The organism is Enterovibrio norvegicus FF-33 (assembly GCF_000286835.2).
Classification (GTDB): Bacteria; Pseudomonadota; Gammaproteobacteria; order Enterobacterales; family Vibrionaceae; genus Enterovibrio; species Enterovibrio norvegicus_A.
In genome coordinates this window covers 1-57,671 of sequence record NZ_AJYD02000015.1, presented here as the reverse complement: position 1 = coordinate 57,671, position 57,671 = coordinate 1, and the positions used below count along the sequence as shown (strand labels likewise).

Annotated in this window: 50 protein-coding genes and 2 tRNA genes (1 of these 52 running past the window's edge); 30 read left to right on the top strand and 22 right to left on the bottom strand. The window is 48.9% G+C overall.

The features are described 5' to 3' along the window. From A1OO_RS06675 to A1OO_RS06645, 7 genes are all read left to right on the top strand, one after another. Window positions 1–58, top strand: the 3' end of a protein-coding gene (locus A1OO_RS06675) for an anaerobic C4-dicarboxylate transporter (protein ID WP_016960685.1). The gene continues 1,250 nt to the left of window position 1, outside the view; the window shows 58 of its 1,308 coding nt (coding positions 1,251–1,308); its start codon lies off the left edge, out of view; the stop codon is at window positions 56–58. Window positions 59–237: 179 nt separating this feature from the next. Further along, the gene (locus A1OO_RS06670) at window positions 238–2,046 is read left to right on the top strand and encodes a protein-disulfide reductase DsbD (protein ID WP_017004522.1); all 1,809 of its coding nucleotides are present in this window, start codon (window positions 238–240) and stop codon (window positions 2,044–2,046) included. Window positions 2,047–2,181: 135 nt separating this feature from the next. Continuing rightward, window positions 2,182–2,820 (top strand): response regulator transcription factor, encoded by a 639-nt coding sequence (locus tag A1OO_RS06665; protein WP_016960683.1) that lies wholly within the window; start codon window positions 2,182–2,184, stop codon window positions 2,818–2,820. 128 nt (window positions 2,821–2,948) lie between these two features. After that, window positions 2,949–3,581: a MarC family protein gene (locus A1OO_RS06660; protein ID WP_016960682.1), complete on the top strand. Its 633-nt coding sequence runs from the start codon at window positions 2,949–2,951 to the stop codon at window positions 3,579–3,581. A 191-nt stretch (window positions 3,582–3,772) separates the two neighbouring features. After that, window positions 3,773–4,045 (top strand): DUF4212 domain-containing protein, encoded by a 273-nt coding sequence (locus A1OO_RS06655; RefSeq protein WP_016960681.1) that lies wholly within the window; start codon window positions 3,773–3,775, stop codon window positions 4,043–4,045. Between the two features lie 11 nt (window positions 4,046–4,056). Further along, window positions 4,057–5,784, top strand: coding sequence for a sodium:solute symporter family protein (locus tag A1OO_RS06650; RefSeq protein ID WP_017004521.1), 1,728 nt, complete (start codon window positions 4,057–4,059; stop codon window positions 5,782–5,784). Window positions 5,785–5,941: 157 nt separating this feature from the next. Next, window positions 5,942–6,430, top strand: coding sequence for a hypothetical protein (locus tag A1OO_RS06645; protein WP_016960679.1), 489 nt, complete (start codon window positions 5,942–5,944; stop codon window positions 6,428–6,430). Between the two features lie 56 nt (window positions 6,431–6,486). Here the strand turns inward: A1OO_RS06645 and A1OO_RS06640 are convergent, their stop codons facing one another. The 3 genes from A1OO_RS06640 to A1OO_RS06630 all read right to left on the bottom strand — a co-directional run bounded on the left by A1OO_RS06640 (window position 6,487) and on the right by A1OO_RS06630 (window position 11,439). Further along, window positions 6,487–6,705 (bottom strand): hypothetical protein, encoded by a 219-nt coding sequence (locus A1OO_RS06640; protein WP_017004520.1) that lies wholly within the window; start codon window positions 6,703–6,705, stop codon window positions 6,487–6,489. A 1-nt stretch (window position 6,706) separates the two neighbouring features. Continuing rightward, window positions 6,707–10,159 carry a PAS domain-containing hybrid sensor histidine kinase/response regulator gene (locus tag A1OO_RS06635; protein WP_017004519.1) on the bottom strand — a complete coding sequence of 1,151 codons (3,453 nt, stop codon included), beginning with the start codon at window positions 10,157–10,159 and terminating at the stop codon, window positions 6,707–6,709. Between the two features lie 104 nt (window positions 10,160–10,263). Then, the gene (locus A1OO_RS06630) at window positions 10,264–11,439 is read right to left on the bottom strand and encodes a 3-phenylpropionate MFS transporter (protein WP_026024008.1); all 1,176 of its coding nucleotides are present in this window, start codon (window positions 11,437–11,439) and stop codon (window positions 10,264–10,266) included. Between the two features lie 189 nt (window positions 11,440–11,628). On the opposite strand from A1OO_RS06630, the gene A1OO_RS06625 reads away from it, so the two are divergent. The 12 genes from A1OO_RS06625 (at window position 11,629) to A1OO_RS06570 (ending at window position 24,657) form a co-directional block, all read left to right on the top strand. Continuing rightward, window positions 11,629–13,434, top strand: a complete 1,806-nt coding sequence (locus A1OO_RS06625; RefSeq protein ID WP_017004516.1) for a DUF294 nucleotidyltransferase-like domain-containing protein — start codon at window positions 11,629–11,631, stop codon at window positions 13,432–13,434. Between the two features lies 1 nt (window position 13,435). Beyond that, entirely contained in the window at window positions 13,436–14,059 is a 624-nt protein-coding gene (locus A1OO_RS06620) for a 3'-5' exonuclease (RefSeq protein WP_017004515.1), read from the top strand. Window positions 14,060–14,289: 230 nt separating this feature from the next. Then, a complete protein-coding gene (gene acs, locus A1OO_RS06615; RefSeq protein ID WP_017004514.1) occupies window positions 14,290–16,239 on the top strand; it encodes an acetate--CoA ligase in 1,950 nt (649 codons plus the stop codon). Between the two features lie 382 nt (window positions 16,240–16,621). Then, window positions 16,622–17,077: a type II 3-dehydroquinate dehydratase gene (gene aroQ / locus A1OO_RS06610; RefSeq protein WP_026024007.1), complete on the top strand. Its 456-nt coding sequence runs from the start codon at window positions 16,622–16,624 to the stop codon at window positions 17,075–17,077. Between the two features lie 26 nt (window positions 17,078–17,103). Next, window positions 17,104–17,559, top strand: coding sequence for an acetyl-CoA carboxylase biotin carboxyl carrier protein (gene accB / locus A1OO_RS06605; RefSeq protein WP_017004512.1), 456 nt, complete (start codon window positions 17,104–17,106; stop codon window positions 17,557–17,559). 12 nt (window positions 17,560–17,571) lie between these two features. After that, entirely contained in the window at window positions 17,572–18,918 is a 1,347-nt protein-coding gene (gene accC / locus A1OO_RS06600; protein ID WP_016960670.1) for an acetyl-CoA carboxylase biotin carboxylase subunit, read from the top strand. Window positions 18,919–19,094: 176 nt separating this feature from the next. Next, window positions 19,095–19,376, top strand: coding sequence for a YhdT family protein (locus A1OO_RS06595; RefSeq protein ID WP_016960669.1), 282 nt, complete (start codon window positions 19,095–19,097; stop codon window positions 19,374–19,376). After that, window positions 19,369–20,823, top strand: a complete 1,455-nt coding sequence (panF, locus tag A1OO_RS06590; RefSeq protein WP_016960668.1) for a sodium/pantothenate symporter — start codon at window positions 19,369–19,371, stop codon at window positions 20,821–20,823. Before A1OO_RS06595 ends, panF begins: the two co-directional genes overlap by 8 nt. 151 nt (window positions 20,824–20,974) lie before the next feature. Further along, window positions 20,975–21,859 (top strand): 50S ribosomal protein L11 methyltransferase, encoded by an 885-nt coding sequence (prmA, locus tag A1OO_RS06585; RefSeq protein WP_017004511.1) that lies wholly within the window; start codon window positions 20,975–20,977, stop codon window positions 21,857–21,859. A 147-nt stretch (window positions 21,860–22,006) separates the two neighbouring features. Then, window positions 22,007–22,972 carry a tRNA dihydrouridine synthase DusB gene (dusB, locus tag A1OO_RS06580; RefSeq protein WP_035008716.1) on the top strand — a complete coding sequence of 322 codons (966 nt, stop codon included), beginning with the start codon at window positions 22,007–22,009 and terminating at the stop codon, window positions 22,970–22,972. Between the two features lie 23 nt (window positions 22,973–22,995). After that, complete coding sequence (fis, locus tag A1OO_RS06575) at window positions 22,996–23,292, top strand: DNA-binding transcriptional regulator Fis (RefSeq protein WP_002542007.1); 297 nt, start codon at window positions 22,996–22,998, stop codon at window positions 23,290–23,292. 186 nt (window positions 23,293–23,478) lie between these two features. Next, a complete protein-coding gene (locus tag A1OO_RS06570) occupies window positions 23,479–24,657 on the top strand; it encodes a glycosyltransferase family 4 protein (protein WP_016960665.1) in 1,179 nt (392 codons plus the stop codon). Window positions 24,658–24,738: 81 nt separating this feature from the next. Here A1OO_RS06570 and A1OO_RS06565 read toward each other — a convergent pair whose 3' ends face one another. Next, the gene (locus A1OO_RS06565; protein ID WP_016960664.1) at window positions 24,739–25,017 is read right to left on the bottom strand and encodes a pyrimidine/purine nucleoside phosphorylase; all 279 of its coding nucleotides are present in this window, start codon (window positions 25,015–25,017) and stop codon (window positions 24,739–24,741) included. Between the two features lie 202 nt (window positions 25,018–25,219). Here A1OO_RS06565 and tpx point away from each other — a divergent pair, with 202 nt between their 5' ends. Continuing rightward, complete coding sequence (gene tpx / locus A1OO_RS06560; protein ID WP_016960663.1) at window positions 25,220–25,720, top strand: thiol peroxidase; 501 nt, start codon at window positions 25,220–25,222, stop codon at window positions 25,718–25,720. Window positions 25,721–25,772: 52 nt separating this feature from the next. Here tpx and zntR read toward each other — a convergent pair whose 3' ends face one another. After that, complete coding sequence (gene zntR / locus A1OO_RS06555; protein WP_016960662.1) at window positions 25,773–26,186, bottom strand: Zn(2+)-responsive transcriptional regulator; 414 nt, start codon at window positions 26,184–26,186, stop codon at window positions 25,773–25,775. Window positions 26,187–26,367: 181 nt separating this feature from the next. Between zntR and purH the strand changes: the two genes are divergently transcribed. Further along, window positions 26,368–27,960, top strand: a complete 1,593-nt coding sequence (gene purH / locus A1OO_RS06550; protein WP_017004509.1) for a bifunctional phosphoribosylaminoimidazolecarboxamide formyltransferase/IMP cyclohydrolase — start codon at window positions 26,368–26,370, stop codon at window positions 27,958–27,960. A 51-nt stretch (window positions 27,961–28,011) separates the two neighbouring features. Then, window positions 28,012–29,301, top strand: a complete 1,290-nt coding sequence (gene purD / locus A1OO_RS06545) for a phosphoribosylamine--glycine ligase (protein WP_017004508.1) — start codon at window positions 28,012–28,014, stop codon at window positions 29,299–29,301. Window positions 29,302–29,414: 113 nt separating this feature from the next. Here the strand turns inward: purD and A1OO_RS06540 are convergent, their stop codons facing one another. Next, on the bottom strand, window positions 29,415–30,095 hold the full coding sequence (locus A1OO_RS06540) for a DUF1481 domain-containing protein (RefSeq protein ID WP_017004507.1): 681 nt from the start codon (window positions 30,093–30,095) through the stop codon (window positions 29,415–29,417). 42 nt (window positions 30,096–30,137) lie between these two features. Beyond that, entirely contained in the window at window positions 30,138–30,410 is a 273-nt protein-coding gene (hupA, locus tag A1OO_RS06535) for a nucleoid-associated protein HU-alpha (protein ID WP_002542017.1), read from the bottom strand. A gap of 236 nt (window positions 30,411–30,646) precedes the next feature. Here hupA and A1OO_RS06530 point away from each other — a divergent pair, with 236 nt between their 5' ends. Continuing rightward, window positions 30,647–31,828: a hemolysin family protein gene (locus A1OO_RS06530; protein ID WP_016960658.1), complete on the top strand. Its 1,182-nt coding sequence runs from the start codon at window positions 30,647–30,649 to the stop codon at window positions 31,826–31,828. A 65-nt stretch (window positions 31,829–31,893) separates the two neighbouring features. Here the strand turns inward: A1OO_RS06530 and A1OO_RS06525 are convergent, their stop codons facing one another. After that, entirely contained in the window at window positions 31,894–32,481 is a 588-nt protein-coding gene (locus A1OO_RS06525; RefSeq protein WP_016960657.1) for a YjaG family protein, read from the bottom strand. A 93-nt stretch (window positions 32,482–32,574) separates the two neighbouring features. Between A1OO_RS06525 and A1OO_RS06520 the strand changes: the two genes are divergently transcribed. Further along, window positions 32,575–33,480, top strand: coding sequence for a D-2-hydroxyacid dehydrogenase (locus A1OO_RS06520; protein ID WP_017004506.1), 906 nt, complete (start codon window positions 32,575–32,577; stop codon window positions 33,478–33,480). After that, window positions 33,480–34,064, top strand: coding sequence for a uracil-DNA glycosylase family protein (locus A1OO_RS06515; RefSeq protein ID WP_016960655.1), 585 nt, complete (start codon window positions 33,480–33,482; stop codon window positions 34,062–34,064). The genes A1OO_RS06520 and A1OO_RS06515 overlap by 1 nt, the downstream gene beginning before the upstream one ends. A 410-nt stretch (window positions 34,065–34,474) precedes the next feature. On the opposite strand, the gene hemE is transcribed toward A1OO_RS06515, so the two are convergent. Continuing rightward, entirely contained in the window at window positions 34,475–35,539 is a 1,065-nt protein-coding gene (gene hemE / locus A1OO_RS06510) for a uroporphyrinogen decarboxylase (protein ID WP_016960654.1), read from the bottom strand. 223 nt (window positions 35,540–35,762) lie between these two features. Then, window positions 35,763–37,712 carry a sigma-54-dependent Fis family transcriptional regulator gene (locus A1OO_RS06505; RefSeq protein WP_016960653.1) on the bottom strand — a complete coding sequence of 650 codons (1,950 nt, stop codon included), beginning with the start codon at window positions 37,710–37,712 and terminating at the stop codon, window positions 35,763–35,765. A 254-nt stretch (window positions 37,713–37,966) separates the two neighbouring features. On the opposite strand from A1OO_RS06505, the gene A1OO_RS06500 reads away from it, so the two are divergent. From A1OO_RS06500 to A1OO_RS06485, 4 genes are read left to right on the top strand one after another with little or no spacing between them, the layout of a single operon-like run. Further along, window positions 37,967–39,076, top strand: coding sequence for an ATP-NAD kinase family protein (locus tag A1OO_RS06500; protein WP_083248037.1), 1,110 nt, complete (start codon window positions 37,967–37,969; stop codon window positions 39,074–39,076). After that, window positions 39,069–40,109, top strand: coding sequence for a thiamine pyrophosphate-dependent dehydrogenase E1 component subunit alpha (locus A1OO_RS06495; RefSeq protein WP_017004504.1), 1,041 nt, complete (start codon window positions 39,069–39,071; stop codon window positions 40,107–40,109). Before A1OO_RS06500 ends, A1OO_RS06495 begins: the two co-directional genes overlap by 8 nt. Next, entirely contained in the window at window positions 40,072–41,085 is a 1,014-nt protein-coding gene (locus tag A1OO_RS06490; RefSeq protein ID WP_016960650.1) for an alpha-ketoacid dehydrogenase subunit beta, read from the top strand. Before A1OO_RS06495 ends, A1OO_RS06490 begins: the two co-directional genes overlap by 38 nt. Continuing rightward, window positions 41,082–42,194: an acetoin dehydrogenase dihydrolipoyllysine-residue acetyltransferase subunit gene (locus A1OO_RS06485; protein ID WP_016960649.1), complete on the top strand. Its 1,113-nt coding sequence runs from the start codon at window positions 41,082–41,084 to the stop codon at window positions 42,192–42,194. The genes A1OO_RS06490 and A1OO_RS06485 overlap by 4 nt, the downstream gene beginning before the upstream one ends. 99 nt (window positions 42,195–42,293) lie before the next feature. On the opposite strand, the gene nudC is transcribed toward A1OO_RS06485, so the two are convergent. Beyond that, window positions 42,294–43,052, bottom strand: coding sequence for an NAD(+) diphosphatase (nudC, locus tag A1OO_RS06480; protein WP_016960648.1), 759 nt, complete (start codon window positions 43,050–43,052; stop codon window positions 42,294–42,296). A gap of 142 nt (window positions 43,053–43,194) precedes the next feature. Between nudC and A1OO_RS06475 the strand changes: the two genes are divergently transcribed. Then, window positions 43,195–43,674 carry an Rsd/AlgQ family anti-sigma factor gene (locus A1OO_RS06475; protein ID WP_016960647.1) on the top strand — a complete coding sequence of 160 codons (480 nt, stop codon included), beginning with the start codon at window positions 43,195–43,197 and terminating at the stop codon, window positions 43,672–43,674. A gap of 307 nt (window positions 43,675–43,981) precedes the next feature. Here the strand turns inward: A1OO_RS06475 and rpoC are convergent, their stop codons facing one another. The 11 genes from rpoC to A1OO_RS06420 all read right to left on the bottom strand — a co-directional run bounded on the left by rpoC (window position 43,982) and on the right by A1OO_RS06420 (window position 57,551). Continuing rightward, entirely contained in the window at window positions 43,982–48,193 is a 4,212-nt protein-coding gene (gene rpoC / locus A1OO_RS06470) for a DNA-directed RNA polymerase subunit beta' (protein ID WP_017004502.1), read from the bottom strand. 87 nt (window positions 48,194–48,280) lie between these two features. Continuing rightward, on the bottom strand, window positions 48,281–52,306 hold the full coding sequence (gene rpoB / locus A1OO_RS06465; protein WP_016960645.1) for a DNA-directed RNA polymerase subunit beta: 4,026 nt from the start codon (window positions 52,304–52,306) through the stop codon (window positions 48,281–48,283). Window positions 52,307–52,538: 232 nt separating this feature from the next. After that, complete coding sequence (gene rplL, locus A1OO_RS06460) at window positions 52,539–52,904, bottom strand: 50S ribosomal protein L7/L12 (protein ID WP_016960644.1); 366 nt, start codon at window positions 52,902–52,904, stop codon at window positions 52,539–52,541. A gap of 59 nt (window positions 52,905–52,963) precedes the next feature. Next, window positions 52,964–53,452, bottom strand: a complete 489-nt coding sequence (gene rplJ / locus A1OO_RS06455) for a 50S ribosomal protein L10 (RefSeq protein WP_016960643.1) — start codon at window positions 53,450–53,452, stop codon at window positions 52,964–52,966. A gap of 234 nt (window positions 53,453–53,686) precedes the next feature. Continuing rightward, window positions 53,687–54,391: a 50S ribosomal protein L1 gene (rplA, locus tag A1OO_RS06450; RefSeq protein WP_016960642.1), complete on the bottom strand. Its 705-nt coding sequence runs from the start codon at window positions 54,389–54,391 to the stop codon at window positions 53,687–53,689. A 4-nt stretch (window positions 54,392–54,395) separates the two neighbouring features. Beyond that, complete coding sequence (gene rplK / locus A1OO_RS06445) at window positions 54,396–54,824, bottom strand: 50S ribosomal protein L11 (RefSeq protein ID WP_016960641.1); 429 nt, start codon at window positions 54,822–54,824, stop codon at window positions 54,396–54,398. Between the two features lie 125 nt (window positions 54,825–54,949). Next, window positions 54,950–55,495 (bottom strand): transcription termination/antitermination protein NusG, encoded by a 546-nt coding sequence (gene nusG, locus A1OO_RS06440; protein WP_016960640.1) that lies wholly within the window; start codon window positions 55,493–55,495, stop codon window positions 54,950–54,952. A gap of 10 nt (window positions 55,496–55,505) precedes the next feature. Further along, a complete protein-coding gene (secE, locus tag A1OO_RS06435; RefSeq protein WP_016960639.1) occupies window positions 55,506–55,877 on the bottom strand; it encodes a preprotein translocase subunit SecE in 372 nt (123 codons plus the stop codon). A 220-nt stretch (window positions 55,878–56,097) separates the two neighbouring features. Beyond that, a complete protein-coding gene (tuf, locus tag A1OO_RS06430) occupies window positions 56,098–57,282 on the bottom strand; it encodes an elongation factor Tu (protein ID WP_016960638.1) in 1,185 nt (394 codons plus the stop codon). Window positions 57,283–57,390: 108 nt separating this feature from the next. Beyond that, window positions 57,391–57,466 (bottom strand) — tRNA-Thr (locus A1OO_RS06425). A 10-nt stretch (window positions 57,467–57,476) separates the two neighbouring features. Continuing rightward, a tRNA-Gly gene (locus A1OO_RS06420) sits at window positions 57,477–57,551 on the bottom strand. Window positions 57,552–57,671 lie beyond the last annotated feature (120 nt).

Sequence of the window (57,671 nt, the reverse complement as noted above, 5' to 3'; positions counted from 1 at the left end):
CGTCACCATTAGCACCTCGGTTGCGCTAGGCTTTGTGGTTGGTGGCATCATTTTGTAACCAACACCTCACTCGACAAAGGGCTCTTAGGGGCCCTTTTTCTTTTTTCACAGTCGATCAAACAACGCCCAACCGCCTAAAATTATTTAACTGACACTTTCTGGAAACGAATTCAGCCTTTTCCGGTCTCAGTGATATAGTTTGTTCCACTCTTAGGTAAACAGTTTCTGATGAAGGCTATGTCGACAATAGGCTCACGATTTATCGCCATTTTTGCGCTTGCGCTAATGAGCGCATTTCCCGCACATGCAGAGTTTTCTCTGTTTAACTCCCCCGCACCCTCAATTGATAGTACGCCGAAATTTGTACCTGTTGATCAAGCGTTCCCCTTCAACTTCACGCAGCAAGGCGATCGTGTTTATCTTGATTGGCAGGTAATGCCTGGGTATTACCTCTATCAAGATAAGTTTGAGGTAAAAGTCAGCGAGGATGCAAAAGTTGGCTCGATGGAGATGCGCCAAGGCCAACCTTACAAAGATGAATTCTTTGGCGACGTCTTGATCTATAAAAAACCATTAACCGTCACGGTGCCAGTTCTTAGCGCCACTGACAGCTCATCGCTAAATGTCACCTACCAAGGCTGTGCCGATGCAGGTTTTTGCTATCCACCAGAAACCGTAAATGTCCCGCTAAGCGCAGTGACTAGTGGTACTTCAACAACAGACAAAACACCCACTGTTACCCAAAACCAATCAGAAAAAACGGCAACACGAATACCATCTTCTGGCTCACAAACGGATGTGAGCAGCTTGGCAGACAACTGGTGGCAGCCTTTGTTGTTTTTAGGTTTAGGCATTGGCCTTGCTTTTACGCCTTGCGTACTACCTATGTATCCAATTCTCACGGGTATCGTGCTAGGTGGCGGTAAGAAAACACATGGTCAGACATTCAAGCTCTCCATGCTTTACGTTCAAGGCATGGCACTGACTTACACCTTATTGGGATTGGTCGTGGCTTCGGCCGGTTTGCAATTTCAAGCGGCGTTTCAACACCCCTATGTGTTGATGGGACTAAGCGCACTGTTTGTTGTGCTAGCGCTGTCGATGTTCGGTGTATTTAACCTGCAGCTTCCGACGGGTTTGCAAACCAAGCTCAGTGAAATGAGTAACCATCAAAAAGGTGGCAGCAGCGCGGGAGTATTTGCGATGGGAGCAATTTCCGGACTAATTTGCTCTCCGTGCACCACGGCTCCACTTTCTGGCGCTCTGCTTTATGTCGCGCAAAGTGGCGATCTGCTTACTGGCGCGGTCACGCTTTATGCACTCGCGCTAGGTATGGGTATTCCATTGATTATTGCAGCGATGTTCGGCAACAAGCTGTTACCAAAAGCTGGCGCATGGATGGATAAAGTCAAAACCTTCTTTGGTTTGATACTGCTGGCAGCCCCGATCTTTCTTCTGGAGCGCTTACTGATGGAAGAGATCAGCATATGGCTATGGGCAGTGTGGCTGCTTGTCTCTTTGGGATGGCTGTATCACATCAGCCGAACACTCCAACCAGGCAAGCTGGCGAGCATCTTAGGTATCATTGCGATTCTAGGGCTCAGCACTGGTGCGGCATACACCTACAACGCATTGTTTGTTAACAGCGTCAAAGCGGACATTCCTGAGGTTAACTTTACGCGCATCACGTCTATCGACGATTTGAATCGCGAGCTGGCCGCGGCTAAACAAGCAGGCAAGCCGGTTATGTTGGATTTCTATGCAGATTGGTGCGTTGCATGTAAGGAATTTGAAAAATACACCTTCCATGATTCAAAGGTGGCACCGCAATTACAAGACATTGTGTTGCTACAAGCGGATGTCACCGCCAACCGACCACAAGACATCAAACTGCTCATATCATTGAATGTGCTTGGGCTACCAACGCTAGATTTTTGGGATGCTGACGGCAAGCCAATGCCCGATGCTCGCTTAACCGGTTTTATGGGGCCAGCCCCCTTTCTATCTCACTTAGCTCAAAATCAGCTGATTAATTCTCAGGGTTAATTGCACTCAAACTTGATCCCCCCGACATTGCCTACTGATGACGGGGGATCAAGCTCTTACTTCCCACCTATGCAAATTGATCAATTTCATGCCCAGTGTTAGCTTTTTTGTTAAAGAGGTATTAACGAAATCGCTATGGACGCTCAATACACCATTGTCATCGCTGACGACCACCCCTTGTTTCGCAATGCACTGTTCCAATCAGTGCACATGGCGATCAGTGGTGCGAACCTGCTTGAAGCAGATTCGCTTGATAGTCTATCTGCGCTTTTAGAAAAAGAACCTGATATTGATTTGCTGCTGCTGGATTTGAAAATGCCCGGCGCCAATGGCATGTCAGGACTTATCCATTTACGGGTGCAATATCCAGAACTCCCGATCGTGGTCGTATCTGCCAGTGAAGAAGCCAGCGTTGTCCGTCAGGTGAAAGCCAACGGTGCGGTGGGTTTTATTCCTAAATCCAGTGATATGCGAGAGTTGATTAACTCCCTAAATCAAGTGTTAGACGGCGAGCCATGCTTTCCTGAGGGCGTTGATTTTAGTGGTCATAGCGATGAAGAATCGCTAATGGAAAAGGTCGCATCGTTAACACCTCAACAATACAAAGTGTTAGGTATGTTATCTGACGGTCTGCTCAACAAACAAATCGCCTATGAACTCAATGTATCAGAAGCCACCATTAAAGCGCATATGACGGCAATTTTTCGCAAGTTAGGGGTGAAAAATCGCACTCAAGCGGTTATTTTGCTTCAACATAGTTCACCCGATCATTAACCACATTTAAACCCCACTTTACCAAACAGACAGCAAGCTGAAAGCAAGGTGTGGTATCATCTTCAATCATAGCTTGCCGCTCTGGCTCGCCATCTTTTGACCTTCTCTACTCGACTAGGAGGCCATACTTGCTTAGCGTATTAATCACCCAGTTCGTCGTCCTTTGGGCTGTCATTGACCCCATCGGCTCCGTCCCTGTTTACCTCTCACAAACCAGCCATATGACCAAACAGCAACGACGTGTCGTGGCTGTTAAAGCCGTACTCATTTCAGCGTCCATCCTGCTGTTCTTTCTTATCGCTGGCCAGTTTTTGCTCGAAGCGATGCAAATTCCACTGCCTGCCTTTCAGGCTGCAGGCGGTTTAGTCTTGCTGTTATTTGCCTTAACGATGATTTTTGGCGAGAGCAAACCCGATCAAGAGACCAAAATGAGCAGTGATACGCTCACACGATCAGACCTGTCAGCAACCGCAGTATATCCGCTAGCCGTACCTTCTATTGCGTCGCCCGGCGCCATGATGGCCATTGTGATGCTCACCGACAATCACCGCTTTGCCCTCGCCGAACAAGCCATGACTGCGGGCATTATGATGCTGGTATTAGTGGTTACCCTACTGCTGCTGTTAAGCGCCAGTGTGATCCACAAAATCATCGGCCAAGTGGGCGCATCCATCATAAGCCGCGTTATGGGCTTAATCCTTGCAGCCGTTGCAACCAACAATTTGCTACAGGGCATTCTCGATTTTTACACCTTAGCCTAAAGCCTATTAGACCTTTGGCTTGGTTAACATCCCATTAACAAGCCAAAGGTTGATCCCTCGTCACACAATCCCCTATAGCACAATCAGTTACGGACTTATTTCGCTCGACTAAAGTTGCAGTGTTTCCTCCCATCTAGCCTGCTATTGTCGAAACGTAACAATCCGTTAACTCGGCACTTAAGGAGATGGTGATGTCTGAGGAACAGAAAAGAGATAACGCCCAAGCTTACTGGCAAAAAAATGTCAGGCTAATGATCGGCTTATTAGTGGTTTGGTTTGTGGTGTCGTTTGGTTGCGGCATCCTGTTTGTTGATGAGCTTAATCAATTCCGCATCGGCGGCTACAAACTGGGCTTTTGGTTTGCACAACAAGGGTCAATTTATACCTTCTTAGCAATCATTTTTATTTACGCTTTTCAGATGCGCAAACTCGACCGTGAGTTTGGCGTAGAAGACGACGAGTAAGGAGCTGTATCATGGATTTGAAAACCGTTACTTATCTTGTCGTAGGTTTTACGTTTGTGCTCTATATCGCCATCGCGATTTGGGCTCGCGCAGGAACAACGAAAGAGTTTTATGTTGCAGGCGGTGGGGTTAATCCTGTTGCAAACGGCATGGCAACAGCCGCCGACTGGATGTCTGCAGCGTCATTTATCTCAATGGCTGGTCTTATCGGCTTTATGGGATACGGCGGCTCAGTATTCCTGATGGGTTGGACTGGTGGTTACGTTTTGCTGGCTCTACTTCTGGCGCCTTACCTGCGTAAGTTTGGTAAATTTACTGTGCCTGAGTTTATCGGTGAACGTTTCTATTCAAACACTGCCCGTATTGTGGCCGTTATTTGTTTGATTATTGCTTCTATCACCTACGTTATCGGTCAGATGAAAGGTGTGGGAGTTGCATTTGGTCGCTTCCTTGAAGTGGACTACGAAACTGGCCTGTACATCGGTATGGCGATCGTATTCATGTACGCGGTATTCGGTGGCATGAAAGGCATCACCTATACCCAGATTGCACAGTACTGTGTCCTCATTCTCGCATACACCATTCCTGCTATCTTTATTTCGCTGCAACTTACTGGTCACGCTCTGCCACAAATTGGCTTAGGCAGTACCATGACAGGCACGGATACTTATCTGCTCGATCGGCTTGATCAGGTGGTGACCGAACTCGGGTTCAGCGAATACACAACATCAGTACGCGGTGACACCCTTAACATGTTCGTCTACACCTTGTCACTGATGATTGGTACCGCAGGTTTACCACACGTTATCATTCGTTTCTTCACTGTACCTAAAGTACGTGACGCACGTATCTCTGCGGGTTGGGCTCTGTTCTTCATCGCGATTCTCTACACCACTGCGCCAGCTGTTGCTGCAATGGCACGTTTGAATCTGATGGACACTGTGAACCCTGCTCCGGGTCAGCACCTTGTTTATGATGAGCGTCCTGACTGGTTCAAGAACTGGGAGAAAACGGGTCTGCTTGGTTTTGACGACAAAAACAATGACGGCGAAATTAACTACACCTCAAGCGCTGCAACGAACGAGCTGAAAGTTGACCGTGACATCATGGTTCTGGCGAACCCTGAAATCGCACAACTGCCTAACTGGGTGATTGCATTGGTTGCAGCGGGTGGTCTCGCAGCAGCACTGTCTACGGCAGCGGGTCTGCTATTGGCTATCTCTTCCGCGGTGTCTCATGACCTGTTGAAAGGGGTCATGATGCCGAATATATCCGAGAAGAACGAGCTCATGGCGAGCCGGATAGCAATGGCCTTTGCCATCGCCTTTGCCGGTTACCTCGGGCTCAATCCGCCCGGGTTTGCCGCCGGCACGGTGGCGCTCGCCTTCGGTCTAGCAGGCTCCTCTATCTTCCCTGCTCTGATGATGGGTATCTTCTCGAAGACCATCAACAAAGAAGGTGCGATAGCGGGTATGATCGCAGGTATCAGTGTCACCCTGTTCTACGTATTCCAACACAAAGGTATTTTGTTTGTTGCTGACTGGAAGTTCCTGCAAGACTGGGGTAGCAACTGGTTCTTTGGTATTGAGCCAAACGCATTCGGTGCTATCGGCGCGTTGATTAACTTCACTGTCGCTATCGCAGTATCACGCGTAACAGCGGAAACACCACAACACGTGAAAGATCTGGTGGAACACGTGCGCATTCCTGCTGGCGCAGGCGATGCACAGTCACACTAATCTTCTTTATACAGCTGCTAGCAGCCAAGGAAGCGACAAGCTTCTAAAAAGAAGGGCATAAGCATCACGTTAACGCTAAAAAGCCCCTTTATGGGGCTTTTTTTAATGTATGTTGAGCCCATAAGCCCAAGGATGAAAGCGGAAATAGTTACGTATTATGTTAAAAAACAAGCATATAATTGCAGCAATGCTCATTGCTCCTATCTTAGCCATCATCGCGTATTTCGGTGTTGATCTTGCTGTCAGTGAGAAGCCACATGTGGCGAAGGAAGGGCAGTCTTATAAGTTGGTACCAGGCTCAAACTGTCGATATACCAGCGGTATCTGTACATTGGAAAATGGCGACTTCAAGGTCAAGCTGCGATCCGAGCAGCTAACAGACAATGCCTTAGCCATTAAGCTTATTTCTGACTTTCCTCTAGAGGGTGCCAAAATCAGCTTGGTGCAACAAGAAGGGAGAAATGCTACACCCGTCGACATGACCACAAATAACCAAGATAAAAAACAATGGGTTGCCGATCTTCCCGCACCATCAACAGAAGAAAGTGAAATTCATTTAGTGGTTAAAGCAGACGGTACGCTTTACTACGCAGAAACCCCAGCAGTGTTTGCCGAATATAAAACCCTGTTTACCGAAGACAAATAACGTCAGCGTACGCTCACTGTCTCTGTGCGTGTAATGCGCCAAAGATAAGTCGGATGTTATTGGCCCACGAGATAATGTTTGGCAGCAGAAATAACCGCTGCCACTCTTCCTTCATGCTCCTGCTCTGAAAGCCAGAACGTCACATCTACCCAGCCATCCGTTCCCATCATTGCCAGTTCGACAACCTGTATTTCCACCGTCAGTGGATCCCAAGCGCCTTCTGCACGAATAAGACCCGCTTCTGTATCTAACCTTGGTATAAAGAATGCTTCCATGTTAATTCGCTTTTGGTTGAAGCAGGGCTCTTAACTTCAAGGGCTTAACCGGTTTTGCGATATAACCAAAACCCAGATCGCGTATCAGCGTTCGAGTATCCACTGTGCGATCCGCGGTAATAATGGCACCGACAAACTCTTCTCCTAACATTTCCCTGCAACGTTGCAATACATCTAACCCTGTTAACGACGGCGCTAAATGATAGTCACTGAGAATGGCATCAGGTCTCAAGCCGCCTTCTAACAAACTGACGACTTCTTCAAGATCTTCTGCAACATCAACTTGGCATCCCCAGCGGGATAACAAGCTTTCCATACCGGAAAGAATGTCCCTTTCATTATCCACACACAGCACACGAACCCCAGACAACGGTTCGGCAATTTTCACCGATTCTTCAGCCACAACCCCAGTGTTACAATACTGAGGCAATGCGGTGTCACGTTGCGCTGTGATCGAAAATACAGTTCCTTCGCCTGGCCATGATCGCAGACCCAGCGGCTGGTTTAGAATACGGCTAATACCGCGCGCGATAGCAAGCCCAAGACCGAGTCCTAGCTCCGCTCCTTTACGATCGATACGCGTAAATTCATTAAAGATATCTTGTTGTCTGTCCTGTGGGATACCGGGACCGTTATCCCATACTTCAATACGGCATTGCGAACCTTGACGACGCACACCCAACAACACACGTCCGTCAGGGTTATAGCGAAAGGCATTGGTAAGAAAGTTTTGCAGTACCCTTCGCAGTAATCGTCGGTCAGAGCGAATCCACAAGCCGGTATGCTGGACGCGAAAATCCACGCCTTGTTGACGCGCTATCATGCCGAACTCAGCCGCGAGAGTAGAAAACACATGGGACAGCTCAAAATGGGTGATCTTGGCTTTCATCTTTCCGGACTCAAGACGCGAAATATCCAGCAAGTCACCAATCAAATCCTCTGCCGCGCCCAACGCACTTTCGATATGAGATGCCATTTTCTGTACGTCTTTGTCTTGCGCCATTTCACTGAGCGAAGAAGCAAACAAACGAGCGGCATTCATCGGCTGCATCAGATCATGGCTCACCGCGGCCAACAAACGACTCTTCGATTGCGAGGCGGTCTCAGCCTTGTTGGTGGCACTGATAAGACGGCGATTGAGAGATTCCAGCGCTTGAGTGCGTTCAACGACGCGTGCTTCCAGGGTTTCATTAGATTGTTTTAGCGCTTCTTCTGCGTCGCGAAATGCAGTGATATCGGTGAAACTCATCACAAACCCACCGCCGGGCATTGGGTTACCCTGCACTTCAATCACCCGTCCATCAGGATGAACACGTGATGATATGTGTGAGGAACCTTGGCGAAGATAAGAGACGCGTTTTTTAACGTGATCTTCAATTTCACCTGGGCCGCATAATCCTCGCTCAGCGTTATAACGCACCACATCAGCAATCGGCCTGCCGACTTGAATCAAATCTGGCGGAAAGTTAAACAATTCGACATAACGCTGATTCCACGCCACCAGCCTCAGTTGTTTATCCACCACAGAAATGCCCTGGCTAATGTGCTCAATTGCACCTTGCAGCAAGCCACGGCTGAAATCGAACAACTCAGAGGCTTCATCCACAATCGTGGCAATTTCTTCCAACTGCATGTTGCGCCCTTGCAGCGCAGAGGTCAGCACGAGTTTGGCGGACGACGCCCCAAACACCCCAGCAAGCACTCGCTCTGTATGACGAATCAATGCTGCACTGGCTTGCTGCTGCGGCAACAATATTTCACTGCGCTGCTCACCAAAGGTGCGAAACGTTTGACGCATGCGTGTTCGACCGACAAAGCGCGCCGCCAGCATCTCTAGCTCTGCCACTGTCACACGGCTTTGATACAGGCTGGAATCATCGCCCTCTGGTAACGGCGTGCCGACAAAACTCGCAGCTTGCAGGCGTTCGCTCAATGAAGGCCGAGTCGCCATTGAGACCCCAACAAAGCAAAACGTATTAACCATCAAACTCAACACCATGCCCCAATCGACCGGACTCAACGAACGGAAAAAAGGAATATCTGGCGGCGATAGCATCCACAGCACAATGTTGTTATTTTCATCTCCCGCCAACATCCCCGTTTGCATCATCAGCGTCATCAACCACACGATAAAACCTGACAGCAATCCGGCATAAACGCCTTTTTTGTTGGCTTGTCGCCAATATATTCCCGCCACTAATGGCGGTGCAAATTGAGCAATAGCCGCGAAAGAAAGAAAGCCGATGGAAGAGAGAGAAGGCACTTCAAGGATCAGTTGATAGAAACCCCATGCAGCGATGAGCAGCAGGAATATCAAGGCGCGACGCACATTCAGCAACAAGCCAGAAAATTGCGTAAAGTTACGATTAGATACTCGCATTCGGCGCAATAACTGAGGTAACACCAGATCGTTTGACACCATGATCGCCAATGCAATAGTCGACACAATCACCATGCCGCTGGCCGCAGATGCACCGCCCAAGAATGCCAACAGTGCAATGCCTTCGTTACCCATTGAGAGTGGCAATTGGATCACATGCGTATCGGCCGACAAGTGGGGTAAGAAAATTTGCCCAGCGTAAGCCAAAGGCAACACAAACATGCCCATGAGAAGAAGATAAAGCGGGAACACCCAGCGTGCAGTATGCAAATCCTGCGCACGTGCATTTTCTACCACCATGGTATGGAACTGGCGTGGCAAACAAATAATGGCAGCCATGGTCAGCAGAGTATGAACTAAGAGCGCTCCCCACTGCGGTTCGCCCACCACATTAGTCTCTTTCAAACTCGGCAATGGCCCTGGTGCGTCGAGCAACATAAACACGGCAAACATGCCCACCACCAAAAACGCCACCAGCTTGACGATAGACTCAAAGGCCACCGCCATCATCATGCCTCGGTGATGCTCCGTAGAGTCAATATGGCGTGTACCAAACAGAACGGTGAACATTGCCAGTGACATACACACTAGCCAAGCGATCTGTCCTTGATTCAACCCTGCACTTTTACCAATGTCCGGCGCAATCACGTCGAGCCCCATGGTAATACCGCGAAGCTGCAACGCGATATACGGCAAGATCCCTAGCACAGCAATCACGGTGACCATCACCGCCAAACCTTGCGATTTCCCATATCGCGCGGCAATAAAGTCAGCAATAGACGTAATGTGCTCGCGTTTAGCGATCAAAATGATCCGAGCGAGGAAGCGCCAACCTATGGTGAAAACCAAAATCGGCGCTAAATAGATAGGAAGGAATGACCAAGGCTGACTGGATGCCTGCCCGACCGTGCCAAAAAAGGTCCACGAGGTACAATACACCGCAATAGAAAGGCTATATATCCATGGGCGCCAGCCTCGAAGCCAACGCGGGCGGCTATCGCCATACCAAGCAATTAAAAACAAAACCCCAAGGTAGGCCAGTGCCACGGGCACCACAATCCATCCAGCCGACATAAATCCTTCCATGACATGCGGTTATCAATCGCTTATTTACCACGACGGCTGCACTGCAACAACGTGCAACCTAATCCCCGTGAGCTACCTCTCCCTGAACCGCGCTAAGACTTTGCACACACGGCACTGTTTTTGGGTTGAGTCATTGGCAACGAGAGAAACAAGACGGGCACACCTAATAGCGCCATGAGGTAAAAGCTATTACCTCCCCACAGCCCGTAAAATTCACCACTGAGCACAGTGAGCACCGCCATCACACCGCCCAGAGGAAGCGCACTGTATAACGCTTGCAACGCCATCACCCTATCCGCTGTTTGCTGCTGGATATATCGCATGGCTGCAATATGCGCGACACCAAAGGTTATCCCATGTAAAGACTGAGCGAAAACAAGCACACTCAGCTCTGTTGACCACCCCGTCAGCAACCAGCGAAGAATCACCGCACATGCCGCGAGACGAAAAAGAGATTGCACTGACCACCCACCGAACAGGCGCTGGCTGAACGCAAACATCAACACTTCCACCCCGACGCCCAAACTCCACAGATAACCGACCCATAAGTCCGAAACGCCCGATTGCGTCCAATGAATCGCGCTGAACGCATAGTAGGTCGCGTGACTGCCTTGAATGAGCGAAACAATGATGAAAAAAGTGATCACACTGCGTGATTTCAACACGTGAAGAATCGGCGGTCTGGCTAAGGGTTGCTGAGTTTCATTTTTTGGCAACGGGTTTGGCGAGAACAAACTCCAGCACCAAGTGATCAACAAAGCAACAGCGGCCATCGGCACAATCACCGATGAGCCAAACGTGTCGACCATGCTGCCCGTAGCCATTGAGCCTACAACAAACGCCAATGACCCCCACAGCCGTGCTTTGCCATAATCCACCAGCTTGCGACGATGATAGTGATTTGCCAACGCATCAGACACAGGAACCGCAGGCCCTATCACACTGTTAATCAGCACAGAAAGCACCGTCAACCAAAGCAAGTTCGGTGTGGCGATAAGGTGGAGAAAACCCACCGTCGCACCTAAAAAAGCCATCCAGCGTGCAGCAGGGAGTAAGTGTTCCGGCAAGTGAAAGCGTGGCGTCACTGTTAGGTTCACCACGAAACGGGTCATGATACCCGCTCCGAGCACTATCCCAATCTCATCTGGGGATAGCCCTAACCAAGCAAGCCATACTGACCAAAAAGGCAGATACACGCCGAAGGCGAAGAAAAAAGTCCCGTAATAAATAGAAAGCCAATGGAATGGCGAGGGACGATGAAGTTTCAAACTGGCGGATCCTTCTACCAAGGTTCAAAGAGTGGCTATTCTGACAGCGAAGCAAAAAAACTGATATACCCGAGTAACCTCAGAAATGTGACGAAGCCGCATAGACTAAAGTCGGCTGGCAAGCGTACGGGTGGTGAGACACACTGAGATATACATCGCGTGCCGTCTTTCCTATGCAAAGGAGTTGCCATGCCAGAACCATTTGATACCCACTCTCCGCCGTTTGATCGCTTGAATGTTAAACAGGCCAAGCATCTGCTTTCAGCACTCGATGTGGCGTACTATCGCCGTGGTGACACCCTGATTGATATTGGCGATAAAAACAGTGCGCTGAACATAGTGATCAAAGGGCGAGTGCAGGAAGTGAACCCTGAGACCAAAGAGATACAGGCACAATACATCAAAGATGACTTGTTCGACGCCCGCGCCTTGTTACTGGGCTATTCCCATCACTGCTATCGCGCAGTGGAAGACACGCTGTGTTACGTCTTGCCCAAAGCGGTTTTTGTTGCTCTATACGAAGAAAACCAAGCCTTCGCCGATTATTTCAATACCAGTTTCAGTCAACGAAAGCGCCTGCTAGAAAAAGCTCAACAGCAGCAAAATCTTGCTGAATTTATCCTGACGAAGGTGGATGAAAGTAATATCCAGCCCATCTTAACCCTCGATCACGATACGTCTATTCATGACGCCACACGGCAGATGCACAAGCAGCAACAAGATTGTGCGTTAGTCGCCATGAAAGGTAAATCGCACGATGTGGGCATTATCACGCGCACCAATTTACTCCATGCACTTGTCGAGGACGGCTGCTCACAGCAACACCCTGTTGGAGAGGTCGCGACAGCGCCAGTTATCAGCGTCGAAGTCGGCGAGTTTTTATTTAACGTCATGATTTTAATGACTCGAGATCGCGTAAAACGCGTCAGAGTCACTGAAAATGGCGGGACCGTGGGCATGCTCGACATGACGCAGGTATTAAGCCTGTTCTCGACCCACTCTCACGTTTTGACACTGCAAATCAACCGCGCCCATACCATCGAGGAACTGGCGCTGGCGGCTAACAATCAGCAGCAGTTAGTGGAAACCCTCACCAACAACGGCATTCACACTCAGTTTGTGATGGAGCTTATCTCTGCGGTCAACGAACAAATCATCGAAAAAGCCTTTCGTCTTACCATGCCTGAAGCTTTCTATGATAAATGCTGCCTATTTATCATGGGCTCGGAAGGGCGAGGTGAGCAAGTGCTCAAAACCGATCAGGACAACGGCTTGGTCATCGCTGACGATGCCGATTGGCCAGATGTGCAACACTACATGGGGAGATTTAGCGAAGTACTCAGCAGACTCGGCTACCCACCCTGCCCGGGCAATGTCATGGTAAACAACCCCCGCTGGGTCAAAACGCAAACTGAATGGCAAAAAGATATCCTATCACTGTGTCAGATATCCGATGAAGGCAGCTTAATGGACTTGGCCATCATCGCAGATAGCCATGCTGTCGCGGGCAATAAAGCCTTGCTCGACCCCGTATCGGCGCTGTTACGTGAAACGTTAAAAGGTAACATGCTGGCATTGAATACCTTTGTGCGCCCTTGCCTTGCTTTTCGAGTGCCATTGACTTTATTTGGCGGCCTTAAAACTGATAAAGAAGGGCTGGATGTTAAAAAAGGCGGGATATTTCCGCTGGTTCATGGCGTGCGCACAATGGCGCTCGAAAATGGGCTCACAGAAACCAACACCTTTGATCGCCTCAATGCACTGGTGAAATGCAACGCAATGGATCAGGAAAACGCGAATAACCTGACCGAAGCGCTCAAGCTTTTCGTTAAAACCAGATTGCGGCAGCAACTCGATAATGATGCGACGACCACTGGCAATCAACTGGATGTGACGCTATTGCCTCGCACCGAGCGAGACTTGCTGCGTGACTGCCTTAGCGTGGTGAAAAAATTCAAAGAACGGCTCGCGACGCATTATCAGGTCAGAGACTAATATGAACCTGTTGTCGAGATACTGGCACCGCTACCAATGGCGAAATACGCCTTACGCGCATTTGTTTGCCACCCCGACGGGTGAAGAAGTCGTTTCCCTTGATTGTGAAACCACCAGCCTCGACCCGCACAAAGCCGAACTTGTAACCATTGCTGCCACTAAAATTCGCGGCAACATGATTATCACCAGCGATCCCCTTACGCTCTCGCTACGCGCACCATCGTCACTCAATGCACAATCCGTCAAAATCCACGGTATCCGTCATCAGGATTTGAACAACGGATTATCTGAAAAAGACGCCATGCTGCATCTGATTGATTTCATCGAAAATCGCCCGATCGTCGGCTATTACATTCAGTACGACAAAGCGATCCTCGATCGGTACGCAAAACGGCTATTAGGCTTCAAACTGCCAAACGCTACCATCGAGGTGAGTGACATATACCGCAAAAAACTCGAACACATTCTTCCCAACGCCTACTTCGATTTAAGTATGGAGGCGATAGGACACCATCTCGACTTACCACTGTCTGGTCGGCATGATGCACTTGATGATGCCATCAGCGCAGCCTTGATATACGTACGTTTAAAGTATGGCGACGTGCCAATACCCAGATCAGCTTGAACCTAACGCAACTAGGCGCATTTAAGTGAGATCAATGCCTCAGTGTTAGGCTCGCAAGCTCACAAATCTCAGAGAAAACACACGCGTCATCCTAAAGTCTAATTGTCGAGAACCCTCATCTGACCGACCTTAATGTAACAAGACCGCAATACCGTACCCTATTCTTATATGATGCGGTCGCCAAATCAGGATGCCTGAAGGCATCACGCAGGAACACAAGGAGAAAGATAATGAGTGAGGTTCACCTGCACCCGGTCATGCCGGAGATTGAAGCAAACGCGCACGTAAACAACGACGGCTACCGTGAAATGTATCAGCAGTCTGTTGTTAACCCAGAAGGATTCTGGCGCGAGCACGGCAAAATCGTTGACTGGATCAAGCCTTTTACGAAGGTGAAACACACCTCTTTTGATACTGGCCATGTCGACATCAAGTGGTTTGAAGATGGCACACTCAACGTTTCTGCTAACTGTATCGACCGCCACCTTGAATCAAAAGGCGACCAAGTCGCGCTGATTTGGGAAGGTGACGATCCAACTGACGACAAAACACTGACCTATAGCGAGCTTCATACTGAAGTGTGTAAGTTCGCTAACGCATTGAAAGGTCAAGGCGTTCGCAAAGGCGATGTCGTGTGTCTTTACATGCCAATGGTACTTGAAGCGGCTATTGCCATGCTGGCTTGTACCCGTATCGGCGCTGTTCACACCATCGTATTTGGTGGTTTCTCTCCAGAAGCACTGGCTGGCCGCATTGTTGATTCAAACGCAAAAGTCGTGATCACCGCCGACGAAGGTGTTCGTGGCGGACGCGCTGTACCGTTGAAACAAAACGTCGATGCTGCAATGGCTAACCCTGCAGTAACGTGTGTTGAAAAAGTGGTGGTTTACCAGCGCACAGGCAATAACGTTGAGTGGCATTCTGACCGCGACGTATGGTGGCATGAAGCTACCGCCGTGGTATCGGACAACTGTGAACCAGAAGAGATGAGTGCAGAAGATCCGCTGTTCATCCTTTATACATCAGGTTCAACAGGCACACCAAAAGGTGTTCTTCACACCACTGGTGGCTATTTGGTTTATGCCACCATGACATTCAAATATGTCTTTGATTACCAAGAAGGCGAAGTCTTTTGGTGTACGGCAGATGTTGGTTGGATCACCGGTCACAGCTACCTGATCTATGGTCCGCTGGCAAACGGCGCCAAGACCATTTTGTTTGAAGGTGTACCTAACTACCCATCAACCGCTCGTATGAGCGAAGTCGTCGATAAGCATCAGGTCAACATCTTGTATACCGCACCAACTGCAATCCGCGCACTGATGGCGAAAGGCAACGAAGCCGTCGAAGGCACCAAGCGTGATTCACTGCGTGTCATGGGGTCGGTGGGCGAACCGATTAACCCAGAAGCGTGGGAGTGGTATTACAAAACCATCGGCGACAGCAAATGCCCGATCGTTGATACCTGGTGGCAAACTGAAACTGGCGGTATTTTGATTTCACCACTGCCAGGTGCAACCGCCCTGAAACCGGGCTCTGCAACCCGCCCATTCTTCGGTGTGCAACCGGCTCTAGTCGACAACATGGGTAACATCGTAGAAGGTGCTGCCGAAGGTAACTTGGTCATGTTGGATTCTTGGCCAGGCCAAATGCGTTCCGTCTTTGGTGACCATGAGCGCTTCGAACAAACTTATTTCTCAACCTTCAAAGGCATGTACTTTACCGGTGACGGTGCACGTCGCGATGAAGACGGTTACTACTGGATCACGGGCCGTGTTGATGATGTATTGAACGTGTCAGGCCACCGTATGGGTACGGCTGAAATCGAATCCGCACTGGTCGCTTTCGACAAAATTGCCGAAGCCGCGATCGTAGGTGTACCGCATGACATCAAAGGTCAGGCTATCTATGCGTACATCACGCTCAACTCTGGTGAAGTGCCAAGTGCTGAACTGACCAAGGAAGTGAAAAACTGGGTACGTAAGGAAATTGGTCCTATCGCGACACCAGATTTCATCCATTGGACAGATGCATTGCCAAAAACGCGTTCAGGTAAAATCATGCGCCGAATTCTGCGTAAGATTGCAACGGGCGATACCGGTACGCTGGGTGATACTTCCACACTGGCCGATCCCGGCGTGGTTGATAAACTCATCGCTGAGAAATCTAGCGTGGTTTAATTAATGTTCACTTAAGTCGATGAAAAGGCCGCATTGCGGCCTTTTCTTTTTCCTCTGTTTTAAACGCAAAACCAATACTCATCACCACAAATATCAACAATGCGCATATTTCTTGATGGGATCGAGATAACATTTTTCATTTCAAAAGTGATTAAATCGTGAACTATCGCGTCTTAATCCCAGTCATAAACCCGTAATCTATAACGCTGAAAGTCTTAACATGTCTGATTAGACCAGTATTTTGCTGCCATTTGCGGTGATTTCTCTATAATTGGCAGTTAGTGAATGGTCGGAGTGCCATTTATTGGCTCTCGCACCACGCGATATTGAAAAGCAGAAGTTACGCTCTTTTCGCCACAAGAACAGGAAGAAAGCGATCAATATGACGACAAATCGCAAAGTTTTACTACTTAATGGCCCCAACCTCAATATGCTGGGTGTTAGGGAGCCAGGACACTATGGACAGAAAACGTTAGATCAAATTGTCGCCGATCTGACTTCGCTTGCTGCACAACTCAACCTCCAGCTTGATCACCTCCAATCAAACGCGGAATACGCGCTGATTGAGAGAATTCATCAAGCCATGGGAAACGTTGATTACATCATTATCAACCCTGCTGCTTTTACACATACAAGCGTGGCGCTTCGCGATGCCATCCTTGCAGTAGGTATCCCATTCATTGAAGTGCACCTGTCCAACGTCCACGCACGCGAACCTTTTCGCCACCACTCTTACTTTTCTGATAAAGCAGAAGGCGTAATTTGTGGCCTAGGCGCAGACGGATATGAATTTGCACTGAAGGCAGCGGCGCGCCGCCTGCAGTCAGACGCCAACTGACAACAAATTTGAAGAGATGAGACAACATGGATATTCGTAAAATCAAAAAACTGATTGAGCTGGTTGAAGAATCAGGTATCGCTGAACTGGAAATTTCTGAGGGTGAAGAATCAGTGCGCATCAGCCGCGCGGTTCCTGCTTCTGCTCAACCTACCCAAATGTATGCTGCACCAATGGCCGCTCCAGCGCCTGCGCCAGTCGCTGCCGCGCCAGTTGCCGAAACACCTGCTGCTGCACCGGTTGAATCTGGTCATAAAGTACTTTCGCCAATGGTAGGTACGTTCTACCGTTCACCAAGCCCAGAAGCGCAATCATTCGTTGAAATCGGCCAGTCTGTGAACGTTGGTGACACACTGTGCATTGTTGAAGCCATGAAAATGATGAACCAGATCCAATCTGATAAAGCAGGTGTGGTGAAAGCGATTTTGTGCGTAGACGGTCAAATCGTTGAATTTGATGAGCCACTGATCATCATCGAGTAATCGAGGACAGTTATGTTAGATAAAATTGTCATCGCTAACCGCGGTGAGATCGCACTTCGTATCCTGCGTGCATGTAAAGAGCTAGGCATCAAAACCGTTGCCGTTCACTCTACCGCTGACCGCGATCTGAAGCATGTATTGCTGGCTGACGAATCCATTTGTATTGGTCCCGCATCAAGCTTTGAAAGCTACCTAAACATTCCTCGCATCATCAGCGCGGCAGAAGTTACCGGCGCTGTGGCTATCCACCCTGGCTATGGTTTCCTGTCTGAAAACGCAGATTTTGCTGAGCAAGTAGAGCAATCTGGCTTTATCTTCGTTGGCCCTCGCGCAGAAACAATTCGCCTAATGGGCGATAAAGTTTCTGCCATCAATGCGATGAAAAAAGCAGGCGTCCCATGCGTGCCGGGTTCAGATGGACCATTGGACAACGACGAAGCGAAAAACAAAGCCTTTGCTAAGCGTATCGGCTACCCCGTGATCATCAAAGCCTCTGGTGGCGGCGGTGGTCGTGGCATGCGAGTGGTTCGTTCAGAACAAGAGCTGACCGAGTCCATCGCAATGACGCGCGCAGAAGCAAAAGCAGCGTTCAATAACGATGTGGTTTACATGGAGAAATTCCTAGAAAACCCACGTCACATTGAAGTTCAAGTCTTGGCTGACGGTCAAGGCGGTGCGATTCACCTTGGCGAGCGTGATTGCTCAATGCAGCGTCGTCACCAAAAAGTGGTTGAAGAAGCGCCAGCACCAGGTATCACAGCAGAAATGCGCCGTTACATCGGTGAGCGTTGCTGCCGAGCGTGTCTTGAAATTGGTTATCGCGGCGCAGGTACATTTGAATTCCTGTATGAAAACGGCGAGTTCTATTTCATCGAAATGAACACCCGTATTCAGGTTGAGCACCCTGTTACCGAAATGGTGACTGGCATCGACCTTATCAAAGAGCAACTGCGCATTGCCGCCGGTCAGCCTTTGTCTTTCACACAAGATGACATCGTTATCCGTGGCCATGCGATTGAATGTCGCATCAATGCGGAAGACCCTGTTCGTTTCTTGCCAAGCCCAGGTAAAATCACGCGCTTTCATGCGCCTGGTGGTATGGGTGTTCGTTGGGAGTCGCACGTCTACTCTGGGTATACCGTGCCACCTCATTACGATTCAATGATCGGTAAGCTGATTTGTTTCGGTGAGAACCGCGACGTGGCCATCGCTCGCATGCGTAATGCGCTGAGCGAAACCATTATCGACGGCATCAAAACAAACATCCCGCTTCAGCTAGAAATCATGAAAGACGAAAACTTCCAGCACGGTGGCGCTAATATCCACTATCTGGAAAAGAAACTGGGTATACACAAGTAATCATCCCGTTTAGTTTTCTGTAAAAGGCTGCGACTTTCGCAGCCTTTTTTGTTTCTTTAACCACTTCAATGCACTGCAATAGCTGTCACATTCTCCCTTCTTTTGCCACAATACGCGCCTTCTCAACACACTGTATGAATACAAACAGACACCTAAGTCTGTTTCGGAGGCTTCTAATGAAGACACTTAGCAGCCGCTACCACCAAGCGCACAAAGAAGCAAAGTGGTCCATCGGACTCGCTGTTGCCTATTTCCTATGGTGGTACGGGTTTGCCTATGGTCTTGCCCCTGAAGGCATTGAACTGGCTCCCCCAACACTCTATTTCGGATTGCCACTGTGGTTTTTGATGGCCTGTGTCGTTGGCCCTGTGCTGTTTACACTCTTATGCGCTGCCATGGTGAAGTTTTTGTTTAAAGATATGTCACTCGACATCGAGCAGGATAGTTCCCATGAATAGTCAGCTTGTTATTCCCATGGCACTGTACCTGATCGCAGTATTCGCATTGGCGATCTACGCACGCAAGAAAGGTGAACAGAGCAAAGGCTTTCTCAATGAATACCTGCTGGGTAATCGCAGCATGGGGGGATTCGTTCTCGCCATGACGCTCGCAGCAACCTACGCCAGTGCCAGTTCATTTATAGGCGGCCCTGGTGCAGCCTATAAAATGGGGCTGGGTTGGGTATTACTCGCGATGATCCAACTCCCAGCTGCATGGTTAACGCTCGGCGTGCTCGGCAAAAAATTTGCCATTGAGTCACGCCGTCATAACGCGCTGACGCTCAATGACATGCTGTACGCACGCTATAAAAGTCGCGCTGTGGTCATTTTTGCCTCTTTAGCGCTTTTACTGGCATTTTTCGGCACGATGGTGGTGCAGTTTGTGGGTGGCGCACGCCTACTACAAACTGTCACAGGGCTTTCATACACCCATGGATTAATGCTGTTTGCCTTTACCGTCGGTCTTTACACCACCATTGGTGGTTTCCGCGCAGTGGTGATGACTGATACGGTACAGGGCGTAATGATGATCATCGGCACTATCGCTCTGCTCGTCGGCATTATTCATGCTGGTGGTAGTTTGGGTGAAATGATCACCGAACTTCATACCATTGACCCTGCCTTGGTCACGCCTTATGGACCAGATGCGTTTCTCACCGAACCCTTCATGCTGAGTTTTTGGGTACTGGTTTGCTTTGGGGTGATCGGTCTGCCTCACGCTGCCGTACGCTGTATGTCTTACAAGTCCAGTTCGTCATTGCACAAAGGGATGGTAATAAGCACGGCGATGGTGGCTTTTTTGATGCTAGGGATGCATTTGGCTGGCGCATTGGGTCGCGCGATTGTGCCCGATATCGCCAATCCGGATCAGATCATGCCCACCCTCATGATGACCGTGCTACCGCCAGTGGTCGCCGGTGTTTTCCTTGCCGGCCCCATGGCGGCGATTATGTCGACCATTGATTCCCAGCTGATCCAAGCGTCAGCGACCTTGCTTAAAGATTTATACCTCAACTACATCAACCCCAAGGCGGCTGATGCGCCAGAGACAGAAAGCAAATTGCCAACACTGTCTCTTTGGGTAACGGGTATTTTCTCGCTGCTTGTGTTTGTGGCGGCCACCAATCCGCCCGATATGATCATCTGGCTCAACTTGCTGGCCTTTGGCGGCATGCAGGCCGTCTTCCTGTGGCCACTTGTGCTCGGGCTTTACTGGGAAAAAGCCACCGCACGCGGTGCGTTGGCCTCAATGTTAACGGGACTTGGCAGCTACGCCGCGTTTTCCACTTTCAAACCGGACATGGCTGGCGTTCACGCTATCGTTCCCGCCTTAACCGTAAGCCTTATCGCCTTCGTGCTGGTTAGCTTATTGCAGCATCAGCGTATTAAGCCCGCTCTCGCCTGATACCTCCACATGCTCTCTCCTCGGACAGCCTCGGCTGTCCGTTTTTTTACGCTTTCTTACCAATGCCCCCACTCCCCCCTATGCGAGCTGCCTACTTTTTATGCTAGAATCCGCCCCCTAAAACCGTAGTGAAACAAAAAGCGAATTAGCCATGCCTTGGATTCAAATCAAACTTAACGCAACAGCGGAAACGGCAGAAGCCATCGGTGACATGCTGATGGACGACGCTGGCGCCCTGTCCGTGACTTTCCTTGATGCCAAAGACACGCCTGTCTTTGAACCTATGCCGGGCGAAACACGCCTATGGGGTGAGACTGACATCGTGGCACTTTACGATGCGGAAACCGACATGGATGCGGTGATGAGCATACTGAAAGCAAGCCCGCTGCTTGTTGAAGGCTTTGCTCATAAAATTGAACAACTGGAAGACAAAGACTGGGAACGCGCTTGGATGGACAACTTCAAGCCAATGCGTTTTGGTCAGCGTCTATGGGTTTGTCCAAGTTGGTGCGATGCACCCGACCCAGATGCCGTTAACATCATGCTAGATCCGGGCCTCGCTTTCGGCACGGGCACCCACCCAACCACATCATTGTGCCTTGAGTGGCTTGATGGACTCGATCTTAACGGCAAAACCGTGATCGATTTTGGTTGTGGCTCGGGCATTCTTTCACTGGCAGCGCTGCTGTTGGGCGCAAAGAAAGTGATTGGTATCGATATCGATCCACAAGCGCTACAAGCCTCAAAAGATAATGCAGAGCGCAATGGCGTTTCTGACCGCCTTGAATTGTTCCTACCAAAAGATCAGCCTGAGAATCTGCAAGCCGAAGTCGTAGTAGCAAACATTCTGGCTGGTCCACTTCGCGAGCTTTCTCCCGTCATCAAAAGTCTGATGGCCCCACAGGGTAAATTGGCGATGTCTGGCGTTTTAGAAGCGCAAGCAGAGTCGGTTGCCGATTGTTATCGCGATGAACTCGCTGTTAACGAGATTATCGTGAAAGAAGAGTGGTGTCGTATCACTGCCGAGAAAGCCTAACCTGGTGATAATCGAACAAATTTTATACTAAAAATTTGAATTCACTGGCTTTTTAGAAAATCAATACAGAACGCTCAAATATTGGCCTTTTCAGACTGGGAAAAAATGCGTAAAATGCGCGCCCTTGCTGACATTGAAGATACTACCTTGCAGATCGGACCGTACAAGCTGGAAAACACACTTATCGTCGCACCCATGGCTGGTGTAACGGATAGGCCATTCCGCGAACTCTGTTTGCGCCACGGCGCTGGCATGGCGGTTAGCGAAATGATGTCTTCCAATCCGGCGATGTGGCACACAGCCAAATCGAAAAACCGGATGGTTCATCTCGATGAAAAGGGGATCCGTTCTGTTCAAATTGCTGGTGCTGAACCAGCATTGATGGCAGATGCCGCGCGTTACTGTGTTGAGAATGGCGCTCAAATCGTCGATATCAACATGGGTTGCCCGGCAAAAAAGGTCAATAAGAAACTGGCCGGTTCAGCATTGCTGACCCGACCTGACATCATTGAGCAAATCCTGAAAGCAGTCGTGTCTGCAGTTGACGTTCCCGTCACACTGAAAACACGGACAGGATGGGATCCGGAGAACAAAAATTGTCTCCAGATTGCCAGAATGGCCGAAGATTGCGGCATACAAGCATTGGCCCTCCACGGTCGAACTCGCGCTTGCATGTACAAAGGAGAGGCTGAGTACGACAGCATAAGAGCGGTCAAAGAGGCAATATCCATCCCCGTTATCGCCAACGGAGATATCGATTCCCCTCAGAAAGCCAAACAAGTGCTGGAATACACAGGTGTAGATGCCTTAATGATTGGTCGCTCTGCACAAGGGCGTCCTTGGATTTTTAGAGAAATCCAACACTACCTTGCCACCGGTGAAGAGCTTGCTGCTCCGCCGATGGAAGAGGTCGAAGCAATTTTGTTGGGTCATGTTCAAGAGCTTCACCAGTTTTATGGTGATCTCAAAGGGCTACGTATCGCACGTAAACACGTGGGGTGGTACCTGAAAGAACATGATCTGATTGGCGATTTTCGCCGGACTTTCAACGCAATCGAAGATGCCCACCAGCAGATCGATGCGCTGCAAGATTATTTCGTAAACGTTGCATAAAATACGAGAAGAGCTGACAGAGTATGTTCGAACAAAACCTGACTTCAGAAGCATTGACAGTGACTACTGTGACTTCACAAGATCAAATCACCCAGAAGCCACTGCGTGACTCAGTAAAAGCCTCCCTGAAAAACTACCTAGCGCAGTTGAATGGCCAGGAAGTCAATGACCTGTACGAGCTGGTACTGGCAGAAGTTGAGCAACCACTGCTGGACACCATCATGCAATACACTCGCGGTAACCAAACCCGCGCTGCAACCATGATGGGTATCAACCGCGGTACTCTGCGTAAGAAACTGAAAAAGTATGGCATGAACTAAGGTTCAGCTAACTTAACGGTTTTCAGTAGAAGCCAGACTGCAAAGTCTGGCTTTTGCGTTTTTATCCCCAACAAACAATACCCTCAAGCGACACTCACACTGCACCTCACTTCGCCTTCGTTATATACTCCCTGCTGACTTTGCTGTTTTATTCGCATCTAGCGAAAGTTTTTTCAGGAGATAAACATGGGTCAGGCTGATGCCTCAAACAACACTGCCACACAGAACAAGCCGGGTATCTTACATATCTGTCTTTCCACTGGTTGGGGTGGCCTCGAAATGTATCCTGCCCGCATGGGTAAAGAGTTTATCGACAAAGGCTATCGTGTGTTTGGGCTGGCATCTGAGAACTCCCGTGTTGCTAATGCAATGAAAGACGCAGGCATGGATGTGTTCACCGTACCGAAAAAATCCTCCCTATTCGGCCCAACACTCTTTGCGCTCAACAAGTGGCTCAAAGCCAACAACGTCCAAATTGTGCATTGTCATAAGTCGGGCGATATCCTGATCTCCGCGCTTTTGAGCCGATTGACCCGTCGCTACACCGTGTTCACTGAGCACATGGGCGTCAAACGTCCGAAGAAAGACATCTATCACCGCTGGGTGTATCAGCATGTCGATCAGGTGCTTTCTATCAGTAACGAAACGTATCAGCGCAACATCAAAGCCTTACCAGTAGCTGAGTGCAAAATAGAGCGCCTTTGGCTTGGCACTTACATCGAAGAGAAAACCTTTGAAGAGGCAACCCGACCGCACTTGTTGGCTGACGAGTATGGCCTTTCACACGACACCCTATTTATTGGTTCGGTAGGCCGTATCTGCGATGGGAAAGGACAAACCGATCTGCTGGCAGGGTTCGAGTTAATGGCGAATGATTACCCGAATGCGCATTTGGTTTTAATTGGCGGCCTGAACCCTGATGAAGGTGCCGATGAAGCCTTCTCGAAACTATTGCAGGAACAAGCCCATGCCTCTGCTTTCTCTGATCGCATTCACCTTGCAGGCTATCGCAAAAACGTACCGACGCTGCTAGAAGAGATTCAGATAGTATGTCTGCCTTACTGGAATGAAGCATTTGGGCTGACGGCGATTGAAGCCATGGCGCAGCATTGTGCGCTAGTGGTGTCAAACACTGGTGCACTGCCAGAGATTCTGGAAGAGACGGGTGTGTACTGCACGCCTCAGGATGCAGCGTCTATTGCGGATGGACTGAGATACTACCTGGACGATGATGCGCAGCGCGAAACCAATGCGACCAATGCCTATCATCGCGCGTTTCAGCACTTTTCCATGCAAGGTCATGCAGACAAGCTTGAAGCGATATATCTGGATGGAGCAGCGAGGTTATCATCGCCAAAAAGATGATCGACCTGACGTTAATACCCTCAAATCACAGCCAATAAAAAAGCGCCTAAAAGGCGCTTTTTTATTGAAATAATGTCGAGATTACAGGTATTCACACAAGTAAGCTGATGTTTGCGTGATTTGAACCTGAAATGATGACTCGCCTGGTACTTCAAAGCTGTCACCCGCGCCGTAGGTTTCCCATTCAATGCGACCCGGAAGTTTTACCGTAAGCTCACCTTTCACAACAGTCATACGTTCTGGCGCTGCAGTACCGAAGGTGTATTCACCAACTTCCATCACACCCATACTGACTGGGCCTTTGTTCTCAAATCCAATCGACTTTACATGCCCATCGAAATATTCGTTAACCTTTAACATCTCAATCCTTATCCATTGAAACTGTTTATCCTTTTCGTTGCCTTGACGCTATCACACTCTCCTAAGCTTCACTAACACTATTTTTTGACCCAAATTGGTCCGCATGAAGAGTTGCGGCGTATTGCGTTTTTCATACACAAATAGCGGCAGATTTTGTGCCAGGCTTAACACGATAACCATTTCATCCATCAAGGAGAGCAAGATGTCACAAATTCATTTTCAAGGACAACCCATCCCTCTGGCAGGCGATTTACCGCAGATCGGAGCCCCAGCTCCAGGCTTTACATTAGCGGCACAAGACTTATCTGATCTGACACTCGAAAGCCTACGTGGCAATAAAGTGGTATTGAATATTTTCCCAAGCATTGATACTCCGACATGCGCAAATAGCGTGCGTGCTTTCAATGAAAAAGCGGCGTCCTTGAACAATACCAAAGTGGTGTGTGTGTCGGCCGACCTCCCTTTTGCAGCAAGTCGTTTTTGCGAGTTGGAAGGACTGAATAATGTTCAGCACGCCTCAATTTTCCGCAGTCCAACCTTTACCACGGACTACGGCGTTGCCGTAGCGGCGGGGCCAATGGTCGGGCTTGCTGCTCGTGCTGTTGTGGTTATCAACGAAGGTGGCGTGGTGAAACATGTCGAGTTGGTTGACGAAGTAACCAACGAACCTGACTATGATGCTGCGCTGGCTGCTTTGGCGTAACGTACATTTACCGTATAAGGAGGCGCGGCTTCCTTATACGGATTTAATTCAATTATACGTTCGTTTCTAGTGCCCCCAGAATCGAGCAATGACTCGCATTGTCATCAGCATGACCACAACATGCATCGTTAATTTTCTTCAATGCGACGCGAATTTGGGTGAGTTCTGCAATTTTTTGATCAATTTCATCCAGCTTCTTTTGCGTAATGCCTTTCACTTCAGCGCAACTGTGCTGACTGGCTTCTAGTCGGATTTCGAGCATTTCCTGAATGTCGTCTAGGGTTAGCCCCAAACGCTTCGCTTTCATAATAAAATGAACACGTGAGAGCGCATCTTCATTGTAGAGGCGGTATCCGCTCTCGCTTCTTGATGTCGGTTTTAATAGCCCAACTTTTTCGTAAAAGCGCAACGTATCGCCGGAAACCCCAGCCTGCTTAGCAAGCTGGCCTATCTGCAACATCTTCATTTATTCACCTCTACGCATTTTTGTGACAAAACCACAAAAGCAATCGATTGCGTCTGTTATTTAGGTTAGAATGTGCGCCGAATCACTCAACGTTCTGCCGTATATCGGGTGTTTGGCAAAGTAGCTTTCATACAGACATTTTCCCAAATATCCTATCCCCACAGTTAAAGAGATGGTAGCAATGGAAAACGCTCGCCCTATTCGTCGCGCATTGATTAGCGTATCTGATAAAACTGGCATTGTTGAATTTGCCAAAACTCTCTCACAAAAAGGCGTCGATATTCTATCGACCGGCGGTACCGCTCGCCTACTGGCAGAGCAAGGTCTGAACGTCACTGAAGTGTCAGATTACACCGGTTTTCCAGAAATGATGGATGGTCGTGTTAAAACGCTGCACCCGAAAGTTCACGGTGGCATTCTTGGCCGTCGCGATACCGATGACGCCATCATGGAAACACATGATATTGCACCTATCGACATGGTTGTCGTCAATCTTTACCCATTTGCAGAAACTGTCGCAAAAGAAGGCTGCACGCTGGAAGATGCGGTAGAAAACATCGATATCGGTGGCCCGACAATGGTTCGCTCAGCAGCGAAGAATCACAAAGATGTCGCCATCGTGGTTAATGCGTCTGATTACGACCGCGTTCTGGCAGAAATGTCATCGAATGACGGCTCTCTAACGCTCAACACCCGTTTCGATTTGGCCATTTCTGCTTTTGAACACACGGCAGCCTATGACGGCATGATCGCCAACTACTTCGGCACCATGGTTCCTTCTTATGGTGACAACAAAGAAGGTGATGAGGAATCGAAATTCCCACGCACCTTCAATCAGCAGTTCATCAAAAAACAAGACATGCGCTACGGCGAGAATAGCCACCAAGCAGCCGCTTTCTACACCGAAGCCACCCCAGAAGAAGCGTCAGTGTCTACTGCGACTCAGCTTCAAGGCAAAGCACTGTCTTACAACAATATCGCAGACACAGATGCAGCACTTGAGTGTGTGAAAGAATTTGTTGAGCCAGCATGCGTTATCGTTAAACACGCAAACCCATGCGGTGTAGCACTGGGTGATAACCTGCTAGAAGCCTACGACCGTGCTTACAAAACTGACCCAACATCGGCATTTGGCGGCATTATTGCGTTTAACCGTGAACTGGATGCTGAAACCGCACAAGCAATTGTTGACCGTCAGTTTGTAGAAGTCATCATTGCACCAAGCGTGTCACAAGCAGCGGCTGATGTAATAAGCACCAAGAAAAACTTGCGCTTGCTGGTATGTGGAGCTTGGAGCACACAGACCACTGGCTTTGACGTTAAGCGTGTGAATGGCGGCCTGCTGGTTCAAGATCGTGACCAAGGCATGGTGTCGTCTGGTGATCTGACGGTCGTATCAAAACGCCAACCTTCTGAAGAAGAGTTGCGTGATGCCTTGTTCTGCTGGAAAGTAGCGAAATACGTGAAATCTAACGCGATTGTTTACGCCAAAGGCAACATGACAATCGGTGTGGGTGCAGGCCAAATGAGCCGCGTTTACTCAGCAAAAATTGCGGGTATTAAAGCCGCTGACGAGAACCTCGAAGTAGCAGGCAGTGTCATGGCATCTGATGCTTTCTTCCCGTTCCGCGATGGCATTGATGCAGCCGCAGAAGCCGGGATTACCTGCGTGATTCAGCCTGGCGGCTCAATGCGTGATGACGAAGTTATTGCTGCTGCAGATGAGCACGGTATGGCGATGGTATTCACTGGCATGCGCCACTTCCGTCACTAATATTTTTCAACGGCCCGGTTCTGCCGGGCTGATGTTATACAAGGATTGAAAATGGACGTATTGGTAATTGGCAACGGTGGCCGCGAGCACGCGCTTGCGTGGAAAGCGGCGCAATCAGCTCATGTAGGTACTGTGTTTGTTGCGCCCGGCAACGCTGGCACAGCATTGGAGCCAAAGCTTGAGAACGTCGCCATTGGCGTTGAAGACATTCCAGCACTCATTGCGTTTGCAAAAGAAAAAAATATCGGCCTAACCATCGTAGGTCCTGAAGGACCATTGGTGATCGGCGTGGTTGATGCCTTCCGTGCAGAAGAGTTGCCAATTTTTGGCCCAACCGCCGCGGCTGCTCAACTAGAAGGCTCAAAAGCCTTCACCAAAGATTTCCTTGCTCGCCATCAGATCCCAACAGCTGAATATCAAAACTTCACTGAAATTGAGCCTGCTCTTGCCTATGTCCGTGAGAAAGGCGCTCCCATTGTTGTCAAAGCTGACGGCCTCGCAGCAGGTAAAGGCGTGATTGTTGCCATGACATTGGAAGAAGCTGAAACCGCTATTCGTGACATGCTGGCAGGTAATGCATTTGGGGAAGCAGGTCACCGCGTGGTGGTAGAAGAATTCCTCGATGGTGAGGAAGCGAGCTTCATCGTGATGGTAGACGGTAAAAACGTCCTGCCAATGGCCACCAGCCAAGATCACAAGCGTGTGGGCAACGGCGATACGGGTCCAAATACCGGCGGCATGGGCGCTTACAGTCCAGCACCCGTTGTTACTGCAGAGATCCACGATCGTGTAATGAACGACGTCATCTTCCCAACCGTGCGCGGCATGGCAGCCGAAGGCAATGATTACACGGGCTTCTTATACGCGGGCCTGATGATCATGGCCGACGGCACGCCAAAAGTGATTGAATACAACTGTCGCTTTGGTGACCCTGAAACCCAGCCAATGATGGTGCGTCTGCAGTCCGATTTGGTTGAGCTTTGCCAAGCAGCGATTGCAGGTAAACTTGATACTGTTGAGTCTAAATGGGACCCACGAGCATCTATCGGTGTGGTACTGGCTGCGGGAGGCTACCCAGCGTCATACAACAAAGGTGACGTGATCTCAGGTTTGCCAACAGAAGAATTGGATGCGGCGAAAGTCTTCCATGCAGGCACCGCAGAGAAAGACGGTAATGTGGTGACCGCGGGTGGTCGCGTACTGTGTGCCACGGCAATGGGTGAAACCGTGTCTGAGGCACAGCAGCGTGCTTATGCACTGGCATCACAAATTAGCTGGGACGGCATGTTCCACCGTGATGACATTGGTTACCGAGCAATTGCTCGCGAGCAAAACCAATAATCCGAAACCATCGTTTAAAACACAAAAACGCGCCTTTGAGCGCGTTTTTTTATGCATTGCCGTTTGAACGATACCCTAGGCAACCTGTCAATCAGGCGCTAAACGTCAGTCCGCTATAAATCGGGGCGCTCGATGCAATCAGCGCTGTCATTGTCCAGCGCGATAATGGCATCAACCGTATTCGTTTTACGTCCAACTTTGCCCATCGCGGCAATAAAATTATCTTCTTGGTTGAGTCGCTGCAAAATGAAGCTTGGCACAGCAGCGTCGAACGATAGCGCTTTCTCTTCGTCAGTAAAGCACTCTTCCAAAATGCCTTTACTCCAATACCCTTGAAAAAACTGATGGCCGCTTTTATTTAGCTCTCTGGCTTGACTCAGCGCCTGTTCGGCTTGCTGGTAGTAACGTACAAGGTCCGTCGTGCGCAATGGCCGCATATCGCCATCCAGACGATTCTGTTGATAGACAGCCTGACCTTCAGAGTCATAGCGAATCAAAAAAGACTGTTGCGTTAATTTACCGTCAATCAAGACTTCGCCATCACGCTGAATTTCACGGACAATACCCTTGCGCCAGCGATATTCGGTGCTGTATTGGCCGTAATCGCCCATCAAAATACGTTCTGACAAGGTTTCTGGAAATCCCAAGCGTTCATCCAACCAATAAATACTGGTCGCATCACCTTGAATCATTGCGGTTTGAGTTTGTACAGGAGGCTTTGCACTCTCAGTCGAGCTGCAGCCCGCCAAAGAGAGAATAAGAAATGAAACGAGAGGTGTTACTGCTGAACGCATAAATATCCGCCAAAACATGAGAATGCTTTGGCGGAGTATAACTTACTTCACAGCGTCTTTAAGCGCTTTGCCAGCTACAAACGCAGGAACGTTTGCTGCAGCAATTTGGATTTCTTGGCCAGTTTGTGGGTTACGACCAGTGCGCGCTGCACGGTGATTAACTTTAAACGTACCGAAACCGATCAGTTGAACCTGGTCACCGTCTTTCAGTGCACCTTCGATGCCTGCTAGCGTTGCTTCAAGTGCTGCTTTTGCTTGTGCTTTAGACAAGTCTGCTTTCTCAGCAATCAGGTCGATCAAGTTGGTCTTGTTCATTAGGTCTTCCCTTCTTTAGATTTTCTTGAGACAAGGCAACTCTAATTCAAAAGAAGCCCGACTGGCAAAGGTTTGTAGCGCTACAAGTGACTGTCTGCAGAGTCTTTAACCACAAACTGAGCGCATCCTCACAAAATATTGGGTATATTCCTATCCGAACACTTGTATTTACTGCGCTAAGACCCGATCTTTGACGCTACTTTAATCCTGTTTTATTACTATTACGCTGGAAAATAATGATCCTGCTTATGATGTATGTGGCACTGTCCATTGGTGTCTCATTTATTTGTTCTGTACTCGAAGCTGTACTTTTGAGTATCACTCCCAGTTACCTAGCCCAGATGCGACAACAAGGTCATCCTGCTGCCGCTCGTCTGCAAGTACTCAAAGACGACATTGATCGCCCACTAGCCTCTATCCTAACGCTCAATACGATTGCCCACACCGTCGGCGCTGCCGCCTCAGGCGCACAAGCGACAAAAGTATTCGGTGATGCATGGTTAGGTGTATTTTCCGCCGTGCTGACATTGGCAATTCTATTGCTGTCAGAAATCGTACCGAAAACCATTGGTGCAACCTATTGGCGCCAAATGGCACCCAAAGCAGCCACTGTCCTACGCTGGATGGTATGGGCGCTGACTCCTATTGTATGGGCTTCAGAGCAACTGACGCGTCGCTTATCGCGCGGCAAAGAACAACCAAAGCTGCGTGATGAAATCTCAGCGATGGCCTTGCTGGCAAAAGAGAATGGCGAACTGGAGGATGATGAGTCCACCATGCTGACCAACTTGCTGGCACTGCGTGACGTACCCGTCACCAAACTGATGACGCCGCGTCCGGTACTCTTCCGCGTCGACGCCAAAATGACGATCGAAGAGTTCTTGCGTGAACATCACGATACGCCATTTTCTCGCCCTTTGGTCTACGTTGAGCAGCGCGACAACATCATGGGCTTTGTTCACCGCTTGGAACTGTTCTCAGCTGGCCAACACGGCAAAGGTCAGCAACCACTGGGAAGCTTAATGCGCCCTATTCCTGTGGTTCACGATTCAACGCATGTACCGAAAGCGTTTGACCGCTTAATGGCACAGCGTTCGCAGCTGGCGTTGATTGTTGATGAATACGGTGACGTGCAAGGCATCATCACGCTGGAAGACATTTTTGAGCACTTGATGGGCAAAGATATTGTCGATGAAGCAGATACCACCACCAACATGCAAGAGCTTGCTCATGAGCGCTGGGCAGACTGGAAAGAAACGCATGGTGTGATTGAAAGCAAAGATGACGATGCAGAAGACGAGAAAAAAGCGTCTGCGTCTAGCAAAGTCACCGTGGGTACTGAAAGTGCTGCCAATGCAGACCACTCACCATCGGATAACTCTGATACAAAAAAAGATGGCGATAAGCCATCTCGGTAAGCATTACAGTGGTAACAATTATCGCTAAATAAAAAACGGGCCGCTGGCCCGTTTTTTTATTGCTGTTACAGTGACAAACCGAGGTTGCTGATACCGTCTTCACGAATTTCGTTACGAATACCGCGGATCATCTCAACGTCACGCTCGTCTGCTTCTTTCAATGCACGGAAAATAGCCCACTGCACATCCCACTCGTCACAGACTGACTCAATTTCTTTTTGGTTGGCATTGGTCACTTCAACACCCGTTTGCGCTTCTTCCAATTGCGCGACACCGGACACTGACAGCTGGCTCACTTTGAGCACGGATTCCAACATCAAATCACGATCCAGCAAGGTATGAATCAAAGTCGACATGGCTACGCACACATCAATGGCGGGGTAAGTCAGATAAATATCATGATCATCCATACCCGGGATCAGCTCTTCCAGTTTTTCAAGCTGGTTTTCGAAGTTTATCTTGGCCGCTTTTACGGTCAGGATTTCCCACACTGCATCCAGCAAACTACGAAAAGCCTGCGGTTCAGCAAAGTCCGTTTGCTGGCAAAACGCCGCATAATTGGGATACATGCGCTCCACCAGCGCCGCCATAAAAGTGATATGCTGCCAAGGTTCGAGTTTTTCGAGTCGCAGCTGGATCGGGTTCTGTAACATGGTCTGCCGTCTACTTATGGCACAGCATGAGCTGGCCGAAAAGGAATGTGGGCTAAGTTTACTTTATATACCCAAGTAGAAAAAGGAACAGATTTGAACCAACTTTACCTCTGCTCTGAATACCAGAAGCTTTATCTCTCTTTGATCGAGCAAGCCGATCTGCCCGACCTGGCTGTCACATCAAAAATAGAAAACGCCAATATTGTCTTGGCAGACCCACCTAAGCTCGCCCAGCAAATAGAAAAAGCCCAGAACCTCGAATGGCTACAATCCACCTATGCAGGCTGTGATGCGTTATTAGCACAAAATAAACGGGATTATCTGCTGACCAATGTGCGGGGGATATTTGGTCCACTCATGTCGGAATATGTGTTCGGTCAACTATTAACCCTCACCCGCCATCTTGCACACTATCGCGATGCACAATCACAAAAGCAGTGGTCAGTGCTGCCTTACCAAAGCCTAATCAACAGAAAGATGGTGATACTGGGTACAGGCTCCATTGGTGCACACGTTGCCGCAACCGCTAAACACTTCGGTATGCAAGTCACAGGTGTCAGTAGAAGCGGCAAGCTTGCCACTTCCTTTGATACCGTGGTCACGACCGCACAGCTAACCTCCCAATTGTCAGACGCTGACGTGGTGGTTTCCACCCTTCCTTCTACGCCAGAAACAAAAGGACTGCTCAGCCATCCAACGCTGTCTGCGTGCAATGGGGCAATATTATTCAATGTTGGGCGTGGCCCCGTATTGGAAGAAAGTGCGCTAATAGACGCGATAGAACACAAACATATTCGTCATGCCGTGTTGGATGTTTTTGCCAATGAGCCGCTAGACAGCACCCATCCTTTTTGGACGCACCCTGACATTACGGTGACACCGCATATCTCTGCCATCAGTTTTCCCGACCAAGTCTTCGCGATTTTTGCGGATAACTATCAACGCTGGCATCAAGGGAGTGCGCTTCAGTACACGGTTGATTTTGATTTGGGCTATTAATGAAAGATATCCCATTGACCATGCTGCTGGATGAGGTAAAACAATGCACGCAATGCGCGGAGCATTTACCCCTTGGACCACGCCCCGTTGTTCAGGCAGCATCAGCAGCAAAGCTATTGATTATTGGGCAAGCGCCGGGGACTCGCGTGCATGAAACGGGCATACCGTGGAACGACCCTAGCGGCGATCGTCTGCGAGATTGGTTGAAAATAGATAAAACCGTGTTTTACGACCCCACTCAAATCGCAATTATGCCAATGGGGTTTTGTTATCCAGGGCGCGGCACGTCTGGCGATCTGCCACCTCGACCTGAGTGCGCGCCAAAGTGGCATGATGCGATCAGGCAGTATTTACCTCATGTTTCGCTAACGCTTCTGATTGGCGACTACGCTCAACGCCGTTATCTCAGCCCAAAACCAAGAACCTTGACCCAAACCGTGCAAGCCAACCCACAATGGGCTCCGGACTTTATTGCGCTTCCTCACCCTTCCCCCCGCAATAACCTGTGGCTGAAAAAGAACCCTTGGTTTGAGGAAACGATTCTGCCCAATCTGCAAAATCGTATGGATCAGCTTTTTGATTAATTTACACCTTTTCCCTGAACCGAATATTCACCACCAACACATGATGATTTTAATTAATTGAATTTATTGGACTTTATCATCGCGTACAGCTTTGTTAGTAATTTCCCTAGCGAACCTATAAACAGCCCTCTGCAGACATTTTATTCAACATACAAAATAAAATGCAATGTACAGCTTTAGGCTAAACGATCTGCTTTTTGGTTTCTAATTTTTCAAGCCAAAACAGCGATAGCCACTAAGACCTTGAATTAAAATATTATTTTCTCCCTGTACAGCTTATCGAGGAATTTCCCCAGTGAACCTTGTACACGATGACATATGTGCGGCGATTTATGTGGCGAGAAATAAAAAAATGGCCAGCGTCAACGCTGGCCATTTTCAATATCATCGAGCTGATGCGTGATAATCGATTACTTGTGATATTGCTTTGAAAGATCGTGCACCGCTTCGACAAACACACCCGCGTTTTCTGGTGGAACATCGAGGTGAATACCGTGACCAAGGTTAAACACGTGACCCGTACCGCCACCAAACCCTTCCAAAATAGTTGCCACTTCTTGGCGAATACGCTCAGGTGATGCATACAGCATGGAAGGATCCATATTGCCTTGCAGCGCCACTTTGTCACCAATGCGACGCTTGGCTTCCGCGATATCAATGGTCCAGTCCAGACCCACGCCATCACAGCCAGTTGCTGCGATTTTCTCCAGCCACATGCCACCATTTTTGGTAAACAAGGTAACAGGCACACGACGACCATCGTTTTCACGGATCAGGCCATCAACGATTTTGTGCATGTACTGCAGCGAGAAATCGTTATAGTCACGCGGTGTCAGAACACCACCCCATGTATCAAAGACCATCACAGATTGGGCACCCGCTTTGATCTGCGCGTTAAGGTACTCAATCACACTGTCCGCCAGCTTATCCAAAAGCAAGTGCAGCGTTTGAGGATCGGCGTACATCATCTTTTTGATTTTGGTGAAGGCTTTCGAGCTGCCGCCTTCGACCATGTAGGTGGCCAGTGTCCATGGGCTTCCAGAGAAACCGATCAATGGCACATCACCGTTCAACCCTTTTCGACAAGCACGTACTGCATTCATTACATATTGCAGTTCACCTTCCGGATCAGGAAGACCGATTTTTTCGACATCAGCTTTGCAGGTAATTGGGCGTTCAAACTTTGGACCTTCACCGGTCTCAAAGTACAAACCAAGTCCCATTGCATCTGGGATAGTCAAAATGTCTGAAAATAGAATAGCAGCATCAAGAGGGAAGCGACGCAACGGTTGCAGAGTAACTTCACACGCCAGTTCTGCATTTTTACACAATGACATAAAGTCGCCAGCTTCCGCACGCGTCGCCTTGTACTCTGGCAAATAACGGCCAGCCTGACGCATCATCCATACCGGCGTGTAATCGACCGGCTCTTTCAACAGAGCGCGCAAATAGCGATCATTCTTTAGTTCTGTCATTGTTCACATCCTGAAAGTTGAGTGGCGCTATTGTATCACCCTCTCCGAGCAACAAAAGCTGCCCTTTGTGGAGGCGATCATAAATATTATCTCCAAGGATGCAGGATATTTGCCGAAGGTTTAAACACATGTTAAAAATTTGCTTCTAATAACAAAAAGTCTGACAGACAGTACCCATAAATATCGCATCTTACTCCCGCCCCCTACGGCGGGTTTTTTTTGCCTATTTGGGTACGCTTTCGTAGGTTTGATTGGTGTAATGACGTGATAGTCCGGCTTTTTTTATGCGTCGATGCACCGTTGAACGGTCGACGCCAAGAACGCGAGCGCTTTCAGATATATTCCATTCGCACGCTTGTAACACAGTCAATATATCGTCTTCGTGACACCCTATACCAGTTGAGTTTGTTTTGCCCGCCATAGCGGATGCTTTACTCCCCCCCTGACGAACATCCTCCGGTAAGTGTTCGGGGAAAATCTCACTCCCCGAACAAAACGCGAGTGCAAAGCGCACAGCGTTGTCCAACTCTCGAATGTTTCCTGGCCACAAATGACGGAGAAGCATGCTTTGTGCTGAATTACTGATCATGACCGGTTTTGGTGCTGATTTTTCAATCAACTTGGTGCTCAACCAAACAATATCATCTCGCGCTCGTAGCGGCGGAATACTCAGCCGAGCACCACTGATTCGGTAGAACAAATCTTCACGAAAACGACCGCTTTTCACCAACTGCGTCAAATCCTGATGAGTGGCCGCTAATACACGAAGCGTCACTGGAATAGCCTTTGTGGCGCCAACAGGAAGCACTTCATTTTCAGCTAACACTCTCAACAACCTTGCTTGCAGTGCGAGTGGCATATCTCCAATTTCATCTAAAAACAGCGTGCCCCCGCTGGCGCGCTCAATCAGTCCCTTTTTCCCTTTTCCTCTTGCGCCAGTAAACGCGCCCTCTGCATAGCCAAACAATTCACTTTCAATCAATGACTCAGGAATAGCCGCACAATTGATGGCGACAAAATGACCTTTGCGCTGCGGACTGGTTTCATGAACAGCGCGTGCCAGATACTCTTTACCACATCCGGTTTCTCCCTGAAGGAGCAAGGGCAATGGCGACATCGCCAGCTGAGACGCCTTTTGCGCTAATACTCCCATTGCAGCATCACCGCAATAAAGTTTGGCGAGCGATTCGCTAACAATACGACGCTTATGATGTCCGATTGGCGGTTGCTGAGGCGCTAATGCATGAGCAAACCACAGCTCTCCCGTACAGGTGCTGATCAATCTCTCTTCGCTCGGTAACGCGCGACTAAGGGTAGGTAGTTCATTGATTTCAATATCGAAGTATTCCGAAATCTTCGAACCCAATAGCGCCGATGTGTGCTGCCAGTGCGAGCCTTTTACTCGTGCCAGCAGTCGTTGAGCACTGTGTGTCATACCAATGATCTCCCCACCGCTATTGACCGCAACAGCGCATTCAGGGTCTACATCAAGAAACGCTGGCGACTGGCTAAGTCGCACAATCCATTCACGCCGAAACGTGTTCATTAACGCGGCCATTTCGATGCGGCGCGTACATGACTGGACAAGACTCAGCGCCAATGCCTGACTGGCTTTGAGCTCAGGACTTTTCAGTGCAGAAATATCTAACACCGCAGCAAGCGAACCATCAACGTCATAAATAGGTGCTGCCGTACAGGAAAGCGGCGCATGCGTAGCATCAAAATGATCGGTTTGATGAACGGTAATGGCTTCACCCGTATAAATGCATGAACCCACGCCACAAGTACCCGCCCTTTGTTCTGACCATTCCGCGCCTAAGTACAAACCCGATTTTTGAAGCTCCCATGTCAATGATGCATCACCTTGGTAATCTACTGTTACGCCTTCAGCATCGGTCAGTAGCAAGACGTATCCATGCTGAGCAATCTGACGATACAGTTCGTCTAACCCATACCGGGCAGTGCGCAACAATTTGTCGAGACGCTCCTGATGCAGCTTTAACTCTGCATGAGGAACGATATAGGCTTCTTGCAATATCAATGGATCAAGCTGGTAATCCGACACACAACGCTGCCATGATTGCGCTATCACCGTATCCCGAGCGCTAGCAATACCCTCTGCAACACTCTGAACTTCTTTAATATGATCATTGACCTGATTAACGACTGCCATGAGACGACTCCTTTCACTCTTTGAAAGTATGAACCTCATTCAAAAAAATTCGCCGTACTCCCTCAACGTTCTGCCTTCAACTTTCTTGGCCTCGCGACTCCAAGACACCGTTGAATTTTTGGTACAACTCGCCAATTCAACATGCCACACCTGTTGCACACGCCACACCGCTCATCCACACCTCAATCCACCAGCAATCATCTATTACATCTAAATACAGCGACTTATACAGACCTTCCCGTATGGCATGTTTCTTGGATTATGCATTTCATCATTCTTTGCATGACGAGAGTCTTGTGGCCAACCCAATGACTGTGGGCATCATTGCTAACCCCGTTTCCGCTCGCGACATTCGCCGAATCATCGCGCATGCGGCCAACCTACAAATTACTGACCGTGCCAATATGGTGCTACGGATATTGGCGGGGCTTCATCACGCTGGCATCGATAACGTTGTCATGATGCCGGAGCGGGCGGGGTTAGGCGTACATATTCAACGCGGCTTAAAACAAGCCCAATACGCTGACCACACCCGTTTTCCAACGCTTAGCTGGCTTGATATGCCCATCACAGGAACCGCGCAAGACACGGTCTGTGCTGCGCATTTAATGCGACAACAAGATGTATCAGCCATTGTGGTGCTGGGCGGAGACGGTACACACCGTTTAGTCGTCCGTGAGTGCGGGAATATCCCGATCGCTGGCGTATCCAGCGGCACTAACAATGCATTTCCTCCCCTGCAAGAACCGACTATCACAGGGTTAGCAACAGGCCTTGCGATCAGCGGAAAAATCCCGGCGTCACTTGCTTTTCGTGGTAACAAATTGCTTGAAGTACGCGTGAACGAACGTCGAGATATCGCATTGGTTGATGTCGCAGTGGTACGCGAGCAATTTACTGGTGCACTCGCCGTTTGGCGGGCTGAGAGCCTGCGAGAATTGTTCGTCACATTCGGGCGGACAGATGGCATTGGTTTGTCCTCTATCGCTGGCCTGCTCAATCCGGTGTCCCGCGATCAACCTATCGGTTTACACGTTCGCTTTGCACACAACACGCCTGCTGCTTTTTCGCTGTCTGCTCCATTGGCACCGGGGTTAATGGCAAAGCTACCCATCCAATCGGTCGACACATTGTCGCCAAACGCCACGCTTTCACTATCCACAACATCGGGTTCTCTCGCATTGGATGGCGAACGAGAGCTGCCTTTTAGCGCATCCGATTCCGTGAGTATCACCTTACATCTAGATGCCTTTCACACCATTGATGTCGAGCAATGCATGGCTTTTGCTGCACGACATGGCCTTTTTATTCAACGTGACGGGCACAAGCCCGTATCAACCTCACAAGGAGAACACCATGAGTGACAATCCCTTCCCACTATCGCGTAAGCAACTGCTTGAAGCGTACAAAATGATGAAAACCATCCGCGATTTTGAAGAACGCTTACATGTGGACTTTGCTCGCGGAGATATCCCCGGCTTTGTGCACTTGTATGCGGGAGAAGAAGCCACCGCAGTCGGCATTATGATGCATCTCAATAACAACGACCGTATCGCCTCAACACACCGAGGTCACGGACACTGCATCGCCAAAGGTGTGGATGTTCACGCCATGATGGCGGAGATCTACGGCAAGCAAACGGGAGCTTGCTGTGGCAAAGGTGGCTCAATGCACATTGCTGATTTATCCAAAGGCATGATGGGCGCCAATGGCATTTTAGGGGCAGGCTCTCCATTAGTTTGTGGCGCGGCCTTAGCTGCCAAACAGCTGGGCCATACCGGTGTGGGAATTAGCTTCACGGGAGATGGAGCCTCCAACCAAGGAACCTTTTTAGAAAGCTTAAACCTTGCCGCTGTTTGGGAGCTGCCCGTTATTTTCGTCGTGGAAAACAATGGCTATGCCGAGTCCACAGCCGCGGAATGGGCGGTTTCCTGCGATTCCTATGTCGACCGTGCGACAGGGTTTGGCTTACCCGGCATGACGGTGGATGGCACGGACTTTTTTGCGGTTTATGAAGCTGCAGGTGAAGTGATCAGACGAGCACGACAAGGTGGTGGACCGTCACTTTTGGAGTGCAAAATGGTGCGATTTTTCGGTCACTTCGAAGGCGATGCACAGACTTATCGCGCAGACGGCGAAGTGGAAGATATCCGCGGCAACAAAGATTGCTTGAAAATTCTTCGCCATCGCGTGGAAGAAAGTGGGCTTATCGCCACCCGCGAATTCGACCAAATCGATCAAGAAGTCAAAGCGCTCATTGAAGATGCGGTACAAGCAGCCATTGCCGCACCCTCACCTGCCCCGTCAGCCCTGCTGAATGATGTTTACGTCAGCTACCAATTCAAGGAAGGACAATATTATGGCCAGACAATTATCGATGAAAGATGCCATCAATGAAGCCATTGATCAGGAAATGAGCCGAGATCCCACCGTCTTTATGATGGGTGAAGACATCGTTGGTGGAACCGGCGCTCCCGGAGAAGATGATGCGTGGGGCGGCGTATTGGGTGTTACGAAAGGGCTGTATGCCAAACACCCTAACCAACTTATTGACACCCCTTTATCTGAAAGCGCCTACGTGGGGGCCGCCATTGGTGCGGCAACCTGTGGTTTACGCCCCATCGCAGAACTGATGTTTATTGATTTTATGGGTGTGTGTTTCGACCAGATATTTAATCAGGCAGCGAAATTTCGCTATATGTTTGGTGGTAAAGCCGAAACCCCAGTGGTTATCCGTGCTATGTGCGGTGCCGGGTTTCGTGCTGCCGGACAACACAGTCAAATGCTGACACCGTTGTTTACCCACATTCCAGGATTGAAAGTCGTTTGCCCATCCAATGCCTATGACACGAAGGGCTTACTCATCCAAGCTATTCGAGACAACGATCCCGTTATCTTCCTTGAACACAAAAACCTGTATGCCACCGAGTGCGACGTACCAGAGACGAGTTATGCCATACCTTTTGGTGAAGCCAATGTCATTCGCGAAGGCGGTGATGTCACCTTAGTGACATACGGACAAATGGTGAATCGGGCGCTCAGTGCTGCCGAACAGTTAGCCACGTCAGGCATTCAATGTGAAGTCATAGACTTGCGTACGCTGTCCCCATTAGATCTTGATACCGTATTGGAAAGTGTCGAAAACACGGGGAGATTGGTTTGCATTGATGAAGCCCACCCACGCTGCTCCATCGCTGCCGATATTTCGGCGCAAGTCGCTCAGGCTGCATTTTCACACCTTAAAGCGCCTATTCGCATGGTCACCGCTCCGCACACGCCTGTCCCTTTTTCACCTAGCTTGGAGGACGCGTTCATTCCATCAGTAGACGCGATTGTCGACGCAGTGAATACCATCGCTGGAGGACAATCATGAGTTCAAAGATAGTTGCGCTCGTCATGCCCAAATGGGGGCTTTCAATGAAGGAAGGCACACTCACGGAATGGCATGTCAACGAAGGCGATACCATCGAGGTTGGACAAATCATCATGGATGTCGAAACGGATAAAATCGCGAGTGAAGTAGAAGCGCCAGATCCGGGCTTGTTTCGACGCAAAGTGGCACAAGAAGGCGATGTATATTCGGTACAAGCCCTGTTAGGGGTACTTGCACCCGAAGAGGTATCGGAGTCTGAAATCGATGACTACGTTGCGACGTTTGTTCAACCAGATACCAACGATGAAGACGCGCAAGAGCAAGCATCAGCCTATGCCTTTACTGACACCGCGATAGGCAAAATTCGTTACACCTACCTAAATCAAGATGCAGAAGGCACGCCCTTCATGTTAATCCACGGTTTTGGTGGTGATCTCGATAACTGGCTATTCAATATCGATGCACTCAGCAACGTCGCGCCCGTGATAGCGCTCGATTTGCCTGCTCATGGTCAATCCGTGATACCGAATTTCGCATTAACCTTAGCCGATCTCACGCAAACGGTTGTGGACTTGCTTGATCGGCTTAATGTACCTAAAACACATTTGGTCGGACATTCAATGGGGGGCTTCATCTGTAGTGAGATAGCAAGACAGCACCCAGAAAAAGTGCAGTCACTGACCATGATTGCGAGCGCGGGACTTGGGAAAACGATCAATGGCGATTACATACAAGGCTTTATTGATGCTAACAATCGTCGTGAGCTCAAGCCTGTGCTCCAATTGCTATTTGCTGACAGTCGTTTGGTGACACGCAGCTTGGTTGACGATGTACTCAAATATAAACGCTTAGATGGCGTTAATACGGCATTGGCTTACCTTGCTAACGAGTTATTCCCCTCTCACATCCAACAGCACGCTGCTTCTCTATCCCTGCCATTACCAACACTGGTGATATGGGGGGACAAAGATGCGGTGATCCCTGCATCGGATGCCAATACTTTGCCGGATGCTGAGTGTCATGTTCTTGAGAATGCTGGACACATGGTGCAAATGGAGAAAGCCAATGAGGTTAATACGATAATTTTGGCGCACAGCGCCAATCAATAAGCGCCTGTTAATCAGCGAGCGCCGATCAAATAAGGGATGCTTAGCATCCCTTATTGTCAGCAATGCCATCCAGCTGACATCGAAAGCTTCATCTATTGATTAACGAAGAGCTCTTACTTCTTCAATCAGCCGACGTGCGATTGTCCCTTCCGGTGCCACCAGCGGTAGTGCATCTACGTCAAACCAACTCGCGTCCGTCAGTTCTTCATAATCTGGATTAATATCGCCTGTCGCATAGTCAGCCACAAAGCCCATCATTAAATTCGAAGGGAACGCCCAAGGTTGGCTATCAAAGTAGCGAATGTTCGCCACCTCTATGCCGGTTTCCTCTTTGACTTCGCGTGCCACACATTGCTCTAGCGTTTCACCGGCTTCAACAAACCCCGCTATCACTGTGTACATGCCGTTTTTATGGCGAGGATGTTGTGCTAGCAAAATTTCACCGCCACGCCTAACAGCAACAATCACACAGGGTGATATACGCGGATAATGTACCGTATGGCACTGATCACAGACCATGGCAGGGTGCGCAGCATCAAAGTGATTAACGCCTCCGCATTTGCAGCAAAATCCCTGAGAATGACACATATAGTCGAGCTGTATCGCTCGCCCCGCCATATTAAACAAAGCTGGACTCAGATGCAGTTGGCAACGAAGGCTGTCGAACTCATCAGAAGAAAAAGCGTGACTATCCACCGTAAAGTGGACTTCTCTTCCGTCAAACGTACCGATGACATAGCTAGATACTGCCATTTTCTCAAGCTTGGATATGGTGATTAACGGCAAGCTGTGATCAGGTAACCATAACTTTCCGTCGTTTGCACAACACAGATACACAAGATCATTTTGGTCAGACATAACGCAGTTTAGATCCTTGCTAACAGTGAAAATTTGAGGCACTCTAAATTTAATTACCTGATGTTAGTCAATTGACGGCCTGAATGATATGGCTCTAATCCTATAAAAGCGCTCAGGTGCGCTGATCATGAGGAACGTGGTCATGCTTAGTAAACTCGAAAAAGCACAGCAACAGTGGGGTGGTTACAGCGATGTGATCGACTACTGGTTAACACTAAGACAAGAACTACTTGTGGAATATTCTAAGGTCGCCGGGCTGTCAGGCGTTAACAAGAATTGTCTTCCTACAGAAGAGGCGTTAAACCACTTCTGTGAAGCGCTGGTAGATTATATATCTGCTGGTCACTTCAAAATTTATGACATGGTGATGAGTCGTTGGCAGTCAACGGGTTTCTCCACGAATACTGAGATCGACACGCTTTATGCGCGCATCGTTGAAACCACAGAGCCACTGTTAACCTTTAACGACAAATACAGCGCGTTTGTGTTGGATGAAGATAACTTCTCCCGCTTTGATAGCGATATTTCACGTGTTGGTGAAATCATGGAATTGCGCTTTGAACAGGAAGATATGCTAATCCAGTTAATTGCGGATAGCCTGTCTATTCCGCCCGGTGCTTAGCGTTATTTTATAGCGACATTTTACTTCGGCTGTTGGTGTTTGCCACCAGCCGGCGTTTTTTCATCGCATCTCAATAGAGCCCCCTTGAGCAATCTCTCGCATTCTTCTATTCTCATTTTTTCTACAAAGCACTCTCCTCACGTTCCTCTAACGCAATCCCACTAGAAATGATTAACACTCTGTCATGAGAATATACAGCACAGCTGTAAATGGCTTATATACGCCAGTTATGCAAACGCTCGATGAGATCACTAGAAACAAAAAAGGCACCCCGAAGGGTGCCTTTTCAATTCAAGTCAGCAAAAGCTTAGTCGTCGTTTAGACCGGCATTCAGCAGAGCTGCAAGATCCTGTGATGCTTGTTCAGCATCCATTTGCGGTGCAACAGGTGCATCTACTACTTGACGACGTGCTTGACGCGTCTTGTGGTAAGCAAAACCAGTACCCGCTGGGATCAGGCGACCAACGATAACGTTCTCTTTCAGACCACGTAGCTCATCACGCTTACCAGATACCGCTGCTTCTGTAAGAACGCGAGTGGTTTCCTGGAACGAAGCTGCAGAGATAAACGACTCGGTAGCCAACGACGCTTTGGTAATACCAAGTAGATCACGCGTGAATCCAACCATTTGTTTGCCTTCAGCTTCAAGCTGACGGTTTGCAATGGTCACACGGGAGAATTCTACTTGCTCACCTTCTAGGAACTCAGAGTCACCAGATTTCGTGATAGTTACCTTGCGCAGCATCTGACGAACGATCGTCTCAATGTGCTTATCGTTAATCTTAACGCCTTGCAGACGGTAAACGTCTTGCACTTCGTTAGTGATGAACTCAGTTACCGCACGTACACCACGAAGACGCAGGATATCGTGTGGTGCTTCTGGGCCATCAGCGATTACATCACCAATTTCGACTTTTTCACCTTCAAATACGTTCAACTGACGCCATTTCGGAATCATTTCTTCGTACGGGCTACCATCGGTCGGGGTGATAATCAGACGACGCTTACCTTTGGTTTCTTTACCGAAGGATACCGCACCTGTGATTTCAGCCAGAATCGCAGGCTCTTTCGGCTTACGGGCTTCAAACAGGTCAGCTACGCGTGGCAGACCACCGGTGATATCTTTCGTACCGCTCGCAGCTTGCGGGATACGTGACAAGATTTCACCAATACCAACGGTTGCTCCATCTTCTAACTGGACAATTGCTTTACCAGGCAAGAAGTATTGAGCAGGCATGTCGGTACCTGGGATCATGATATCGTTGCCAGCAGCATCGCAAAGTCTGACGGTAGGACGCATGTCTTTACCAGCAGATGTGCGCTCAGCAGCATCCAAGATCACCATTGAAGATAGACCTGTCAGCTCGTCAGTTTGACGTTGAACTGTCACGCCATCAATCATATCAAGGAACTGGATACGACCTTCCACTTCCGTGATGATCGGCATTGTGTGCGGATCCCAATTTGCTACGATTTCACCCGTAGTAACTGCGTCACCATCTGCTTTCGTCAAGATAGTACCGTAAGAAAGCTTGTAGCTTTCTTTCGTACGTCCAAACTCATCAACGATAGTCAATTCAGAAGCACGAGAGGTAATAACCAGCTTGCCAGAGTTGTTAATAACAAACTTGGCATTGTGAAGGTGCAACGAACCGTTGTTCTTCACTTGGATACTATTCTCTGCAGCCGCACGAGATGCCGCACCACCGATGTGGAACGTACGCATTGTAAGCTGTGTACCAGGCTCACCGATTGACTGAGCAGCGATAACACCGACTGCTTCACCATGGTTCACAATGTGACCACGAGCCAAATCACGACCGTAACAGTTTGCACAGCAACCGAAGTCAGTTTGACAACTAACAACCGAACGCACTTTGATTTGGTCTACAGAGTTCTGCTCCAAAATGTCACACCATTTCTCATCGAGAAGGGTGTTACGTGGTGCAAGAACTTCTTCTGTACCAGGTTTAAGTACGTCTTCAGCAACAACACGACCCAGAACACGCTCACGCAATGCTTCTTTAACGTCGCCGCCTTCGATAACTGCCATCATGTGAATACCTTCGCTGGTACCACAGTCAGTTTCAGTGATGACTACGTCTTGTGCAACATCAACCAAACGGCGAGTCAGATAACCTGAGTTCGCAGTTTTAAGTGCTGTATCCGCCAGACCCTTACGAGCACCGTGAGTAGAGATGAAGTACTGAAGTACGTTCAGACCTTCACGGAAGTTCGCGGTGATTGGCGTTTCAATGATAGAGCCATCTGGTTTCGCCATCAGACCACGCATACCCGCCAACTGACGGATCTGAGCAGCCGAACCACGAGCACCTGAATCGGCCATCATGTATACGCTGTTGAACGACTTCTGATCTTCTTCTTCGCCATCACGGTTGATAACGGTATCAAAAGACAAGTTATCCATCATCGCTTTAGCAACTTGTTCGTTCGCTGCAGCCCAGATATCGATAACTTTGTTGTAACGTTCGCCTGCGGTTACCAGACCAGACTGGAACTGCTCCTGAATTTCAGCAACTTCAGCTTCTGCTGCTTCGATCAGGTCGTATTTCGCCTGTGGGATAACCATGTCATCGATACCAACAGATACACCAGAGAGTGCCGCATATGCGAAACCGGTGTACATGATTTGGTCAGCGAAAATAACAGTGTCTTTCAGACCCAGCTTACGGTAACAAGTGTTCAGCAAGTTAGAGATCTGCTTTTTACCTAGCGCTTGGTTAACGATGTCGTATGGCATGCCTTCAGGCACGATTTGCCACAACATTGCACGACCAACGGTGGTGTCACGCAGTTCTACTGACTCGGTGCGGTTACCCATCTCGTCAAACAGCACTTCTTTCAAGCGTACTTTTACGCGAGCGTGCAGTTCTGCGTTGCCAGTACGGTATGCTTTTTCAGCTTCCGCAGGGCCAGACAGGTAAAGGCCTTCGCCTTTTGCGTTAATTCTGTCGCGGGTCATGTAATACAGACCCAATACAACGTCCTGAGAAGGTACGATGATTGGATCACCGGACGCAGGAGACAGGATGTTGTTGGTCGACATCATCAGAGCACGTGCTTCAAGTTGCGCTTCCAAAGTCAACGGTACGTGTACCGCCATTTGGTCACCATCGAAATCGGCGTTATATGCCGCACAAACGAGTGGGTGCAACTGGATCGCTTTACCTTCGATCAACACAGGTTCAAACGCTTGGATACCCAAACGGTGAAGTGTTGGTGCACGGTTCAACAGTACTGGGTGTTCACGGATGACTTCATCCAAGATATCCCAAACGACTGCTTCTTCGCGCTCAACCATTTTCTTAGCCGCTTTGATGGTAGTCGCAAGACCACGTGCTTCAAGCTTGCCGTAGATGAATGGTTTGAACAGCTCTAGTGCCATCTTCTTAGGAAGACCACACTGGTGCAGACGAAGGTATGGACCTACGGTGATAACCGAACGGCCAGAGTAGTCTACACGTTTACCAAGCAAGTTCTGACGGAAACGACCTTGCTTACCTTTGATCATATCAGCCAAAGATTTCAGTGGACGCTTGTTCGAACCAGTAATGGCACGACCGCGACGACCGTTATCTAGCAGAGCATCAACTGACTCTTGCAGCATACGCTTTTCGTTACGTACGATGATGTCAGGAGCAGCCAGATCAAGTAGGCGTTTCAGACGGTTGTTACGGTTGATCACACGACGGTAGAGATCATTCAGATCTGAAGTCGCGAAACGACCGCCATCCAGTGGTACCAGAGGACGTAGATCCGGTGGCAGAACTGGAAGTACAGTCAGGATCATCCACTCAGGGTTGTTTCCAGACTGCAGGAATGCTTCAACAAGCTTAAGGCGCTTGGTGATTTTCTTACGCTTAGTTTCAGAGTTGGTTTCTTCCAGCTCTTCGCGCATCAGTTCAGTTTCAGCTTGCAGGTCCATGTTCGCCAGCAATGCTTTCACCGCTTCGGCACCCATACGAGCGTCGAATTCATCACCCCATTGCTCCAGCGCGTCAAGATACTGTTCTTCAGACAGCATTTGGCTACGCTCAAGATCGGTCATGCCTGGTTCGATCACAACGTATGATTCGAAGTACAGAACACGCTCGATGTCACGCAATGGCATGTCCATCAGCAAACCGATACGAGACGGTAGTGATTTCAGGAACCAGATGTGGGCAACAGGAGAAGCCAACTCAATGTGACCCATACGCTCACGGCGTACTTTGGTCTGAGTAACTTCAACACCACATTTTTCACAGATCACACCACGGTGCTTAAGGCGTTTGTATTTACCGCAAAGACATTCGTAGTCTTTTACCGGGCCAAAGATACGTGCACAGAATAGGCCGTCACGCTCAGGCTTAAAGGTACGGTAGTTAATGGTTTCTGGCTTTTTCACTTCACCGAAAGACCATGAACGAATCATGTCTGGTGAAGCTAGACCGATTTTGATTGCATCAAATTCTTCGGTCTTATGCTGTGCTTTCAGAAACTTAAGTAAGTCTTTCACATTTGGCTCCTGTGAGGAGTTGACCCAGAAAGGCGCTGACAGGCAGCGCCTTCATATTGATACCGGAAATAGCGATTAAGCCTTGGCTTATTCGTCTTCCAGCTCGATGTTGATACCCAACGAGCGGATTTCTTTCAACAATACGTTGAAAGATTCCGGCATACCCGGCTCCATGCGGTGATCGCCGTCGACGATGTTTTTATACATCTTCGTACGACCGTTCACGTCATCCGACTTAACAGTCAGCATTTCTTGGAGGGTATATGCTGCGCCGTATGCTTCAAGCGCCCACACTTCCATCTCACCGAAACGCTGGCCACCGAACTGAGCTTTACCACCCAGCGGCTGCTGAGTAACTAGGCTGTAAGAACCGGTAGAACGGGCGTGCATCTTGTCATCAACCAAGTGGTTCAGTTTCAGCATGTACATGTAACCAACAGTTACAGGACGCTCAAACTTCTCACCAGTACGGCCGTCAAATAGGTTCAGCTGGCCAGATTCTGGCAGATCACCCAGTTTCAACAGTTCTTTGATTGAAGACTCAGGCGCACCATCGAACACTGGAGTCGCGATCGGTAGACCGGCACGCAGGTTCTGGATCAGTGTACGCACTTCATCATCAGACAGAGCGCTGATATCGACTTGCTGACGTGTTTCACCCAGGCTGTAAACCTTCTGCAGGAACTCGCGGAATTTCGCCAGTTCTTGCTGCTCTTTGAGCATCTTGTTGATCTTGTTACCGATACCTTTCGCCGCTAGGCCAAGGTGGGTTTCAAGGATCTGACCGATGTTCATACGAGACGGTACACCCAGTGGGTTCAATACGATGTCTACTGGTTCACCATCTTCATCGTACGGCATGTCTTCAACAGGGTTGATCTTAGAGATAACACCCTTGTTACCGTGGCGACCCGCCATCTTGTCACCAGGTTGAATGCGACGTTTAACAGCCAGGTATACCTTAACAATTTTAAGGACGCCCGGTGCCAGATCGTCACCCTGAGTGATCTTGCGACGTTTGGTGTCAAACTTCTTATCGAAGTCAGATTTCAGTTCGTCGTACTGCTCAGCCAATTGCTCAAGCTGAGTTTGCAGCGCTTCGTCGTCAATAGTCTGAGTCAGCATGCTCTGGCGATCCATGTTCGCCAGTTTTTCTTGGCTGTAGCCTGCTTGCGCAAGTACGCCACGAACACGTGCTACCAGACCACCTTCCAGAATAGAGAACTCTTCTGTCAGATCTTTCTTGGCTTCTTTTAGCTGCATTTCTTCGATTTCAAGCGCACGCTTGTCTTTCTCAACGCCATCACGGGTAAACACTTGTACGTCAATGATCGTACCAGACACACCGTTTGGAACGCGCAGAGAAGAGTCTTTAACGTCAGACGCTTTCTCACCGAAGATCGCACGTAGCAGTTTTTCTTCTGGTGTCAGCTGCGTTTCGCCTTTAGGCGTCACTTTACCTACCAGAATATCGCCACCTTTCACTTCCGCACCGATGTATACAACACCAGATTCGTCAAGTTTAGACAGCGCAGCTTCACCCACGTTAGGGATATCAGCAGTGATTTCTTCGCTACCCAGTTTAGTATCGCGAGCCACACAAGAAAGCTCTTGGATGTGGATAGTAGTCAGGCGGTCTTCCTGCACTACACGCTCAGAAACAAGGATGGAATCCTCGAAGTTGTAACCGTTCCAAGGCATGAACGCGATACGCATGTTCTGGCCAAGAGCAAGTTCACCCAGATCCGTCGAAGGACCATCAGCCAACACGTCACCACGTGCAACTGGCTCACCAGGCATCACGGTAGGACGCTGGTTGATACAGGTGTTCTGGTTAGAACGGGTGTACTTCGTCAGGTTATAGATGTCGATACCAGCTTCACCTGAAACCAGCTCTTCTTCATTAACCTTGATAACGATACGCGATGCGTCAACCGACTGAACCATACCGCCACGTTTAGCAACGGCAGTTACACCGGAGTCAACCGCTACTGCACGCTCAATACCAGTACCTACTAGCGGCTTATCAGCACGCAAAGTTGGAACTGCCTGACGTTGCATGTTCGCACCCATAAGTGCACGGTTAGCATCATCGTGCTCTAGGAATGGGATCAGAGATGCAGCAACCGATACAATCTGGTTGGTCGCGACGTCCATGTACTGGACATGGTCACGAGGGTGCAAACCTGAATCACCTTTCTGGCGAGCAGTGATCAATTCTTCACCGAATGAACCATCATCGTTTAGCACGGCGTTTGCCTGTGCAATAACAAATTGGCCTTCTTCGATAGCAGAAAGATAATCAATTTGGTCCGTCACTTTACCGTCAACAACTTTACGGTAAGGCGTTTCCAGGAAGCCGTACGGGTTAGTACGTGCATACGCTGAAAGCGAGTTGATCAGACCGATGTTTGGACCTTCAGGCGTTTCGATAGGACATAGGCGACCGTAGTGGGTTGCGTGTACATCTCGAACTTCAAAGCCTGCGCGCTCACGCGTCAGACCGCCTGGACCCAATGCAGAGATACGACGCTTGTGCGTCACTTCTGACAACGGGTTATTCTGGTCCATAAACTGTGACAGCTGAGAAGAACCGAAGAACTCTTTAACTGCCGCAGAGATAGGCTTAGCGTTGATCAGATCTTGAGGCATGATTGCATCAAGGTCACCAAGGCTTAGGCGCTCTTTAACCGCACGTTCAACACGTACCAGACCTACACGGAACTGGTTCTCTGCCATTTCACCAACAGAACGAATGCGACGGTTGCCCAGGTGGTCAATATCGTCCACCTCACCGATACCATTACGGATATCGATCAGCTTGCGCATCACTTGGATGATGTCATCGTGGCTCAGTACGCCAGAACCGGTCATTTCTTCACGGTTTAGAGAACTGTTGAACTTCATACGGCCTACCGCAGACAGATCGTAACGATCTTCTGAGAAGAACAGGCTATTGAACAACTGCTCTGCTGCTTCACGCGTTGGTGGCTCACCAGGACGCATCATGCGGTAGATTTCAACCAATGCGCTCAGGCGATCAGACGTGCTGTCGATACGCAGGGTATCTGACATGTACGGACCGTTATCCAAGTCATTGGTGAACAAAGTTTCGATCTTCTTGTAACCAGCTTGAGAAAGAAGCGCTAGGGTTTCTAGGCTCAGTTCTTGGTTAGCAGGTGCAATGATCTCGCCAGTTTCCTCGTTAACGTAATCGCGTGCAGAAACTTTGCCCACAATGTACTCAACAGGAACTTCAATTTTTTCTACGCCATCTTTTTCAAGCTGACGAATGTGGCGCGCGGTAATACGGCGGCCTTGTTCAATGTATACCTTGCCGTTAGCTTCGATATCAAAGCTTGCGGTCTCGCCACGCAGACGATCCGGTACAAGTTCCATCACCAGAGACTTGCCTTGGACTTCGAAAACAATTTTATCGAAGAACAAATCAAGAATTTGCTCGGTGGTGTATTCCAATGCACGCAGAATGATCGATGCAGGTAGCTTACGACGACGGTCGATACGAACGTAGACGGCATCCTTAGGATCAAACTCAAAGTCCAACCACGAACCGCGGTATGGAATGATACGTGCGTTGTACAGCACTTTACCTGAGGAATGGGTTTTACCCTTATCGCTGTCGAAGAAGACGCCCGGGCTACGATGCAGCTGGGATACGATAACCCTCTCAGTACCGTTAATTACAAAGGTACCATTGTCCGTCATGAGTGGAATTTCACCCATGTAGACTTCTTGCTCTTTAATGTCTTTTACGGTGCCAGCAGGTGCATCTCTGTCAAACATCACCAGGCGTAATTTAACGCGCAGTGGTGCAGAGTAAGTTACGCCGCGGATCTGACATTCTTTAACATCGAATACTGGCTCTCCAAGGCGATAGCTAACGTATTGCAGTTCGGAATTGCCATTGTAACTCTGAATCGGAAAGACAGAGCGAAAAGCCGCTTCAAGACCGTATTGACCTTCTGGATCCTGCTCGATAAATTTTTCGAAAGAATCTAGCTGGATAGACAGCAAGTATGGCACGTCCAGAACTTGAGGACGCTTACCAAAATCCTTACGGATACGCTTTTTCTCGGTATAAGAGTAAACCATAGGGTTCCTCAGCTCGCTGATAAGTGACCCAAACTGTCCAGACTGAGGGACAGTAACTAAACAACCAACCGTTTACTGTAGGAGCATCAGAGGGTTAATCTGATACTTTTTTTGCATGGAAAGTAGTGACTAAACGGGGTGCAAAATTCACTACTGCCCTACAGCGCAAAAAGGCCGGTGGCTATTTAGCCACCAGCCATTAGCCATTTCAGGCTAAGAAGCTAAGCAATAATTACTTAACTTCAACAGAAGCACCAGCTTCTTCTAGCTGTGCTTTAAGAGCGTCAGCTTCTTCTTTAGAAACTGCTTCTTTCAACGGAGCTGGAGCACCGTCAACAACAGCTTTAGCTTCTTTCAGACCTAGGCCAGTTGCGCCACGTACTGCTTTGATAACAGCAACTTTGTTAGGACCACAAGAAGTCAGGATTACGTCGAATTCAGTTTGCTCTTCTGCTGCTTCTGCAACAGCGCCGCCTGCAACTACTGCAGCAGCAGCAGTAACACCGAATTTCTCTTCCATAGCTTCAATAAGCTCAACAACTTGCATTACAGACATTTCTGCAACTGCGTCTAGGATTTGCTCGTTAGTGATAGACATAACAATTCTCTTTAAAGTCAACAATTAGTTTAAATAGCAATCGGTAAAAAGCAATGCAATTATGCAGCTTCTTTCTGATCGCGAACGGCCGCGATAGTGCGAACCAGCTTGCCAGCAGACGCTTCTTTCATGCACATCATCAGACGCGCAATAGCTTCGTCGTATGTTGGCAGCGTTGCTAGAACGTCAGCATCAGTGATAGAGCCTTCGAATGCAGCAGCTTTGATCTCGAATTTCTTGTTCTCTTTAGCGAAGTCTTTGAAAAGACGCGCCGCAGCACCTGGGTGCTCATTAGAGAACGCAATCAGTGTTGGACCAACAAACGTGTCTTGCAGACACGCATAGTCAGTACCTTCAACTGCACGACGAGCCAAGGTATTACGAACAACTCTCATGTAAACGCCAGCTTCACGAGCTTGTTTACGTAGAGAAGTCATTGCGCCTACCGCTACACCGCGAGAATCAGCTACAACTGCAGAAAGGGCACCACTGGCAGCTTCGTTGACTTCAGCAACAATTGCTTTTTTGTCTTGAAGATTTAATGCCATTTGGATTTGCTCCTGGATTATATATACACCACTCGCTACTTCGCAGTAGGAGAGTAATTACGGCGCAGATCCAAGAAAGAATATATCTATCATGTTCTGGCACCGTCTACGTAGGTAAGCATTAAGTCTTAGTGAAAACACCAGACGCCTACGGTCTTGGACGAAGCCCAGCAAGCCGGACTCAGCCATAAATTTGAAGCGAAGGATTATACAGCAACCCTTCGCTTCAAGCAATTAGTTTGCGCTTGCTTCCAGAGTGTTCTGGTCAACCGCAACACCTGCACCCATAGTGGTAGAGATGCTTACTTTCTTAACGAAAGTACCTTTCGCTGAAGAAGGCTTCGCTTTCTTCAGAGCTACCAACAATGCTTCAAGGTTACCCTTAAGTTTGTCAGTATCGAAATCAACCTTACCAATAGTGGTGTGGATGATACCGTTCTTGTCGTTACGGTAACGAACCTGACCTGCTTTAGCGTTCTTAACCGCTTGAGCAACGTTAGGGGTTACAGTACCAACTTTCGGGTTTGGCATCAGACCGCGTGGGCCCAAGATAGTACCAAGTTGACCAACAACGCGCATTGCATCAGGTGATGCGATAACTACGTCGAAGTTCATCTCGCCTTTCTTGATTTGGTCAGCCAGATCTTCCATACCAATGATGTCAGCGCCAGCTTCTTTTGCAGCTTCAGCGTTAGCACCTTGGGTGAATACCGCTACGCGGATATCACGACCAGTACCGTGTGGCAACACAGTTGCGCCACGAACGTTTTGGTCTGATTTACGTGCATCGATGCCCAGGTTTACTGCAACATCAACACTTTCTACGAATTTAGCAGTAGCAAGTTCTTTCAAAAGAGCAACAGCTTCGTTGATGTCATACTCACGAGTAACATCAACTTTGTCGCGGATAACGCGCATGCGTTTAGTCAATTTAGCCATTGTCTTAACCCTCTACTACCAGACCCATTGAACGAGCAGTACCAGCAATTGAGCGTTTCATCGCTTCAATGTCTGCACCAGTCATGTCTTTCGCTTTAGTTTCAGCGATTTCCTGAACCTGAGCGTCAGTAATAGTACCAACTTTCTCAGTGTTAGGACGGCCTGAACCAGACTTGATGCCAGCTGCTTTCTTAAGAAGAACTGCAGCAGGTGGCGTCTTCATTTCGAAAGTGAAAGAACGGTCGCTGTATACAGAGATAACAACTGGAGTAGGAAGACCTTTCTCCATAGATTCTGTACGTGCGTTAAACGCTTTACAGAATTCCATGATGTTAACGCCGTGTTGACCAAGAGCTGGACCAACTGGTGGACTTGGGTTAGCCATACCCGCTGCAACTTGCAGCTTGATGTAAGCTTCTACTTTTTTAGCCATTACTAAATACCTAAATTTGGGTTCAAACGTCTGTTTTTTTGCAAACAGACTCCCCGTTTAACAAAAGGGCGCGAAATTGTATTCAAATTTCGCGCCCCTAGCAATACTTTCCGAGCAAAAAACGATCAGCTTTTTTCGACTTGACTGAATTCTAGCTCTACAGGTGTTGCACGGCCGAAGATAGAAACAGAAACCTTCACACGACTCTTCTCGTAATCGACTTCTTCTACGACGCCATTGAAGTCCGCAAACGGGCCTTCAGTAACACGTACAACTTCACCTGCTTCGTACACCGTCTTGTGCACAGGTGATTCGCCAGCTTTCTCAAGACGATTCAAGATAGCGTCAGCTTCTTTATCTGTGATAGACGCAGGACGATCCGGCGTACCACCAATAAAGCCCATTACACGTGGCACGCTACGCACCAAGTGCCATGACTCATCATTCATAATCATCTGAACGAGAACATAACCTGGGAAAAACTTTCGTTCACTCTTGCGACGCTGTCCTGCGCGCATTTCAACAACTTCCTCGGTAGGTACAAGTATCTCACCGAAGAAATCTTCCATTTCGTGAATCTTGATATATTCATTCAATGACTTAGATACACGGCCTTCAAAACCGGAAAAAGCCTGAACAACATACCAACGTTTTTTAGGAGCTTCGCTCATGTAGTTAACCTCACACGCCAGTGAATAGGCGGACCAGACGGACCATTATACCGTCGATGCCCCACAGGATGAGCGCCATGACGACAGTGACAGCCAGAACGATGAGAGTGGTCTGTAACGTTTCTTGGCGAGTTGGCCAGACAACTTTACGCACTTCCATACGCGATTCACGTGCAAAGGTGATCGCCGTTTTGCCTTTACCTGTTAGAGCAGCAACACCACCGGCGGCTGCAACAAGTACAACTACAGCTGCAGCTCGTAGCACGACAGACATATCGCCGTACACGCTATTCCCCACTACCGCAGTCGCCAATAAGGCAAAAACCACAACCCATTTTAGGGCATCCATTGACCCGGTTGGGGCTTCAGCATTCGCTTTCATACATTCTACCTGTAACTAGTCTATTTCATCGACGACAACAACCTCGCGTTAGCGAGGTGAAAAGAATAAAGGAAACCTAAACGTACTTACTTCGTCGCTTATTTTCTTATCCTAAAACGTATATCACTGCGACCAATCGGCGAAAAAAAGTTCAATCCAAAGATTTGGTGCAGAAAAAGGGCATCAAATGATGCCCTTTTTGCTAGTGTGTCGTCAAATCTTATTCGATGATTTTAGCAACAACACCTGCACCAACTGTACGACCACCTTCGCGGATTGCGAAGCGTAGACCTTCGTCCATCGCGATTGGCGAGATCAGAGTTACAGTCATTGCAATGTTATCACCTGGCATTACCATCTCTACGCCTTCTGGCAATTCGATAGTACCGGTCACGTCAGTTGTACGGAAGTAGAACTGTGGACGGTAGCCTTTGAAGAACGGAGTATGACGGCCGCCTTCATCTTTCGACAGAACATAAATTTCTGATGTGAAAGTGGTGTGTGGAGTGATTGAACCAGGCTTAGCCAGTACTTGACCACGTTGAACTTCGTCACGCTTAGTACCACGTAGAAGAACACCAACGTTCTCACCAGCACGGCCTTCGTCAAGAAGTTTACGGAACATCTCAACACCAGTACAAGTCGTGGTGATGGTGTCTACGATACCAACAATAGCAACTTCATCGCCTACGCGAACGATACCTTGCTCAACACGACCCGTTACAACAGTACCACGGCCTTGAATTGAGAAAACATCTTCGATTGGTAGGATGAATGGCTTGTCGATAGCACGCTCTGGCTCTGGGATGTAAGAATCCAGTGCTTCAGCTAGTTCAACAATTTTCGCTTCCCACTGCTCTTCGCCGTTCAATGCACCTAGTGCTGAACCTTGAATTACTGGGCAATCGTCGCCTGGGAAGTCGTACTCAGAAAGAAGTTCACGAACTTCCATCTCAACCAACTCAAGCAGCTCTTCGTCATCAACCATGTCACACTTGTTCATGAAAACAAGGATGTATGGAATACCAACTTGGCGACCTAGTAGGATGTGCTCACGAGTCTGTGGCATAGGGCCATCAGTCGCAGCAACAACCAGGATACCACCGTCCATTTGCGCAGCACCGGTGATCATGTTTTTAACATAATCGGCGTGTCCTGGGCAGTCTACGTGTGCGTAGTGACGAGCAGGTGTATCGTATTCTACGTGTGAGGTAGAGATAGTGATACCGCGCTCGCGCTCTTCTGGAGCGTTATCGATAGATGCGAAGTCACGTGCAGAACCGCCGTATACTTTTGACAGTACAGTACAGATTGCTGCAGTTAGAGTGGTTTTACCGTGGTCAACGTGGCCGATAGTACCAACGTTAACGTGCGGTTTCGTACGTTCAAATTTTTCTTTAGACATGACAGTCCCTCTAAGCACGGTATTTTGGTGGCTTAACGACCACGCATACAACAAATGGATTTATGTTGAGTATAAATCAAATGGCTTGAGTAACTTGTAAGAGAAAGATGGTGCTGATACCCAGATTCGAACTGGGGACCTCACCCTTACCAAGGGTGCACTCTACCAACTGAGCTATATCAGCACTTTAGAATTGGAGCGGGCAGCGGGAATCGAACCCGCATCATCAGCTTGGAAGGCTGAGGTAATAGCCATTATACGATGCCCGCTTTCAGTTTCTCGTAGAGCTATTCAAACTATTTGAAATATGGTGGTGGGAGAAGGATTCGAACCTTCGAAGGCTGAGCCGTCAGATTTACAGTCTGATCCCTTTGGCCACTCGGGAATCC

Excerpts from the sequence above, each read along its gene's own strand:
- nusG (WP_016960640.1), bottom strand. The coding sequence starts at position 55,495 with ATGAGCGAAGCTCCTAAAAAACGTTGGTATGTTGTTCAGGCTTTTTCC.
- hupA (WP_002542017.1), bottom strand. The coding sequence starts at position 30,410 with ATGAACAAGACCAACTTGATCGACCTGATTGCTGAGAAAGCAGACTTG.
- A1OO_RS06665 (WP_016960683.1), top strand. The coding sequence starts at position 2,182 with ATGGACGCTCAATACACCATTGTCATCGCTGACGACCACCCCTTGTTT.
- purH (WP_017004509.1), top strand. The coding sequence starts at position 26,368 with ATGGAAAACGCTCGCCCTATTCGTCGCGCATTGATTAGCGTATCTGAT.
- zntR (WP_016960662.1), bottom strand. The coding sequence starts at position 26,186 with ATGAAGATGTTGCAGATAGGCCAGCTTGCTAAGCAGGCTGGGGTTTCC.
- A1OO_RS06635 (WP_017004519.1), bottom strand. The coding sequence starts at position 10,159 with ATGTCGGCTGGATGGATTGTGGTGCCCGTGGCACTGGCCTACCTTGGG.
- A1OO_RS06515 (WP_016960655.1), top strand. The coding sequence starts at position 33,480 with ATGAAAGATATCCCATTGACCATGCTGCTGGATGAGGTAAAACAATGC.
- secE (WP_016960639.1), bottom strand. The coding sequence starts at position 55,877 with ATGAAAGCGAATGCTGAAGCCCCAACCGGGTCAATGGATGCCCTAAAA.
- A1OO_RS06565 (WP_016960664.1), bottom strand. The coding sequence starts at position 25,017 with ATGTTAAAGGTTAACGAATATTTCGATGGGCATGTAAAGTCGATTGGA.
- acs (WP_017004514.1), top strand. The coding sequence starts at position 14,290 with ATGAGTGAGGTTCACCTGCACCCGGTCATGCCGGAGATTGAAGCAAAC.
- A1OO_RS06495 (WP_017004504.1), top strand. The coding sequence starts at position 39,069 with ATGAGTGACAATCCCTTCCCACTATCGCGTAAGCAACTGCTTGAAGCG.
- A1OO_RS06490 (WP_016960650.1), top strand. The coding sequence starts at position 40,072 with ATGGCCAGACAATTATCGATGAAAGATGCCATCAATGAAGCCATTGAT.
- A1OO_RS06485 (WP_016960649.1), top strand. The coding sequence starts at position 41,082 with ATGAGTTCAAAGATAGTTGCGCTCGTCATGCCCAAATGGGGGCTTTCA.
- rpoB (WP_016960645.1), bottom strand. The coding sequence starts at position 52,306 with ATGGTTTACTCTTATACCGAGAAAAAGCGTATCCGTAAGGATTTTGGT.
- aroQ (WP_026024007.1), top strand. The coding sequence starts at position 16,622 with ATGACGACAAATCGCAAAGTTTTACTACTTAATGGCCCCAACCTCAAT.
- rplJ (WP_016960643.1), bottom strand. The coding sequence starts at position 53,452 with ATGGCATTAAATCTTCAAGACAAAAAAGCAATTGTTGCTGAAGTCAAC.
- panF (WP_016960668.1), top strand. The coding sequence starts at position 19,369 with ATGAATAGTCAGCTTGTTATTCCCATGGCACTGTACCTGATCGCAGTA.
- A1OO_RS06540 (WP_017004507.1), bottom strand. The coding sequence starts at position 30,095 with ATGCGTTCAGCAGTAACACCTCTCGTTTCATTTCTTATTCTCTCTTTG.
- A1OO_RS06570 (WP_016960665.1), top strand. The coding sequence starts at position 23,479 with ATGGGTCAGGCTGATGCCTCAAACAACACTGCCACACAGAACAAGCCG.
- A1OO_RS06525 (WP_016960657.1), bottom strand. The coding sequence starts at position 32,481 with ATGTTACAGAACCCGATCCAGCTGCGACTCGAAAAACTCGAACCTTGG.
- rplK (WP_016960641.1), bottom strand. The coding sequence starts at position 54,824 with ATGGCTAAAAAAGTAGAAGCTTACATCAAGCTGCAAGTTGCAGCGGGT.
- A1OO_RS06640 (WP_017004520.1), bottom strand. The coding sequence starts at position 6,705 with ATGGAAGCATTCTTTATACCAAGGTTAGATACAGAAGCGGGTCTTATT.
- rplL (WP_016960644.1), bottom strand. The coding sequence starts at position 52,904 with ATGTCTATCACTAACGAGCAAATCCTAGACGCAGTTGCAGAAATGTCT.
- A1OO_RS06645 (WP_016960679.1), top strand. The coding sequence starts at position 5,942 with ATGTTAAAAAACAAGCATATAATTGCAGCAATGCTCATTGCTCCTATC.
- A1OO_RS06530 (WP_016960658.1), top strand. The coding sequence starts at position 30,647 with ATGATCCTGCTTATGATGTATGTGGCACTGTCCATTGGTGTCTCATTT.
- accC (WP_016960670.1), top strand. The coding sequence starts at position 17,572 with ATGTTAGATAAAATTGTCATCGCTAACCGCGGTGAGATCGCACTTCGT.
- A1OO_RS06620 (WP_017004515.1), top strand. The coding sequence starts at position 13,436 with ATGAACCTGTTGTCGAGATACTGGCACCGCTACCAATGGCGAAATACG.
- tpx (WP_016960663.1), top strand. The coding sequence starts at position 25,220 with ATGTCACAAATTCATTTTCAAGGACAACCCATCCCTCTGGCAGGCGAT.
- accB (WP_017004512.1), top strand. The coding sequence starts at position 17,104 with ATGGATATTCGTAAAATCAAAAAACTGATTGAGCTGGTTGAAGAATCA.
- fis (WP_002542007.1), top strand. The coding sequence starts at position 22,996 with ATGTTCGAACAAAACCTGACTTCAGAAGCATTGACAGTGACTACTGTG.
- A1OO_RS06475 (WP_016960647.1), top strand. The coding sequence starts at position 43,195 with ATGCTTAGTAAACTCGAAAAAGCACAGCAACAGTGGGGTGGTTACAGC.
- tuf (WP_016960638.1), bottom strand. The coding sequence starts at position 57,282 with ATGTCTAAAGAAAAATTTGAACGTACGAAACCGCACGTTAACGTTGGT.
- A1OO_RS06650 (WP_017004521.1), top strand. The coding sequence starts at position 4,057 with ATGGATTTGAAAACCGTTACTTATCTTGTCGTAGGTTTTACGTTTGTG.
- A1OO_RS06595 (WP_016960669.1), top strand. The coding sequence starts at position 19,095 with ATGAAGACACTTAGCAGCCGCTACCACCAAGCGCACAAAGAAGCAAAG.
- nudC (WP_016960648.1), bottom strand. The coding sequence starts at position 43,052 with ATGTCTGACCAAAATGATCTTGTGTATCTGTGTTGTGCAAACGACGGA.
- A1OO_RS06670 (WP_017004522.1), top strand. The coding sequence starts at position 238 with ATGTCGACAATAGGCTCACGATTTATCGCCATTTTTGCGCTTGCGCTA.
- A1OO_RS06655 (WP_016960681.1), top strand. The coding sequence starts at position 3,773 with ATGTCTGAGGAACAGAAAAGAGATAACGCCCAAGCTTACTGGCAAAAA.
- prmA (WP_017004511.1), top strand. The coding sequence starts at position 20,975 with ATGCCTTGGATTCAAATCAAACTTAACGCAACAGCGGAAACGGCAGAA.
- A1OO_RS06625 (WP_017004516.1), top strand. The coding sequence starts at position 11,629 with ATGCCAGAACCATTTGATACCCACTCTCCGCCGTTTGATCGCTTGAAT.
- hemE (WP_016960654.1), bottom strand. The coding sequence starts at position 35,539 with ATGACAGAACTAAAGAATGATCGCTATTTGCGCGCTCTGTTGAAAGAG.
- purD (WP_017004508.1), top strand. The coding sequence starts at position 28,012 with ATGGACGTATTGGTAATTGGCAACGGTGGCCGCGAGCACGCGCTTGCG.
- rplA (WP_016960642.1), bottom strand. The coding sequence starts at position 54,391 with ATGGCTAAATTGACTAAACGCATGCGCGTTATCCGCGACAAAGTTGAT.
- A1OO_RS06505 (WP_016960653.1), bottom strand. The coding sequence starts at position 37,712 with ATGGCAGTCGTTAATCAGGTCAATGATCATATTAAAGAAGTTCAGAGT.